51 protein-coding genes and 1 pseudogene are annotated in these 57316 nt (G+C 60.9%); 21 read left to right on the top strand and 31 right to left on the bottom strand.

The window, feature by feature from the left end; genetic code table 11:
- Positions 1–544: 544 nt before the first annotated feature.
- Entirely contained in the window at positions 545–1321 is a 777-nt protein-coding gene (locus tag ACZY1F_RS17420) for an SDR family NAD(P)-dependent oxidoreductase (RefSeq protein ID WP_463943383.1), read from the bottom strand.
- A gap of 259 nt (positions 1322–1580) precedes the next feature.
- Here ACZY1F_RS17420 and ACZY1F_RS17415 point away from each other — a divergent pair, with 259 nt between their 5' ends.
- The 5 genes from ACZY1F_RS17415 to ACZY1F_RS17395 all read left to right on the top strand — a co-directional run bounded on the left by ACZY1F_RS17415 (position 1581) and on the right by ACZY1F_RS17395 (position 5871).
- Positions 1581–2918: an MFS transporter gene (locus ACZY1F_RS17415; RefSeq protein ID WP_463943381.1), complete on the top strand. Its 1338-nt coding sequence runs from the start codon at positions 1581–1583 to the stop codon at positions 2916–2918.
- Positions 2919–2953: 35 nt separating this feature from the next.
- Entirely contained in the window at positions 2954–3865 is a 912-nt protein-coding gene (locus ACZY1F_RS17410) for a transketolase (protein ID WP_463943379.1), read from the top strand.
- Complete coding sequence (locus ACZY1F_RS17405) at positions 3862–4866, top strand: transketolase family protein (RefSeq protein ID WP_463943378.1); 1005 nt, start codon at positions 3862–3864, stop codon at positions 4864–4866. The genes ACZY1F_RS17410 and ACZY1F_RS17405 overlap by 4 nt, the downstream gene beginning before the upstream one ends.
- A 118-nt stretch (positions 4867–4984) precedes the next feature.
- A complete protein-coding gene (locus ACZY1F_RS17400; protein WP_463943376.1) occupies positions 4985–5644 on the top strand; it encodes a GntR family transcriptional regulator in 660 nt (219 codons plus the stop codon).
- Between the two features lie 2 nt (positions 5645–5646).
- Complete coding sequence (locus tag ACZY1F_RS17395) at positions 5647–5871, top strand: helix-turn-helix domain-containing protein (RefSeq protein WP_463943374.1); 225 nt, start codon at positions 5647–5649, stop codon at positions 5869–5871.
- 51 nt (positions 5872–5922) lie between these two features.
- Here the strand turns inward: ACZY1F_RS17395 and ACZY1F_RS17390 are convergent, their stop codons facing one another.
- The 3 genes from ACZY1F_RS17390 to ACZY1F_RS17380 all read right to left on the bottom strand — a co-directional run bounded on the left by ACZY1F_RS17390 (position 5923) and on the right by ACZY1F_RS17380 (position 7966).
- Complete coding sequence (locus ACZY1F_RS17390) at positions 5923–6852, bottom strand: LysR family transcriptional regulator (RefSeq protein WP_463943636.1); 930 nt, start codon at positions 6850–6852, stop codon at positions 5923–5925.
- Between the two features lie 140 nt (positions 6853–6992).
- Entirely contained in the window at positions 6993–7568 is a 576-nt protein-coding gene (locus ACZY1F_RS17385; RefSeq protein WP_463943372.1) for a pyridoxal phosphate-dependent aminotransferase, read from the bottom strand.
- Complete coding sequence (locus tag ACZY1F_RS17380) at positions 7490–7966, bottom strand: aminotransferase class I/II-fold pyridoxal phosphate-dependent enzyme (RefSeq protein ID WP_463943634.1); 477 nt, start codon at positions 7964–7966, stop codon at positions 7490–7492. Before ACZY1F_RS17380 ends, ACZY1F_RS17385 begins: the two co-directional genes overlap by 79 nt.
- A 393-nt stretch (positions 7967–8359) precedes the next feature.
- Between ACZY1F_RS17380 and ACZY1F_RS17375 the strand changes: the two genes are divergently transcribed.
- The 3 genes from ACZY1F_RS17375 (at position 8360) to ACZY1F_RS17365 (ending at position 11401) form a co-directional block, all read left to right on the top strand.
- Complete coding sequence (locus ACZY1F_RS17375) at positions 8360–9406, top strand: homoserine dehydrogenase (protein ID WP_463943370.1); 1047 nt, start codon at positions 8360–8362, stop codon at positions 9404–9406.
- Positions 9399–10814 carry an aldehyde dehydrogenase family protein gene (locus ACZY1F_RS17370; RefSeq protein WP_463943369.1) on the top strand — a complete coding sequence of 472 codons (1416 nt, stop codon included), beginning with the start codon at positions 9399–9401 and terminating at the stop codon, positions 10812–10814. Before ACZY1F_RS17375 ends, ACZY1F_RS17370 begins: the two co-directional genes overlap by 8 nt.
- A gap of 128 nt (positions 10815–10942) precedes the next feature.
- The gene (locus ACZY1F_RS17365; protein ID WP_463943367.1) at positions 10943–11401 is read left to right on the top strand and encodes a lyase family protein; all 459 of its coding nucleotides are present in this window, start codon (positions 10943–10945) and stop codon (positions 11399–11401) included.
- A 554-nt stretch (positions 11402–11955) separates the two neighbouring features.
- On the opposite strand, the gene ACZY1F_RS17360 is transcribed toward ACZY1F_RS17365, so the two are convergent.
- From ACZY1F_RS17360 to ACZY1F_RS17345, 4 genes are all read right to left on the bottom strand, one after another.
- Positions 11956–12411, bottom strand: a complete 456-nt coding sequence (locus ACZY1F_RS17360; protein WP_463943366.1) for an Lrp/AsnC family transcriptional regulator — start codon at positions 12409–12411, stop codon at positions 11956–11958.
- Positions 12412–12481: 70 nt separating this feature from the next.
- Positions 12482–13141 carry an AmiS/UreI family transporter gene (locus ACZY1F_RS17355; RefSeq protein WP_463943364.1) on the bottom strand — a complete coding sequence of 220 codons (660 nt, stop codon included), beginning with the start codon at positions 13139–13141 and terminating at the stop codon, positions 12482–12484.
- Between the two features lie 113 nt (positions 13142–13254).
- The gene (gene pdxS, locus ACZY1F_RS17350; RefSeq protein WP_463943363.1) at positions 13255–14163 is read right to left on the bottom strand and encodes a pyridoxal 5'-phosphate synthase lyase subunit PdxS; all 909 of its coding nucleotides are present in this window, start codon (positions 14161–14163) and stop codon (positions 13255–13257) included.
- The gene (locus ACZY1F_RS17345) at positions 14160–14465 is read right to left on the bottom strand and encodes a hypothetical protein (protein WP_463943362.1); all 306 of its coding nucleotides are present in this window, start codon (positions 14463–14465) and stop codon (positions 14160–14162) included. The genes pdxS and ACZY1F_RS17345 overlap by 4 nt, the downstream gene beginning before the upstream one ends.
- A 653-nt stretch (positions 14466–15118) precedes the next feature.
- Between ACZY1F_RS17345 and ACZY1F_RS17340 the strand changes: the two genes are divergently transcribed.
- The 4 genes from ACZY1F_RS17340 to ACZY1F_RS17325 all read left to right on the top strand — a co-directional run bounded on the left by ACZY1F_RS17340 (position 15119) and on the right by ACZY1F_RS17325 (position 19193).
- Positions 15119–16654 (top strand): amino acid permease, encoded by a 1536-nt coding sequence (locus ACZY1F_RS17340; RefSeq protein WP_463943360.1) that lies wholly within the window; start codon positions 15119–15121, stop codon positions 16652–16654.
- Positions 16655–16672: 18 nt separating this feature from the next.
- The gene (locus ACZY1F_RS17335) at positions 16673–17140 is read left to right on the top strand and encodes an Lrp/AsnC family transcriptional regulator (RefSeq protein WP_463943358.1); all 468 of its coding nucleotides are present in this window, start codon (positions 16673–16675) and stop codon (positions 17138–17140) included.
- A 30-nt stretch (positions 17141–17170) separates the two neighbouring features.
- Complete coding sequence (locus tag ACZY1F_RS17330; RefSeq protein ID WP_463943357.1) at positions 17171–18385, top strand: trans-sulfuration enzyme family protein; 1215 nt, start codon at positions 17171–17173, stop codon at positions 18383–18385.
- 631 nt (positions 18386–19016) lie between these two features.
- Positions 19017–19193 carry a CsbD family protein gene (locus tag ACZY1F_RS17325; RefSeq protein ID WP_463943355.1) on the top strand — a complete coding sequence of 59 codons (177 nt, stop codon included), beginning with the start codon at positions 19017–19019 and terminating at the stop codon, positions 19191–19193.
- A 413-nt stretch (positions 19194–19606) separates the two neighbouring features.
- Here the strand turns inward: ACZY1F_RS17325 and ACZY1F_RS17320 are convergent, their stop codons facing one another.
- The 4 genes from ACZY1F_RS17320 to ACZY1F_RS17305 all read right to left on the bottom strand — a co-directional run bounded on the left by ACZY1F_RS17320 (position 19607) and on the right by ACZY1F_RS17305 (position 25054).
- A complete protein-coding gene (locus ACZY1F_RS17320) occupies positions 19607–20569 on the bottom strand; it encodes an NAD(P)-dependent oxidoreductase (RefSeq protein WP_463943354.1) in 963 nt (320 codons plus the stop codon).
- Between the two features lie 5 nt (positions 20570–20574).
- Positions 20575–22494 carry a TRAP transporter large permease gene (locus tag ACZY1F_RS17315; RefSeq protein ID WP_463943352.1) on the bottom strand — a complete coding sequence of 640 codons (1920 nt, stop codon included), beginning with the start codon at positions 22492–22494 and terminating at the stop codon, positions 20575–20577.
- A gap of 79 nt (positions 22495–22573) precedes the next feature.
- Positions 22574–23608, bottom strand: a complete 1035-nt coding sequence (locus tag ACZY1F_RS17310) for a DctP family TRAP transporter solute-binding subunit (protein WP_463943350.1) — start codon at positions 23606–23608, stop codon at positions 22574–22576.
- Positions 23609–23701: 93 nt separating this feature from the next.
- A complete protein-coding gene (locus tag ACZY1F_RS17305) occupies positions 23702–25054 on the bottom strand; it encodes an NAD(P)H-dependent oxidoreductase (RefSeq protein ID WP_463943348.1) in 1353 nt (450 codons plus the stop codon).
- A gap of 248 nt (positions 25055–25302) precedes the next feature.
- Between ACZY1F_RS17305 and ACZY1F_RS17300 the strand changes: the two genes are divergently transcribed.
- From ACZY1F_RS17300 to ACZY1F_RS17285, 4 genes and pseudogenes are all read left to right on the top strand, one after another.
- Positions 25303–26337: a LacI family DNA-binding transcriptional regulator gene (locus tag ACZY1F_RS17300; RefSeq protein ID WP_463943346.1), complete on the top strand. Its 1035-nt coding sequence runs from the start codon at positions 25303–25305 to the stop codon at positions 26335–26337.
- Between the two features lie 12 nt (positions 26338–26349).
- Complete coding sequence (locus tag ACZY1F_RS17295) at positions 26350–26661, top strand: putative quinol monooxygenase (RefSeq protein ID WP_463943344.1); 312 nt, start codon at positions 26350–26352, stop codon at positions 26659–26661.
- On the top strand, positions 26661–27173 hold the full coding sequence (locus tag ACZY1F_RS17290; protein WP_463943343.1) for a gluconokinase: 513 nt from the start codon (positions 26661–26663) through the stop codon (positions 27171–27173). The genes ACZY1F_RS17295 and ACZY1F_RS17290 overlap by 1 nt, the downstream gene beginning before the upstream one ends.
- Positions 27174–27413: 240 nt before the next feature.
- Positions 27414–27593: pseudogene (locus ACZY1F_RS17285) on the top strand (helix-turn-helix domain-containing protein); the annotation flags it as partial.
- 117 nt (positions 27594–27710) lie between these two features.
- Here ACZY1F_RS17285 and ACZY1F_RS17280 read toward each other — a convergent pair.
- A complete protein-coding gene (locus tag ACZY1F_RS17280; protein WP_463943341.1) occupies positions 27711–28238 on the bottom strand; it encodes a DNA-binding protein in 528 nt (175 codons plus the stop codon).
- 677 nt (positions 28239–28915) lie between these two features.
- Here ACZY1F_RS17280 and iolB point away from each other — a divergent pair.
- Positions 28916–29779, top strand: a complete 864-nt coding sequence (iolB, locus tag ACZY1F_RS17275; protein WP_463943339.1) for a 5-deoxy-glucuronate isomerase — start codon at positions 28916–28918, stop codon at positions 29777–29779.
- A gap of 246 nt (positions 29780–30025) precedes the next feature.
- On the opposite strand, the gene ACZY1F_RS17270 is transcribed toward iolB, so the two are convergent.
- From ACZY1F_RS17270 to ACZY1F_RS17240, 7 genes are all read right to left on the bottom strand, one after another.
- The gene (locus tag ACZY1F_RS17270; protein ID WP_463943632.1) at positions 30026–31873 is read right to left on the bottom strand and encodes a helix-turn-helix domain-containing protein; all 1848 of its coding nucleotides are present in this window, start codon (positions 31871–31873) and stop codon (positions 30026–30028) included.
- A 783-nt stretch (positions 31874–32656) separates the two neighbouring features.
- Positions 32657–33856, bottom strand: a complete 1200-nt coding sequence (locus ACZY1F_RS17265; RefSeq protein ID WP_463943337.1) for an NAD(P)-dependent malic enzyme — start codon at positions 33854–33856, stop codon at positions 32657–32659.
- Between the two features lie 172 nt (positions 33857–34028).
- The gene (locus ACZY1F_RS17260) at positions 34029–34460 is read right to left on the bottom strand and encodes an acyl-CoA thioesterase (protein ID WP_463943631.1); all 432 of its coding nucleotides are present in this window, start codon (positions 34458–34460) and stop codon (positions 34029–34031) included.
- Between the two features lie 236 nt (positions 34461–34696).
- The gene (locus ACZY1F_RS17255) at positions 34697–36475 is read right to left on the bottom strand and encodes a hydantoinase B/oxoprolinase family protein (protein ID WP_463943335.1); all 1779 of its coding nucleotides are present in this window, start codon (positions 36473–36475) and stop codon (positions 34697–34699) included.
- Complete coding sequence (locus ACZY1F_RS17250) at positions 36475–38622, bottom strand: hydantoinase/oxoprolinase family protein (protein WP_463943333.1); 2148 nt, start codon at positions 38620–38622, stop codon at positions 36475–36477. The genes ACZY1F_RS17255 and ACZY1F_RS17250 overlap by 1 nt, the downstream gene beginning before the upstream one ends.
- The gene (locus ACZY1F_RS17245; protein ID WP_463943331.1) at positions 38619–40280 is read right to left on the bottom strand and encodes a purine-cytosine permease family protein; all 1662 of its coding nucleotides are present in this window, start codon (positions 40278–40280) and stop codon (positions 38619–38621) included. The genes ACZY1F_RS17250 and ACZY1F_RS17245 overlap by 4 nt, the downstream gene beginning before the upstream one ends.
- Before the next feature lie 854 nt (positions 40281–41134).
- Complete coding sequence (locus tag ACZY1F_RS17240) at positions 41135–41287, bottom strand: hypothetical protein (RefSeq protein ID WP_463943629.1); 153 nt, start codon at positions 41285–41287, stop codon at positions 41135–41137.
- On the opposite strand from ACZY1F_RS17240, the gene ACZY1F_RS17235 reads away from it, so the two are divergent.
- Positions 41286–41459, top strand: a complete 174-nt coding sequence (locus ACZY1F_RS17235) for a hypothetical protein (RefSeq protein ID WP_463943649.1) — start codon at positions 41286–41288, stop codon at positions 41457–41459. The genes ACZY1F_RS17240 and ACZY1F_RS17235 overlap by 2 nt on opposite strands.
- 58 nt (positions 41460–41517) lie before the next feature.
- On the opposite strand, the gene ACZY1F_RS17230 is transcribed toward ACZY1F_RS17235, so the two are convergent.
- The 11 genes from ACZY1F_RS17230 to ACZY1F_RS17180 form a co-directional block, all read right to left on the bottom strand.
- On the bottom strand, positions 41518–41961 hold the full coding sequence (locus tag ACZY1F_RS17230) for a hypothetical protein (protein WP_463943329.1): 444 nt from the start codon (positions 41959–41961) through the stop codon (positions 41518–41520).
- Complete coding sequence (locus ACZY1F_RS17225) at positions 41958–44303, bottom strand: CehA/McbA family metallohydrolase (RefSeq protein WP_463943327.1); 2346 nt, start codon at positions 44301–44303, stop codon at positions 41958–41960. The genes ACZY1F_RS17230 and ACZY1F_RS17225 overlap by 4 nt, the downstream gene beginning before the upstream one ends.
- Positions 44304–44656: 353 nt before the next feature.
- Complete coding sequence (locus ACZY1F_RS17220; RefSeq protein WP_463943325.1) at positions 44657–45727, bottom strand: branched-chain amino acid ABC transporter permease; 1071 nt, start codon at positions 45725–45727, stop codon at positions 44657–44659.
- A gap of 1 nt (position 45728) precedes the next feature.
- Positions 45729–46613, bottom strand: coding sequence for a branched-chain amino acid ABC transporter permease (locus ACZY1F_RS17215; RefSeq protein WP_463943323.1), 885 nt, complete (start codon positions 46611–46613; stop codon positions 45729–45731).
- Positions 46610–47305 carry an ABC transporter ATP-binding protein gene (locus ACZY1F_RS17210; protein ID WP_463943321.1) on the bottom strand — a complete coding sequence of 232 codons (696 nt, stop codon included), beginning with the start codon at positions 47303–47305 and terminating at the stop codon, positions 46610–46612. The genes ACZY1F_RS17215 and ACZY1F_RS17210 overlap by 4 nt, the downstream gene beginning before the upstream one ends.
- Complete coding sequence (locus tag ACZY1F_RS17205; protein ID WP_463943319.1) at positions 47302–48024, bottom strand: ABC transporter ATP-binding protein; 723 nt, start codon at positions 48022–48024, stop codon at positions 47302–47304. The genes ACZY1F_RS17210 and ACZY1F_RS17205 overlap by 4 nt, the downstream gene beginning before the upstream one ends.
- A gap of 59 nt (positions 48025–48083) precedes the next feature.
- Positions 48084–49286, bottom strand: coding sequence for an ABC transporter substrate-binding protein (locus tag ACZY1F_RS17200; RefSeq protein WP_463943317.1), 1203 nt, complete (start codon positions 49284–49286; stop codon positions 48084–48086).
- Between the two features lie 904 nt (positions 49287–50190).
- A complete protein-coding gene (locus ACZY1F_RS17195) occupies positions 50191–51270 on the bottom strand; it encodes a M24 family metallopeptidase (protein WP_463943315.1) in 1080 nt (359 codons plus the stop codon).
- A gap of 71 nt (positions 51271–51341) precedes the next feature.
- Positions 51342–52088: an SDR family NAD(P)-dependent oxidoreductase gene (locus tag ACZY1F_RS17190; RefSeq protein ID WP_463943313.1), complete on the bottom strand. Its 747-nt coding sequence runs from the start codon at positions 52086–52088 to the stop codon at positions 51342–51344.
- Positions 52089–52160: 72 nt separating this feature from the next.
- Positions 52161–53291, bottom strand: coding sequence for an aminotransferase class V-fold PLP-dependent enzyme (locus ACZY1F_RS17185; RefSeq protein ID WP_463943312.1), 1131 nt, complete (start codon positions 53289–53291; stop codon positions 52161–52163).
- Complete coding sequence (locus ACZY1F_RS17180; protein WP_463943311.1) at positions 53291–53713, bottom strand: RidA family protein; 423 nt, start codon at positions 53711–53713, stop codon at positions 53291–53293. Before ACZY1F_RS17180 ends, ACZY1F_RS17185 begins: the two co-directional genes overlap by 1 nt.
- Positions 53714–54189: 476 nt before the next feature.
- Here ACZY1F_RS17180 and ACZY1F_RS17175 point away from each other — a divergent pair, with 476 nt between their 5' ends.
- The 3 genes from ACZY1F_RS17175 (at position 54190) to ACZY1F_RS17165 (ending at position 57183) form a co-directional block, all read left to right on the top strand.
- Complete coding sequence (locus tag ACZY1F_RS17175; protein ID WP_463943309.1) at positions 54190–55065, top strand: IclR family transcriptional regulator; 876 nt, start codon at positions 54190–54192, stop codon at positions 55063–55065.
- 146 nt (positions 55066–55211) lie between these two features.
- Complete coding sequence (locus ACZY1F_RS17170; protein WP_463943307.1) at positions 55212–56186, top strand: thiamine pyrophosphate-dependent dehydrogenase E1 component subunit alpha; 975 nt, start codon at positions 55212–55214, stop codon at positions 56184–56186.
- Positions 56179–57183 carry an alpha-ketoacid dehydrogenase subunit beta gene (locus ACZY1F_RS17165; protein WP_463943305.1) on the top strand — a complete coding sequence of 335 codons (1005 nt, stop codon included), beginning with the start codon at positions 56179–56181 and terminating at the stop codon, positions 57181–57183. Before ACZY1F_RS17170 ends, ACZY1F_RS17165 begins: the two co-directional genes overlap by 8 nt.
- Positions 57184–57316 lie beyond the last annotated feature (133 nt).

The raw sequence follows: 57316 nt of genomic DNA, 5'->3' as shown, positions 1-57316 counted from the left end.
ATCGGCGTTCCAAAACAGGCGGGGGAGTGGCCTCACAAGGGGCTGTTTCCTGCGTCATTCGTGGCGTTTTTCTTGAAGTGTGAGAGTGCGATCACTGATCCTCGGAAATCGGTCTACCGAAGGGCTTAGGTGGTTGGCGGCCGCAGGTGCTCAGCGGCCATTTGGTAGCAGTGCTTCCCGTCCAGTTTTCGGGGCCGGATCCACACCTGGTAGCCCTCCGATGCGGCAAAAAGCTCTCGGCCATGGCTGCTGTCGGAAGCCAGCCACAATACTGAAGAGTCAGGCATGACGTCGTCAACCATGCCTGCCCGGACGATCGAGAAATCCTTGCGGATTTCCACCGGTGTACCGACTAGTCGGGTCCAGTCATGGTAGGGGTATGGGTCAGCCGTGATCTCCGAACCTTGTTTCTCGCACCTGAGCACGGGCCCTCTCGTACCCTCGGAGTGGACGTCGCAGCAACCGGCCACGGGTTCTTCGGTAAGTCTGAGGGACCCTCGAAAGTCGCTTGTCAGGGCCGGCCCTTTCTGGGCGCCCGTGGTTGTCAGTGGATGTGGCTTCCGCCGTTGATGTCGATGGTGGTGCCGGTGAGGTACGCCGAGTCCTGGGAGGACAGGAAGGTAATGACGGCGGCAACTTCCTCGGTGGTGGCGTTGCGGCCCAAAGGGATGCCGGCGTTGATCGCGGCTTCCTGTTCCTCGGTGCTGCCGACGCGGATGTTGGTGTCAACAGCGCCAGGGGTGATGGCGTTGACGGTGACGCCGGTGGGGCCGAGTTCGCGTGCGAGGGCCTTGGTGAAGCCCAGGATCGCGGCTTTCGCGGCAGAGTAGGGGACCTTGCCAAACACGCCCCCGCCGCGCTGGGCGGAAACGGAGGACATATTCACTATCCGGCCCCAGCCATTCTCGATCATTCCCGGCAGGAAGGCCTTGGTGACCAGGTAGGTGCCTGTGGCGTTGACGTCCATGACCTTGTGCCAGAGCTCGAGGGTGGTCTCAAGGAACGGCAGCGGGGAGGTGATGCCGGCGATATTTGCCAGGGCACCCACCGGGGGGAGGTTGCCGGCGGCGACCTCGACGGCGACCGCGGCCTGGGCAGCTGTGACGGAGGCCTCGTTGGCGACGTCGATCTCGTGGCCGAAGGCCGGGACGTTATAGTCGGCGCGGATTTCCGCGGCGACCTTGGCTGACTTCTCACCGTCGAGGTCCAGGATCACCACCGCCCAGCCCTGGCTGGCGTAGCGGCGGGCGGTGGTGATGCCGATGCCCCGGTCCGAGGTTGCCCCGGTGAGGACGGCGGTGCGCTGAATGCTGGTGGTCATGATGCTCCTTGGAAACATAGGCGGCATGGCTGCGTGCGGTGGTGCAGAGAACGATCAGCTGGTACCCAGTTGGGTATCTGCCGCAGCCCTCCAAGCCTGGGTGATGTATGTCACTGTATGCCCGTTCAGTGTCAACAGTCAACCCACAACATTGACTGTTGACAATGCGGATGACCCACGTCACACTGGTCGTATCATGTGTTAACAGTCGACAGCGCCGGTGCTTTTAGCCCTACGCTCATCGAAAGGGATCAAGTCCATGAGCAACGAAGCTCTCAAGATGCGGGGCCATGTACACGGCACCAAAGATGCAAGGCGTGTCGCCATCGGTTCCGGTGTCGGCGCCGTCATCGAGACGTACGACTTCATCGGCTTCGGCACCGCCGCAGCCCTGTACTTCGGTACAGCGTTCTTCCCGACCGGCGACCCCGTCACCGGAACACTGGCAGCCTTCGCTACGCTCGGCGTCGGCTTCGCAGCCCGGCCCATCGGCGGCATCATCGGCGGGCACCTTGGCGACAAGGTGGGCCGTAAGCCGGTTCTGGTGGCCTCCCTGATCCTGATGGGTGTGGCCACGTTCGTGATTGGCCTGCTCCCCACCTACGGCCAGGTGGGCCTGCTCGCTCCGGCGCTGCTGGTATTCGTTCGCATCGTCCAAGGCCTTGCTTTCGGCGCCGAATGGGGCGGCGCCATCCTGATGAGCTACGAGCACGCACCCTGGAAGACCAAGGGCAAATACACCGGCATCGTGCAGGCCGGCTTCCCTGTCGGCCTGCTGCTGGCGAACCTCGTGTTCCTGGTCAGCGTGAATCTCGGCGGCGAACTCGCCTGGCGAATCCCCTTCCTGGCCAGCATCGTCCTGGTTGCCGTCGGCCTGATCATCCGCGCCAAGGTCCCGGAATCCCCGGTCTTTGACGAGGTCAAGGACAGCGGCTCCATCGTGAAGTCCCCGATCATCGAGGTCATCAAGACTGACTGGCGCAGCATCGTCAAGGGCATTGGCCTGCGCATCGCCGAGACCGCCGGCTACGCCGTCTCCATCACGTACATGATCTCCTACCTGAACAGCCAACACCTTGCCGACAAGACCCAGACCCTGGTGGCGCTCTGCATCGCCTCGGCGATCGGCATCTTCGCCACCCAGGCCTGGGCCCGGCTCACGGACAGGATCGGCCGGCGGCCACTCTACATTTGGTCCACAGCCTTCGCGGCACTGTTCGCTATACCAATGTTCCTGCTGGTCAACACCGGAATGTTCATCTTCGTCATCGCCACCCTGGTGATCTCCTACGCCGTCTGCCAGAACTCCCTCGCCGGCGCCCAGGGCGCCTGGTTCCCCGAGCTCTTCCAGGCCAAGACCCGCGCCTCGGGCGCCTCACTGGCCTACCAGATCTCGGCCATGGTCTCGGGATTCACCCCGTTCATCACCACGCTGCTGTTCGTCAGCTTCGGCTGGATCGGCCCGGCCCTGCTCTTTGGCACCTACGCCCTGATCGGCCTGTGGGCCGCCGTTGTCACCCGGGAAACCTGGGGCAAGCGCGAACGCCAGCTGGCTGACGAAGCCACCAAAAACACCCCCAACACGGTGAATGTCTGATGACCACCACGCGCCAAACAATTACGGAGCAAGCAATGCCAACAGATACCGTCAAGGACCGGGCAACGCCTACCGGGGTGACCTCCACTGACGTTCCGCAGGACCGCATCGCAAAGATCAGTGCTGCGGCCTACCGGATCCGGCACTATGCATTGAATATGGGTGAGGTGCAGGGCCAAGGTTACGTGGGCCAGGCCCTTGGTGCCGCGGACATGTTCGCTGCGGTCTATGCGGATCAGTTGCGGTTCCATGCCGAGGACCCCCACTGGGAGGCCAGGGACCGGTTCCTGCTCTCCACCGGCCACTACGCGATCGGGCATTACGCGGCCCTCGCTGAGGCCGGGATCGTACCGGTTGAGGAACTGGAAACGTACGGTTCTGACGATTCACGGCTGCCGATGTCCGGGATGTCCACCTACACGCCCGGCATGGAAATCTCCGGCGGCTCCCTCGGGCACGGACTGACCATCGCCGTGGGCATGGCCCTCGGCCTTCGCTACCAGGGCTCGGATGCCCGGGTGTATAACTTCCTCTCCGACGGCGAACTCGACGAGGGCTCCACCTGGGAAGCGGCCATGGGCGCCCACCACCACCAGCTGGGCAACCTGACCGCGATGGTGGACATCAACGCTCTCCAGGCCGACGGCAAAACCGACACCGTGCTCCGCACTGAACCCGTCACCGAAAAATGGGAAGCATTCGGCTGGTACACCCAGCGCGTGGACGGGAACAACATGGCCGAACTGCTGGCCGCGTTCGACAACGCCGCCGCCCAAGCCGCCGCCGTCGGAGCCCCTTCCGTAATCCTCTGCGACACGAAGGTAGGCCGCGGCGTGACCCTGCTCGAGGAGCGCGAAAAGGCGCACTTCATGCGCATCGAAGAACACGAATGGCAGACCTGCCGCGAACAACTCACCGCAGGCTACGAAGGAAAGGCTGCCCGATGAGCACCACAGCTGTAAAGGGCACCGCCCCCAAACTGAAGACCTCGGCGATGATCGCCTCCTTCGCAGATCCCGGCCAGAAAACCGCGTCCGCCCCGTTCGGGCATGCGCTGGTGAAGGCGGCGCAGGAAAACGATAGGATCGTGGGCCTCACGGCGGACCTGGGCAAATACACGGACATGCACATCTTCGCCAAGGCCTTCCCGGAGCGGTTCTTCCAGATGGGCATGGCAGAGCAGCTGCTCTTCGGCGCCGCCGCCGGGCTCGCCGAAACCGGGCTCATCCCGTTCGCCTCCACCTACTCCGTGTTCGCCGCCCGCCGCGCCTACGACTTCCTCTGCCTGGACGCCGCCGAACCGAACCTGAACGTCAACATCGTCGGCGGGCTGCCCGGCCTGACCACCGGCTACGGACCCAGCCACCAGGCCACCGAGGACATGGCCATCTTCCGCGGCATGCCCAACCTGACCATCGTGGACCCCTGCGACTCGATCGACATCGAACAAGCCGTCCCCCAACTCGCCGCCAGCGAAGGACCCACTTATCTGCGTCTGCTCCGCGGCAACGTGCCCACGGTCCTGGACGAATACGACTACACGTTCGAACTCGGCAAGGCCAAGGTCCTGCGCGGCGGCAACGACGTAGTGTTCATCTCCTCCGGGCTGATGACCATGCGCGCACTCCAGGCAGCCAAAGCCCTGGCCGAGCATAACGTGGACGTCGCCGTCGTCCACACGCCCACCATCAAGCCGTTCGACGCCGCCACCGTCCTGGCCGAAATCAACAGCGACCGCCTCGCCGTCACCCTGGAAAACCACAGCGTGATCGGCGGCCTGTTCGAGACCGTCGCCTCAGCAGTGGTCACGGCCGGGCTCGGCAAGCGCGTGGTGCCGGTGGCACTGCCGGACGAATTCCTCGACGCCGGCGCCCTGCCCACCCTGCACGACCGCTATGGACTTACCGTCCAGAAGATCGTGGCGAAGGTGCTTGCGGAACTCGGCTAACCGGGGTCAGCGATGCAGAAAGCACGGAGCCGGCACCGTCCGGTGCCGTGCTTTCTGCCGTACCATCGAAACTACGACGACTGTAAACAGTCGACTTATAACACTGAGGACGGACGCCATGGCCGGAATGACAGCCCCGTTGTTGGGACTGGAAAAGACGAGCCTGCGCGAGCAGGCGCTCTCGGCGCTGCGTACCGCGATCACCAGCGGCGAACTGGCACCCGGGCGTCACCTGGTGGAAACCGAACTCTCCGAGATGCTCCAAATCAGCCGCGGCACACTGCGCGAAGCGCTCAGGCAACTCGAACAGGAAGGCCTGCTCTCCGCAGGACCCCGCGGCCGGCTGTCTGTCCGGCACCTGGACGAAAAGGAAATCCGCGACATCTTCGCCGTCCGCGCGGCCCTCGAAACCCTGGCCGCACGCACCCTGTGCGAACTCCCGGACCGCGCCCATGCCATCGCATCCCTCCATAAGATCATTGACGTTATGGAAGCAGCGGAAGATTCGTCATTGGAAGAGCGGATCGAATCCGACATGGAATTCCACCGCACCCTGTGCCGGCTGACCGGCAACGAAACCCTGCTTCACTCCTGGACTTCACTCGAAGGGTCCATTCGGATGTCCATCATGTTCGCCGGAAGGGACAAAGGCATCAAAAACATGAGCGTGAACCGCCACCGCGACATCGTAGCCGCCATCGAAACCGGAGACACATCCCAGGTACGCAAGACCATCCGCGAACACATGGACACCGCGGCTGACAACCTCGTAGCGTAGGAATGCCGATCTCCCTGACTTCCGGAAAAGTCAGCGTCCCGGTTCCGCAGATGCGTAAAGAACACAAGATGCAGGTCGTCGCCGAACTCGAGCGGCGCGGTTTTTTCCTGATCAGGCAGTCCGCGGAGACCGCTGCAGACGCGCTTGGCGTCACGCGATTCACCGTCTACAACTATCTCAATGAGCTCAACGGGCAGAGTGCAGTATCGGGTTCGAGAACCATCTGACACAGCCATGTCCCGGGTACTGATCTGTTTACCCTCAGTAGGAAGACGCGCCTAGGCATCCAGGCCCCGCTGGGTTGTCGCGATTCGGGACTGGGCAATGCTTCGCAGCGCGTCCACGACGATGGTCACGGCTTTGTGAACCACACGCTCTGGACGGATCAACATGTCGATATGCCTGACGGACTGTATGCCCTCCAACGGAAGGAGCACCACGTTGTAGGAGGCTGGAATATGAACGGTGTACCGCGGGAGCAGGGTTAGGTGTTCTCCCTTGGCAACGATAGCTGCTGCCGTGCCGAAGTCATTGATCCGGTGAACAACTCGCATTGGCTTGCCGGCGGCCGCTGCGATGGCGTCAAGGGTGTCGGCAGGGGAAAATCCGGCATGGGTTGAAACCCAGGTTGTTCCTGCCAAATCGGATGGCTGAAGGGAAGTTCTGTTCGCCAGAGGGTGCGAATGGTGCATGGCGACATCCATGGGTTCGCGCAGGAGCGACAGCACCGCAAGCCGGTCGCGGGCCCACGGCGGGGTGTGGCCCATCCTGCCACCAATGACAATGTCGTAATTGGCAGTAAGTGCCGGGAATGAGTCCCTGTCAACGTCTTCGTCGACGCATTCCACGCCAGGAAATCCTTCATTCTGGGTCAGGGCGGCCAGCTCTGGAAAGAACGTCACGGCCGCGCTGTGGAATGCGCTGACACGTACTGTCCGATCAATACCTCCAACAAATTTGTCCACGGCAGCCTCAGCCCGGGAAATCGCCTCGGCAACGTCAATTGCCGCCACTGCCAAAGCCTGGCCGGCATCAGTCAGCTCGACCGACCGACCGCGCTTTTGCATCAGGGGCGCCTTAAACTTGCGCTGTAACGCCGCTAGCGACTGAGAGACCGCTGATGGGCTAACGCCCAAGGCACGCGCTGTGGCCGCCACGCTTCCGTGGTCCCCGAGCTCCCGGAGTAGGCCTAGTTGATACAGATCCATAAGGCCAACCTTAGCCATTGCTAAAAGTGTCTGTTGGCTTGCCTCTGCCTGGCATTATTCAAGCGAGACAGACCAGCGCACCATTGCAGACGAAGGCTCGCTATTTTGACCAATCATCCGCCAGGCGGATCAGCGGCCCTTCAGGAGGGGCCGCGCGTCCACTCGGGCCATGCTTGGTTGAGGGAGGTCATTCCGTCTTGGAACAGGGCCCGTCCCAACCCTAAGCGCAGGTGGTGGCCGGTGTGTTCGAACATGACATCGGAGGCCAGGAGTACGCCGTGGTGTTCAACGAGCCATTCCGAGAAGGCCTGCGCGACGGAGCTCGTCAGCCAAGGATAGGCGCAGGTCCCACCCTCCGGGGGAATCCATTCCCAGCCAGGGGTGGACGCAACGAATGTGGCGAGGGCTGCTGAACTGGTGCGGACGAGGCCGTTGGCCCTGTCCAGAAGGGCGGGTGCGGCTTGTAGTCCTGCAATGGCCAGGATTTCGCTCGGGGCGCTGGTGGCGAGGGTAGTCCAGTAGCGGTAGTCGAGGAGCTTGTTGGTCCCTGCCGCGTTCTGGGTGACGGTCCATCCAATTCGGACGCCGGCCATGCCCAGCACCTTGGATACGCCCGAGACTGTGACGGCGTTGGATGTCATGGCTGCAGCAGGTGGAAGTTGGCGTTCGGGATCATGCTCAATTCCCCGGTAAATCTCGTCGCTGAGCAGCAGCATGTCAGTGCCGTCGACAAGTCAACGAGTTCTTCGAAGACGGCCCGCTCCGGCAGGTACCCGGTGGGGTTATGGGGAAAGTTAGCAACTAACAAGCGGGTGTTGGGCTGTATCGCGTTCTTGATTTCAGCAATATCGAGGTGCCAGGCGCTCTCCCGGCGGAGGCGAATCTCGGTCACTTCAGCGCCAATTGCGCGGGGAACGTCGATCAGGATTTGGCACGTAGGACCAATGACGGTCGCATGGTCGCCCGCCCTGAGGACGGAGTTCAGAAGGACGAACACCGCTTCCGTCGCTCCCGCAAAGACTTGCACAGCCGACCCTGATTCGACGGCGGAGGCGTGAGCGGCCAATTCCCGTAACTCTGGGTGGCCGGGCGATTCCGTACAGCCGAGTGTCAGTGACTCGTACCATTCCCGCGTTCGCGCGGGCGCGACCTGCCATAGCTCGCTTGAAAGGCAGCGCTTCTGTGTCTGAGCCCGTGAGGTTTATCCGTGCGGTGAATTCATGCTTTGCGAACATGCGCTCGATAAGGAATGGAGGGAGTCGCACAATGGGGCTCCTTCGGGGGCGACCTGGGGCAGGGGTCCGAGTTCTAACTCAGTGCATCCTAGTGCTCCTTAGCGTGCACCACAGGCTCGGGGACCTGCTCTCCGGACTACGGTCGTTAATTCATTTTTTGCCCGCGCCTTTGGTCGTTTCGTCATCATCGACGACCGATCCGCTCCTAGGCAACTGACACTCTCCGGACAGAGGCTTATAGGACAGCATCATCGCCCAACCAAGGAGATCCCGTGACTACCTACAACCTGGCCCTGATCGGTTTCGGGGGCGTCAACCGCGCTCTGGCCGAACTGATCCGAGACGAACCGCAGCGATTTGCTTCCCTCGGATTTGAGCTTCGCGTCGTGGCCATCACCGACCTTGCCTTTGGCTCACTCGTTCAGGGCGACGGCATCGACTTGGCTGCCATCCTTGCAATGCCGCGTGGGTCCTCCTTCAAGGGACTTCCTGGTGGAAGCTCTGATCCCCGCAACGAAGAAGTCATTAAGAACAGCCCGGCCGACATTGTCGTCGAAGCCACCTTCACCAGCCCCGTCGACGGGGAACCGGCTGTATCGCACGTAAAGTGGGCCATCGAGTCCGGCAAGCACGTCGTGACCACCAACAAGGGTCCTGTGGCCCTGTACGGCCGGGAACTGAGCCGACTGGCTGCCAGCAACGGAGTCCGGTTCGAGTATGAAGGCTCCGTCATGAGCGGCACCCCCGTCATCCGTCTGGCACACAAAATGCTCGAAGGCTTGGAACTCAATTCGGTCCAGGGAATCCTGAACGGAACCAGCAACTACGTCCTTGGCCGGATGGAAGCCGGGCTACGCCTGGACGAAGCCATCGCCGAAGCGCAGGAGCGCGGATATGCCGAAGCAGACCCAACCGCAGACATCGGCGGCTCCGACGTCCGTTTGAAAGTCGCCATCCTCGCCAACGAACTGCTCGGAGCGAATCTGCAGCCCGGCGAGGTGGACACCAAGGGAATTCAGGACATCACCAGCGACGACGTCGCACAAGCGATGGCAAACGGATTACGTTGGAAGCTCGTCGGTGAAGCCTGCCGCGCCGACGACGGGCGCGTTGTGGCCACCGTCCAGCCCATCGCGCTTCCCGCAGACCACCCTTTAGCAGGCATTTCCGGTGCCACGAATGCCGTGTCATTCAGCACCGACCTGCTGGGTGCCGTCACAGTCTCCGGCCCTGGAGCCGGCCGCGTCGAAACCGCCTACGCACTCATTTCCGACATCATTGCCGTCGACGAATTCGTCAAAGGAGCCGTCCGTGCCTGAAACAGCCATTCCCGACACCAAGATGGCCGCTACAACCATTGATTTGCTGGTGCACAATAAGTTCGACGGTACAGTTTTGGCAGCGCTTCCCCAGTGCACCGAGTCAGATGTCCACGTGGAGCTCATCCGCGCTGCATCCGCCACTCCGGCAGCAGCAGCAATGCCCCGCCATGAACGGGGCCGAATTCTGGATACCGCAGCAGAACTTCTGCAGCGACGGTCGGAGAAGGTCGCCGAGCTCATCGTCGCCGAAGCCGGAAAAACCATCAGGCAGGCACGCAAAGAGGTCTCCAGGGCGGTCAACACGCTCAAGCTCTCTGCCGCGGAAACCCGCCGGAACGTCGGGGAAGTCGTGCCGTTCGACTCTTTCGCTGGCTCGGAGAACCGTCAGGGATGGTTCACCCGTGAACCGCTGGGGCTTATCGCAGCCATCACGCCCTACAACGACGCTTTGAACCTAGTGGCGCACAAGCTTGGGCCGGCGATCGCAGGCGGCAACACCGTCATCCTTAAGCCGTCGCAGCAGACGCCACTGACCGCTATGCTCCTCGTGGACTTGCTGCGGGAAGCCGGTCTCCCCTCGGACTTCGTCATCGTTGTCCTGGGTGACCGCACGGTCGCGCAAGCCATCATTTCGTCCAAGCTGGTCCGCATGGTGTCCTTTACGGGCGGTTTCGCCACGGGCAAGGCCATCGCAGCAAATGCCGGCATCAAACGACTCTCGATGGAACTCGGCGGAAACGCACCCGTCATTGTTTTCGACGACGCCGACGTCCCGGCCGCCGTCGAAGCAAGCGTTTCCGGCTCCTTTTGGGCCGCCGGACAGAACTGCATCGGTGCCCAGCGGATTCTGGTCCAGCGGTCAGTGTTCGACAGCTTCCTGGAGGCGTTCGTAACCGCAACCGCGGCCCTGAAGAGCGGGGACCCCCGCGATGAACAAACTGACGTCGGGCCTATGATCAGCAGCGCCTCCGCCGCCGAAGCAAAGCGAAAGATCGATGAGGCAGTGTCCGCTGGCGCGCAACTGCTCACGGGCGGCGCTCTGGAAGGACCGGTTCTGACGCCTTCCGTTCTCACTGGAGTCCCGCGCACCTGCGAGGCGTGGAGCGAAGAGCTATTCGCTCCCGTCGTCCTTGTTGAGCCCTTCGATTCCGCTGCGGAAGCCATCGAGTTGGCGAACGACAGTGAGTATGCCCTTCAAGCCGGGGTTTTCACGAAAGACCTGGGCCGCGCCTTGGATACCGCCAAGGCCATCGACGCCGGCGGCGTGATGATCAATGATTCATCGGATTACCGTCTTGATGCCATGCCATTCGGGGGTTCAAAGTACGGCAGCATGGGCCGGGAAGGTGTCCGGTTCGCGTATGAGGAAATGACGCAGCCCAAAGTCATCGCGATTGCCTCATGAACACAGAGGTAAATTGAACAGGCCTGTGGTCCCTGGCGGTCCCCAAGTCCGCCTTGTGGGGCATCCACACCGAGTGAGCGATCCGGAACTTCCCCATCAGCGGCATTCAACTGGGATCGCACCGGTACTTGGTTCGCGCCCTCGCGTATGTGAAGAAAGCTGCCGCCCTGACGAACGCCGAACTGGGATTGATCCCGGCCGATATCGACCAGGCCATTGCCACGGTCTGCGACACCGTATCCTCGGGCGACGTCGATGACGCCTTTCCCGTAGACGTCATCCAAGGCGGGGCCGGGACCTCGACGAATATGAACGCCAACGAGGTCATCGCCAACCTGGCCCTGAAGGCACTGGGACACCCTGGTGGTTCCTACAGCGTGATCGACCCGATCGGACACGTCAACAAGTGCCAGTCCACCAATGACGTCTACCCGACGGCGGTGCGGTTGGCGCTCGTGTTCGCGCTGCAGGACCTCCTGGATCGTCTGGCTCTACTCTCGGCTGCGTTCGCCGGGCGCGGGCAGGCGTTGGCGTCCATCCCCACTGACAGCCAGCTCGTCGGTGCGGACGGCTCAGGACGGAAGTGATGACGGCTCTGGCTGGGGTCAATTCGGGTTATCCACGGCTGGGATGGGGAGCCGTTGGGGTAGCTCCCCTGGCAGTCGTAGCGGTTGATAACCTATGAGGGTTGTCCCCGGTTGTGGTCAGCGGAACCACGCCTAAGACGGCACCGGACGACGGCAGTGGCTAAAACGCGGCAATGGCTTGGTGGGAAGCGAACCGGACCGTTGCCCTGTCCCACCCAAGGACGGCCCTTGGCCTGCCGTTGATTCATCACCGGCGAAACGGAGTTCCGCTTCTTCCACTGCGCTGAGATCCACTCCCTTACGGGCTGCCGAGCAAGCACAGTATTTTCGTTCGATGCACGTTCGTTCAGCCACCGGCTTCCTGTGTTTCGGATGATGCCGAGGATCCTAAATGCCGCAGGGTTCGAATGCCCCTCTTTGATCAGCTGAACATATCCGGGTCGCTTATCCGCCACGCCGCAGGCCCCTATTTTCCGCAAAAACGCGCCGAGCGTCTCCATAAACAGCACCTTTTTCAGTCAGGGTTGCGACGTTGATGAGAAACCGCGCTGTCTCTAGCGCGGCGCTTGTCTGTGGATGACGGTCGACAGCGACAGCGCGGTGGTGATGTCCCGGACGCCGGGAAATTCTGAAACCTTCAGCCAGATTTCCTGAATTCTCGCGGCGTCGGGCGCCTCCACCCTGACGACCAGGTCAAGTTCGCCGCTGACCACATCACAAGTGGCCACCTCGGGGATAGCCCGCAACCCTGCAATGACATCACTGCCCCGCATCCTGTCATGGCGCTGAACCAACAGCACGGCGTTGACGGTGGGCGTCCCCTCCCCCGCTGATTCTTTGATGGTGTAGCCGTGGATATAGCCGTCCCGTTCAAGCCGCTCGATCCGTTGCCGCACCGCGTTGCGGGACAGCAGGACCGTCCCACCGAGTTGGGCCAGGCTGATACGGGCATTGCGTCGAAGCTCGGCCAGAATCTGCGCATCGATCTCATCACGGGGACTCTTGGGCATCGGTGCTCCTGTCTGAAGGGGATTGAACGTGTGGGCGGTCTCACGACCGCGACTGCCGGTGCACAACGCGTTAGGGGCGGCGCAGCATGTCCACATGCCTAACCGTTTGCAGCCCATCTAAAGGGCCCACGACTACTTCTTGGGACGCTACCGCACGTGTCGAAAGCAGTGGAACGGCCACGATGGTCCCTACGGTCGCCACAATGACGCTCCAGAGCGGGAGGTCACTCCACAGCCCGATCATGGCCAGGGTCGCCGGCGCGGTGCACGTCCACGCTGACATGAGGATGGCTGACCAGCCCGCCACTCGGATGTGCTGGGTTGTATGCCGGGCGGCCAGCACCCGCCAGAACATAGCCCAAAGAACGCCCCAATTCAGCCATATGATGGCTTGCTTGGCGTCATGGAGATGGACAAGGTTGATGGCCGAGAAAGCCACGGACATCCCCGCTACCCAGATGCAGAACCAACCAAGTCCTGTACCCCTATGACCGGTCAGGTTCGTAGTGCCTGACCATAGATACGTCAGCCCGAAGAGAAAGATCGGGGCGGCCTTCAATACGTCGTCGGAGCCGTTGGCAACTGCCAGCATGAACAGAGGCACTAGCGTCTGGATGACTCCCACGAAGATGTTGATCGTGGCAGCGTTGCGTGCGTCGGCATGACCCAGCAGTACCAGGCCATTCACGAAGAGCACGGCACCCACTAGCAGCAGTCCTGCAGTATCCATTTATTTATGAGTTCCTTCCGGCGCCGAATGGGCCTTTCGCCATCGAGCGGATCTCGTTTTAATGTCGCAACGGGGGTTCCACTCTGTGGTTGGGATGCTTAGCTGCGCGTTGCTTACCAGCCGCGTTGGGCGAGGCGGTGGGGTTGCGGGATTTCTTCGACGTTGATGCCGACCATGGCTTCGCCGAGGCTGCGGGAGGCCTTGGCGATGACGTCGGGGTCATCGAAGAACGTGGTGGCCTTCACGACGGCGGCGGCACGCTGGGCCGGGTTGCCGGACTTGAAGATGCCGGAGCCGACGAACACTCCGTCGGCGCCGAGCTGCATCATCATCGCAGCATCAGCCGGGGTGGCGATGCCGCCCGCGGTGAACAGCACCACGGGGAGTTTGCCGGCGGCGGCAACTTCCTTGACGAGTTCGTACGGGGCCTGCAGTTCCTTGGCCGCGACGTAGAGCTCGTCTTCGGCCAAGGCCGCGAGCTTGGCGATCTCGGCGCGGATCTGGCGCATGTGCCCGGTGGCGTTGGAGACGTCACCGGTGCCGGCCTCACCCTTGGAACGGATCATCGCCGCGCCTTCGTTGATGCGGCGCAGCGCCTCACCAAGGTTGGTGGCGCCACAGACGAAGGGAACCTTGAAGTTCCACTTGTCGATGTGGTGGACGTAGTCGGCCGGGGTCAGGACCTCGGACTCGTCAATGTAGTCCACGCCCAACGACTGCAGGACCTGGGCCTCCACGAAGTGGCCGATCCGGGCCTTGGCCATGACCGGCACGGACACGGCGTCGATGATCGCCTCGATCATGTCCGGATCGGACATGCGGGACACGCCGCCCTGGGCACGGATATCGGCCGGAACGCGTTCCAGCGCCATCACTGCAACGGCACCGGCGTCTTCGGCGATGCGGGCCTGTTCGACATTGACGACGTCCATGATGACGCCGCCCTTGAGCATCTCAGCCATGCCCCGCTTAACACGGCTGGACCCGGTTTGGCCGGGGGTGCTTGTTTCTTGACTGGTCATGCCTGCTCCTCGGACGTGGGCGAATCGGGTTCGTGATTCTCATGGACAAATACAGTGAACTCATTCAGTTCGATGAGCTTTCGCAGCTGGGACCTATCGTCAAAGATCCAAAAAAGACTCATGTCCGGGAGTACTTCCGTCACGCGTCCCGAGTGGTAAGTGGTCCCGTCCGAACGCGCCTCGATGTCGTCGCCTGGCGAGATACGCGATATGTGGCGGACTTCGGCCATCTCTCGTGCGTGATAAGTGGCAAGGTCAGACATCGAAAGGTTGTGCCGGACCTCAGTCCGCGTGCTGGCCATGCTTTTCCTTTTCTCGCAGTCAGGCTCATTGCCGGGGCTGGCGGTTCGAGGCAGTCCGCGCAGTGGGCAGCGCGTGTATTGACCCGCCCCTGTTGACGTCAGATCATGCCTGCGGACCGCAGCAATTATCAGCGTATGCACAGGGACTCGGAAGTCCAACCCTCAATATCATTGTCAATGATTTAGTTAAGCCTTATTGGTTACCTCTGGGGCGTGCCGCGACTAGAGGAGGACGGGGAGAGGTGCCTTACGGCGCAATCCACCTTCCCCCGCTCCTGGCAGCCGGGCTCACCGCCATGGCCGTATTCGTTTCGGTCCTTGACCGCCAGCACGAACGGAGCCGAACCCAGGCTTCTGCCTAATGGGCCCTTTGTCACCCGCCCAGTCGACAGAACGCTGAATCAGCGAGATTCGTAAGGTTTTACTTAATCATTGGTGTAAATATATGTCATTGATATGCGGCTTTCGGATTCATAGCATTGATCCAAGTCACAGTCCTCACCTATACACGGGTGACGAATCTGGATATTCCCGAGGCTCGGACCCAAGAAGTTCCGGGCATTCGACGTGGTGGAAAGCAATGGCACCACGAGGGAAATAACCGTTCCAACCGGAGAACCGGTCGGAGGAGTGCACCAAACTTACGGAGTTACATGTCTGAGAGCACCGGCGGGCCTACGCCCGCCCTAGAGTCACCCACGCGGACAACGGAGTCCAGCGACCGCCTGCACGCCGAAGACGCCGGATACCACAAGGGGCTCAAGCCACGCCAGGTCCAAATGATCGCCATCGGCGGCGCCATCGGAACAGGGTTGTTCCTCGGTGCCGGAGGCCGACTGGCCAGTGCAGGGCCTGCCCTTGTTCTGATCTTTGCCGTCTGCGGCTTCTTCGCTTTTCTCATCATCCGGGCGCTCGGCGAGCTTGTCATGCACCGCCGCTCGTCAGGTTCGTTCGTCTCTTACGCACGCGAGTTCTTCGGTGAGAAGTTGGCCTACACCGTCGGATGGATCTACTGGCTGAACTGGACCACTGTCGCGATCTTCGACATCACGGCAGTGGCTCTATATCTGAACTTCTTCAAGAAGTACGTCCCCGTGATGGGCGACATTCCGCAGTGGACCTTTGCCCTGGCCGCCCTGGTGCTGGTTGTCGCCCTCAACCTTGCGTCGGTCAAGTTCTTTGGCGAGTTTGAATTCTGGTTTTCTTTCATCAAGGTCGCCGCCCTGGTGATCTTCCTGGTCATCGGTGTTTGGTTCGTGATCTTCGGAACCCCGGTTCCTGGCCAGGAAGTCGGTTTCAGCCTCATCACCGACAACGGCGGTTTCTTCCCTAACGGCATTCTCGCCGCCGTAGTCCTGACCCAAGGCGTTGTCCTCGCCTACGGCTCCATCGAGCTTGTGGGCACCGCCGCCGGGGAAGCAGAAGATGCCGAGAAGGTCATGCCGAAAGCCATCAACTCTGTCGTGTTCCGAATTGCGATCTTCTACGTCGGTTCTGTCCTGCTGCTGACCCTTCTCCTGCCCTACACGGCATACAAAGCAGGCGTGAGCCCCTTCGTGACGTTCTTCGGATCTCTCGGTGTCGACGGTGCCGACGCCATCATGAATTTCGTCGTTCTGACAGCCGCCCTCTCATCCCTCAACGCAGGCATGTACTCCACGGGGCGTATCCTGCGGTCCCTGGCAGTGAACGGTTCCGCACCGGCAGTGGCGGCCAAGATGAACCGCAATGGCGTGCCTTATGTTGGCATCCTGCTAACAGCGGTCGTTTCCCTGGTCGGTGTCGGGCTCAATGCCGTGGTTCCCGAAGCGGCATTCGAGATCGCCCTGAACATTTCCGCGCTTCTGCTGATGTGTTCCTGGGCCACCATTGTTGCTTGCCAGCTCAGGCTGTGGCAATGGTCCAAACAAGGAAAGATGCAGCGCCCCTCATTCCGGATGCCATGGGCGCCCTACAGCAGCATTGCCGTGCTGATCTTCCTTGCAACCTGCGTCGTCCTGACGGCTATGGATTTCCCCGTAGGGACGTACACCGTAGCCTCCCTGCCGATCGTCGGCGTACTCCTTGTCATCGGCTGGTTCCTGGTGCGACGCCGGGTCCGGGAAATCGCGGAAGCACGCGAGGGGTACACCGGGGCTGTCCCGGTCCTGCCGGAACTGGCACGTCCGCGCGCATCTTCCAAAGACTGACCAAAAGGGGTGCCGATAATGCCGAACGAGATTGACCGGGTGGATCAGGAGATCCTCCGCATTCTTGAGGATGACTCACGATTACCCATCGAGGCCCTGGCTACACGGGCAGGAGTCAGCCAGGAAGAATGCGAAGCACGGATGGAACGACTTCAACAGACAGGACACATCGGTGGCTACACCATTGTGCGCAACTACCCTGACGCTGCCACACGGCCGGTCTTTGCGTTGATCTCCATCATTCCGGATCCCCGACGAAACGGGCAGGATTTGCTGCGCAGCATGGAATCCATACCTGAAATTGTCACGGCCGAAATGCTGAGCGCAAACGAGTCCGTGCTGATCAGGTTGCAAGTTTCCGATCAGGCGCGGCTGGAGAACATCACGGAGTACTTCCGCAGACAGTTTGCTGTTCTCTCCCTTGAGGTCTCAATGACAATGCCGTTGCTTACTCACGTGCCCCCTCGCCAACCCATCGGTCAATAGCAGTCACACCGGAAAGAAAGATATAAAGACATGAAGCGTCAACCTGATAAACACCTCCCGGAATCGGTGCGTGAATCCACGTGGGCCGTCCACGGAGGCAACAACATCGATCAGGGAACCGGCGCACTGCGCACTCCCCTGATCATGGCGAACTCCTACCTGCTGCCAGAAGATCCCTCCACGATGAACTGGTCAAACGCCGGAGGTCTCGTTTACACGCGGAACTCCGGCGCGAACCAGCAGGCGCTGGAAACGAAACTGGCAGCACTCGAACGCGGCGAGGCAGCGGCTGTTTTCGCCACCGGTGTCGCGGCCCTCCATGGGATGTTCTTTACCCTGCTCAAATCCGGCGATCATATCGTCGTCTCTGACGTCACCTATGAAGCGGTCTGGCGCTTGTTCAGCGTGCTGCTGCCCCAGAAATACGGAATCGAAGCGACGTTCGTCGATGTCGCAGATCTCGATGCCGTCCGCGCCGCCATTCGACCCAACACGCGGCTCGTGCACGCGGAGACCATCGCGAACCCCACTACCAAGGTCGCCGATATAGCCAGCCTGGCAGAGATTGCCCACGGTGCCGGGGCATTGCTGAGCATTGATGGGACATTCACGCCGCCGCCGTTCTACCGTCCGCTCGAAGACGGCGCAGACTTCGTCATTCACTCACTCACGAAGTACATTAACGGCCACGGCGATGCCATGGGCGGGGTTGTTATCGGCCGCCAGGAACACATCCATCGCATCAGGCTCGACTCGATCGTCCCCGTCGGAGGCGTCATCTCTCCGTTCAACGCCTGGATGATTATGCGTGGCTCCGTTACCCTGCCCCTTCGTTTGAAGCAGCACTTCCAGAGTGCCGAGAAAGTAGCAGCTGCCCTCGCAACGGATCCGAGAATTGCCTACGTAACGTACCCGGGCCTCGCTTCGCACCCCCAGCATGAACTGGCCCGCAAGCAATTCGGGGACCGCGGCTACGGCGCCATGCTCGCCTTCGCGGTGGAAGGCGACTCAGATGCGCAGAACCGCTTCGTGAACAACCTCCGCGTGATCACCTCAGCCGTGTCGCTGGGCCACGACGAAACCCTAATCGTTCACGCCGGTCCAGAGAGCCGCGGCGGCAGCGAAACCTACCCGGAGCCATTCCTCAGGTACGGACACCTGCGCCTGTCGATCGGTCTGGAAGATCCAGAAGACCTCATCGACGACATCACCAACGCCCTCAACAGCACGTTCTCAACACAATAGTCCCGACCGCTCCGTCACCCACGGGCCATGCACCCGTAAAACAGAGATCCACGATGAACCACCTGGTAATGGCCACCAGGAGCCGGTACCCAAACGCCAAAACGGGTGCCGGCTCCGCCATTGCCCCCAGCGTCAGCTGCTGCGGTTCCCGTCGGCTACAACTTCAGCCCTCATCAGCAATCATCAACATTTCGCAGGGCGAAGTAGTTTCCGTCCGCATCTGAGCGCCGGCTTCGGCCTGCGGGCCTGTTACCCATGAAGAGGGCCAAGTCCAGCGTGCGAGGACAGGCCGACATATGGCCGGTTACGCACGGGTTTAGGAGTAGCTGCCAGAACTCCCGTTCCATGACTAATCCGGCGTTTTCGAAGGTCAGAAGCTGGCGCGGACCGCAAGCGAATACCGCTGCAGTCATGCTGATGTGTTGCAGTCAGCGCGGAAACTGGAGGTTTCATGCATCTCATGCAGGCTCCCACGGCAGCCACGTCACTTCTCGCCAGTCAGCCTTCTTGAGTTGCCGAAATACCGGAGGCGGGACTTGAAAAAAATGTCCTAAGCATGCTTATTATATTCGTAGCCGAATGTTATATTCGTAGCCGAATGCGAACGGCTGCCAACCAGAGGAGAAACACCATGGGATTAGGCGACAAGATTGAAAACGCTGCCGAGAAGGCCGGCGGCAAGGGCAAGGAAGCTGCCGGTGAAGCCAAAGGCGATCGAGGCCTGAAAGCTGAAGGCAAGGGCGACCAGGCCAAAGCAGATCTGAAACAGGCCGGCGAGAAGGTCAAGGACGCCTTCAAAAAGGACTGACTAGGCCGCAACCATGGGCGCACTCAGGGAACTGGGTGCGCCCTTTGCTGTGCCCGGAAGATCAAGGAGCGGGAACAGGTCCTTGCCGTTTGTGACCCTGGCAGCAACGAGGTACGGAGGCCATCTGCTTCCGTCTACCCGGCAGGTAAGGCCTTTGTGGGAATTGGGTACCCGATACCCGGGTGCCCTTCAGCTCGCGGCCGTAATGTGGACGGCGAGGCCGGCGGCGAAGGTGTACGGCTGAGACCACGTGCACCTCCCCCAGCCGCCGCCGGCCCCTTGGGTGAGTATGCGGTTGAGATTGCGCACTTTAGGATCTTCCTCAAGAACCATCAACCCCCTCCAACAGGCAACTAAAGCATTCGCAGTACTACTCCCGGCTCATGGATAAACGCTCATGCAATTGTCAGCAGCTAGGGGTCTACGATCGGCCCGGCCAAATAACTGGTGGCGCGTTCCGCAAGTGGTTGGGTGTGGATGGTGCGGTAGATCCCTGTGTGGTCCAGGTCGCCGTCGCCTGCCGCGACCATGTCTTCGAACGCGTTTTGAAGGCACGCCGCCAGCGGGAGTTGTAGTCCTGTGTGCCCGGCAATTTCGGTGATGAACCTGAGGTCCTTCAGTTGGTTTTTGCCTGAGCCGCCGCCTTCGAAGTCCTGGTCGATCCAGCGCCTTCCCTTTTGCGCGAGAATTTCGGAGTTCGCCAGGCCGCCGGCCAGCACGGTCTGGACTTTCTCCAGGTCCAGTCCTGTTGTGGCGGCGAGGGCCATTGCCTCGGCCAAAGCCGTTACGGTGGCGGCGACGACGATCTGGTTGCATGCTTTGACGGTTGACCCGGCACCGGTTTCGCCGAACCACATCACTGTGGAGCTGTAGAGCTCGAAGACCGGTGTCACGCGTTCCACCGCGTCCCGGGGGCCGCCGACCATGATGCTCAGCCGGCCTTCCTCGGCACCTATGGTCCCGCCGCTCAGGGGCGCGTCGATGACGGTGACTGCCCAGTTGCGTTGGCAGTCGTCAGCGAACTGTGCGACAGCGACCGGTGACACGGTCCCGTGGATCACGAGGATGGGGTGCTCTATTCCGGCGGCTTTCCATCCGTGCAGGAGCCCGTCGTCCCCGTGCAGCAGCGCCTCAAGTTGGGGCAGGTCGGGCAGGACTGTGAGGACGATGTCCTGTGCGGCGTCGGCCGGGGAGGCGGCGGGGGTGCCGCCTTCAATGGCGCGGGCCTTTTCCGGGGTGCGGTTCCACAGGGTGAGTGGAACGCCGTGGTGGAGGATGTTTCGTGCGATGGGGGCACCCATCGGTCCGGTGCCCAGGAGGGCAACGGACCGAGGGGTGCCGGGCAGTGTTGGCTGCCCCGGCGTAGGCGTCGTCATGGGGTTTAGAAGGGGATGAGTCCGGCGAGGGCGGGCAGGAAGGTACTGAACCATGGGACGGCGGCGAGGACGAGCAGCCCGAGGAACACGGCGATCAGGTATGGCCAGAAGTGTTTGAGACTTCTTTCCACGGTTTCGTGTGCGGTGGCGCAGGCGACGTAGAAGCCGACGCCAGCCGGCGGTGCAAACGAGCCGATGCCCATGGAGATGATGAGGACCATGGCGTACTGCACGGGGTTGACGCCGAAGTCGATGGCAATCGGGAGGAGCAGCGGCGCGAAGATCAGAACGGCAGGGAGGCCTTCGAGCAGCTGGCCCATGATGATCAGCAGCACGACGGTGAACAGCATAAAGAGCAGCGGCGAATCGCCGAGTCCTGACATCAGGTCGTGGATCTGCTGGGAGACTCCGGCAAGGGCAAGGGTCTGGGCCAGCGGGGAGGCTGCGGCGATGATGAACAGCACCATGCCCGCCGTCGTCGTCGTTTCCCGCAAAGTGTCACCGAGCAGGCGCTTGCTTCCGCGCCGGTAGGCGGCGGCGAGGATGAAGGCGTACGCGACGGCGACCGATGATACTTCGGTGGGGGTGGCGAATCCGCTGAGGATGCCAACGACCATGCCGACGGGGAGCAGCAGTGTGGGGATGGCAAAGAAGGTTGCTGTTCCGCGGGCCTTCCAGGTGGCCTTGGGGCTGGCGATGCCGCCCTGTTTGCGTGCGCGGAGGAAGACGAGTGCCATGACCACGAGGGCCAGGAACGCGGCCGGAACGAAACCGGCGAGGAACAGGGTGGTGGTGGAAATGGTGGTGATGGAGCCGAGGATGAGCAGCACGATGCTCGGGGGGATTGTTTCGCCCATGATGGCGGAGGCAGAGAGGACGGCGACGACTTCTCCGCGGGGGTATTTACGTTCTTCGAGCATGCCGCGCATGGTGGTGCCGACCGCCGCGACGTCTGCGACTTTTGAGCCGGAGATGCCCGAGAAGATGTACATCGTGACCACAACGACCTGCAGGAGTCCGCCGCGGAGGTGTCCGATGAGTGCATCGACGAGCCTGGCGAGGGGAAGGGTCAGGCCTGCGGAGTTCATGACCGTTCCGGCGAGGATGAAGAACGGGATGGCCAAAAGGACGAAGCCTTTGGCGCCGGAGGCCATGCCGATCGGGATGGCGCTGACGTCTGAAATTCCGCCGAGGAAAAGGTAGATCCCGGAGGCCAGGGCGAGAACGAAGGCGATGGGCAGGCCCAGGAACAGCAGGATGAACAGGATTGCGAGGACCACTGCCAGGAGAACGTTCGGGGAGGCGTAGTAGAAGAGCGGCTGGGCCAGGAGGACGATCACGAACAGGACTGCGGTCATGCCCAGCGCGGTGAGTACGGGACGGCGTTCCTGGCGCCACAGTTTGAGGGTGGCGAACCAGGCGATCAGGAGCATGCCGATCGAGAAGGGCAGCGAGACCCAGAAAACGGGCAGCTGCAGGATCGGTGTCTTTTCCTCGATTTGCTGGACCAGGGTGGGGACAAAGAGCGCGAAGGTACCGGCGCTCATGACCAGGACGAGGCAGTCGACGAGGGCGGCCAGGTAGGGCTTCCAGGTCACAGGGAGCCGCATGATGAGGGCCTGGACGGACATGTGCGCGCCCTTGGGGTAGGCGATCGCACCGCCGATGAAGGCGATGGTCAGCAGCGCGATTTCGGATGCTTCCTGGGTCCAGAGGACCGAGTCACCGGTAATGACCCGGACCATGATGTTGAGCAGGATGACGAGGAGCTCGGCGATGATCGCCGCGCCCACGATCCATTCGAGGGCTTTGTCGAACCAGACAGCACCGCTCCAGCGCGGGGGGACGTGGCCATGGTGCAGGATCTCTTCGGCGTCTGAGGGGATGACCTCCTCAATCTCCTCGGGGGTGATGATGTGTTTCATGTGGTTTCCAGACTGTCGACATTGAGAGCGGGGATGTTTTGGACTGGCCCGGGGAGCTTGGCTCCCCGGGCCTTTAGGGCTACTTGCTGGCGGTGAAGGCGATGGCCTTATCGAAGAACTCTTTGCCGATCAGGGTGGAGAACGTCGGATAGAGGCTCTCAGAGGCGGCCTTGAATTCCTTGAGGCCCGAGGCGCTGACCTCGTTGGCCTTCATGCCCTTGGCTTTCAGCTCGTCGAGCTGCTTCTTGGACTGCTCAGCGTCGTATCCGGTCTTGAAGGTGGCGGTCTCTTCGGAGGCTTCGGTGAGGGCCTTCTTCTGGTCCTCGGTGAGTGTGTCCCACTTTTTGGAGGACAGGGCCATGACCCAGGCGTCGTTGATGTGGTTGGTCAGCGAGACGTACTTCTGGACTTCGGAGAACTTGTTGGTCCATGGTACTTCGATGGGGTTTTCCTGCCCGTCGATCGTTCCGGTCTGCAGGCCGGTGAAGACCTCGGAGAAGGCCATGGTGGTGGGGCTGGCGCCGAGCTTGCTGAAGTAGTCAGTCCACAGCGGGTTGCCCGGGACCCGGATCTTCAAGCCTTTCAGGTCCGCGGGCTGCTCGATCGGGCGGACGGAGTTCGTGATCTCGCGGCCGGTCCGGGTGAGGAAGCTGAGGGCTACGGTGTCCTTCTCGGCCAGTTTGTCTTTCAGTGCTTTGCCGGGCTCGCCCGTGAGGAAGGCGGCCTCCTCGGTGGTGTCCTTGAAGAGGTAAGGGATGCTGATGGCGTTCATTTCCGGCACGACGGCGGCGTAAACGGACGTCGAGAGGATGAGGGCGTCCAGCGAACCGCCCTGCAGGCGGGTCACCGCCGCGTTCTGGTCTCCGCTGAAGCTCGTTCCGTTGGGAACAACGGTGACGGTGACGGATCCGTTGGAGGTTTTTTTGACCTGGTCGGCGAAGTGCTGGGCCGAAACGCCGACCGAGGACGTGAGCGGGTCAGGGATGGAGAGCTGGATCTTGGCTGGCGGAGCACCGGTCCCGCCGGGGGCGGCCGATGAGGCGCATCCGGCGAGGACTGTGGCTGCGAGGGTGCAGGCCAGCACTCCGGTAAGGGCGCGGGTCGTGGTGTTCATGTGATGCCTTTCTTCGTTGGAAGGAGTTTGTCCGGAGGCGTGAACGAGATCAGCTGCTGTTCATGGCCGGGCCCGGTGTGGTGCGGGGGTGGATCAGACGGTAACCGCGGGCTGGGAGACGAGCGCCTCGGTTTCCCGGCGGAGCTCCAGTGCCTGGGCCAGGGAATCGTCCATGATGACGTCGTCCCATCCGACGATCCCGCCCTTGGCGATGTCGTTGCGCAGTTCCACGTGGTGGGCCAAAGCCACCGGGAGGGCGCCGGTAGCGACGGAGTGCTTGGCCGAAACCAGCTGGCCCCAGACGGTGTACCCGCCTTCGCCGTCGAGGAACTCACCGGCTTTGAGGTCCTTCTTCGCCGTGGCCACAACATCGCCGAAGAACCCGATGGGCGAACCCGTCGCGATCCCGCGGAGGGCCGCGTTGGCGATGGACACGTTCAGCTCCAGGCCCACGTAGTGGTATGGGCGGTACAGCGCCGCGTACTTGCCAGTGGGGTCCGGGTGCCACGGGTACTCGGTGAAGCAGCCCGAGACGTAGTCGTTCGTGGCCTTGACGACCACGAACACGCCTTCCTGCGTGTTATGAGGGATCCAGGTGCCGTCGCGCTCGACGCTGGACATGACCTCGACGCTGCCCCCGTTGGCGAGGACTCCCCCGACCTCTGCAGGACGGCAGATGGTGGCGATCTGCTCGACGTCGCCCGGCGTGAACGTCAGCCCCGTGTCAGAAGGCACCAGTCCGGCGCCGTTGGCAACGGCGGCCATCTCAATGGAGGCCTTGGTGCCGTCACGGAAGGAGGTGTGCATGTAGGGGTTCAGCTGCCCGGAGTCGGTCAGTTCTTTGGAGAACTCCCAGTTCTCCCAGACGTTGTCCGGGTTCATCTCGTGATAGTGCTCAAGGAATTTTGCGCCCTTGCCGGCACAGACAACATCGAAGCCGCTGGTCCGGGCCCAGTCGACAAGCTCCATGATCAGGGCCGGCTGGTCACCGTACGCCATCGAGTAGACGACGCCGGCGGCTTCCGCGCGCTTGGCAAGGGCAGGTCCGGCCAGGGCGTCTGCCTCGACCGTGACCATGATGATGTGCTTCTTCGTCTCAATGGCGCGCAGTGCGTGCTTCACCCCGACGATCGGGTTGCCCGTCGCTTCGACGATGACGTCAATGTCGACGTCAAAGAGCTCGTCGGCGTTGGCAATAATGGCCGTGGTGCGGTCCCTCAGGGCCGAGGCAACGTCCGGCGCGATCTGGTCCTTGGGCCAGCCGACGAGGTCGAATGCCCCTTCAGCGCGTTTGACGTTGATGTCAGCGATCGCAACCACATGGATCCCGGGAATGTTGTTTGCCTGGGCCAGGTACATGGTGCCGTAGCGGCCGGCTCCGATGAGTCCGACGCGAACGGGGCGGCCTTCCTGCTCGCGGTCGCTAAGAAGTTTATGGAGGTTCATGGGGATCTCTCTGATTGACGTTCCGGATCGAGAAGGACCCTCCCCCGAAGGGGTGGAGCAACTTCGTCGTCGCAAACTGGAAACTTATGACCGGAGTGGAACCGGTTCCACATTTGTACCAGTTGGTGTTAGGCTGTGTCAACAGTCACATCGAAACGCAGTCTTCGGTTTCCGGGCCACGGCCCCAAGGGCCGATGATTAGCTTGAGGCGACCAACCACCAGCACAGGACCACAAGGAGGAGGAGCAGTGAAGAAAGCACCCACTATCCGCGACGTCGCGGCGACAGCGGGAGTTTCAGTCTCTGTCGTGTCCCGCGTCCTGAACCCCGAGTCAGGTCCGGTAGCGCCGGCCAAACGCGAGATGGTTTTGAGGGTGATCGACGAACTTGGCTACCGGCCCCGGGCCGCCGCCCGCGAACTGAGCGTTGGCCACGCCCCCACGGTCGGGCTGGTGGTCGCCGACCTGACCAACCCCTTCTTCGCACAGCTCGCGGACCGCATCGTCTGGGAAGCCCGCGGCCACGGCGTGCAGGTGGTGGTCATGACCACTCAGGAGGACCCGCACCTCGAGGCGGACTCCCTCGACACCCTTCTGGACCGCTCCGTGGGAGGAGTCATCGCCACGCCCACCGGGGCGAACGTTGAAAAGTGGGCACGCCTGCAGTCCTTGGGCGTGAACGTGGTCTTCGTTGACCGCACCATCCCGGAACTCTCAGGCGTCGACGTCGTAAGCATTGAAAATGTTGACTCGGCCCGGCGAGCCACCGAACACCTGCTTGGCCTCGGACACAAGCGGATCGGCCTCATTTCCGGCCCCGTCAGCACCTCGACGGGCCGGTCAAGGATCCAGGGCTACCAGAGCGCCCACGAAAACTACTCGATAAGCGTGGACCCCCAACTGATCCGCGACGTACCCTTCCGCGGCGACGGCGGAGGTGACGCCGTCGGATCCCTTCTCGCCCTCCCCGACCGCCCCACGGGCCTCATCGTGGCCAACACCGCGCAGGTCCAGAGCTCAGTTCGACGCCTCGTGCAGATGGGCACAAGCATTCCAGACGAACTCTCGGTCATCGTCTTTGACGACAACCCCTGGACGGAACTGACAAGCCCACCCCTGAGCGTGATACGCCAGCCCATCGACATGCTCGCAGTGCACTCCCTGGAACTGGTGCTGGGACGGATGCAGGGCAAACTCCCCGCCGGCCCCCGCACGATCGAAATCACCGCCGACTTCGTCCCACGCAGCAGCTGCTCACCACTGCTGCTCTCCCCTACCCGATAAAGGACAACCATCATGACCGTTATTGTTACCGCCGTATTCACGCCAAAGGACGGGGCGTTCAACCAGGTTTCCTCCGCCCTCTCCCCCGCCATCGCCGAAGTGCACGAGGAGCCCGGATGCGAGCTCTACGCCATCCATGAGGCACCCAACGGCCAGATCATCATGATCGAAAAGTGGGAAACCGCCGAACTCCTCGACGCCCACGGCGCAGGAGAGCCCGTCAAACGCCTCAACGCCTCACTCGAAGGCCTCCTGCAGGGACCCGTCGAGGTCACCCGACTCTCACCGATCCCCGCCGGAACAACGCAGCAGGGAGCACTCTGATGAAACCCGTCCTCGTCGTCATGGGCGTGTGCGGGGCAGGAAAATCAACCGTGGGAGCCGCGCTTGCACAACGCCTGGGCGCGACCTTCGTCGACTCCGACTCACTGCACCCACCAGCCAACGTCGCGAAAATGGCAGCAGGGACCCCGCTCACAGACGAGGACCGCTGGCCCTGGCTCGAACTCGTCGGCTCCGAACTGGCCTCAGACCACACCGATGGAATCGTGGTGGCCTGCTCGGCGCTGAAACGCGCCTACCGGGACGCGATCAGGGCCAAAGCACCCTCGGCAGCGTTCGTCCAACTCAACGTCGCACTTCCCCTTCTGCAAAACCGCGTGGCACAGCGTCCCGGACACTTCATGCCCCCTTCCCTCCTCAACTCCCAACTGGAAACACTCCAACCCCTTGAAGCCGACGAAGCAGGACTGACAGTGTCAACGAACGAAGGAATCCAGGAGACCGCGGATGCCATCATCTCCCAACTCCACAGCCTTCGACCCGTTCGCAGCTAACGCTCCCGGCGTTTGGTAAGAAGCGGCCGGACACAGCGCCAGGAATGAGCATGGCCAAAGGCTGGTCATCGGCGTTTTCACTAGACGGGTGGCCCGTCAAAGCGCCATTTCAAGAGGCGCGGGTAGCCCGGGCGCTGAGTCTCTTTCACGGCGGTTGAACGGACCAGCTACTGTACAACACACAAGCCCCCCGCCCGCCCAGGCGGCAAGCCGGTACGGCCAGTGAACGGGACGCCGGTCATCGCCCTGGCCAAGCAGCGCGGCGCTTACAAAGGAAGGAAAAAGACCCTCACCCCGGACCGGGCGGCCGAACTGGTCCAACGCGCCGGCAACGGAGTTCCGAAAGCCCTCCTTGCCCGCGACTACGGGACCAGCAGGAAAACGGTTTACCAGTACCTGCGGCACGCCAAGCTGGAGTGAGCCCCTCCCCTACCGGGGCCGTCGTTGTGCCATAGCCGACGTGGCCACAGCTTGACGGAAGGTCCCTTATCGGCGGTCTAACGTCGGGTTGAGTAGTTCCACCGACCCGTTCCGGTGTTAGCTTTTCCTACCGATACGATCAAGCAGTGCATCGTATGCCCTCTGAAGGGTTTCTGCGCGTGCTGCCGTGGCGGCCAACTCTGTGCCGATCTCCGCTGCTTCCTTTAGGGCGTTTTGTTCTGCAGTTCGTGCCTGCTCGAGCTGCTTTTTGGCCGCCGCATTCTGGCTTTCCAGTCGGTTGATTTGGGCAGCCAATACTGCGACCGCTGTTTCATTCTCCGCGTTTATTTTGTTCAGACCAGCCACAAGCACAGAAATATTTTCGGCAAGGTCCCTGTTCTCCTGTCGCCATACAGTGCCGGCGGGGGCCTGTCGTTCGTCGGCCAGTGCGGAATCTTGCAGGCCGGAAACGCCGGGGAGGCGCGCAGCCTCTAACAGCAGCACCGCAGGGGTCGCAGCCTCCTGTCCTCCGGCGGTTTCTTGCTCCTCCCCCCATTCCTTCAGGTACCGGTCAGCCTCTGCCCTACTTACAGCCGCTGCAGCCTGCACCATTGAAACGGTAGGAGTGCACTCAAAGCTGATCATCTCCGCAGCCCTAAACACTCGGTCTTTTACGCTCGATGCCACGGTAAGAACCTCATTAGCAGTAGGAGTAGCAAAAGTTTACAAGTACCACAATGACCATTCAATGAGATTAATGGAAGACACTCGGGGCAACCGGGACAGGGTCGACGCAGCCCGGTCTACACCCGGCCCAGGCGCCGATGTCCTCCAGGAATTTTCAGCGGACTTCGTCGCTGAGGGCCCCATGGCGCAAAAGCGCTACTCCGGGGCAAACCAACTCGTCCCGCATAAGCACGTCCTGCTCCCAGTTGTAAATAGGCGGGGAGTGCCGGCCAAAGAGGCTGCGCGTTACACGTTCGCGCCGAACGATGCCCCGTGACGAGCTCGCAAAAGGGGCTGCGCCTTACTTTCGGCGCGTGGTTCAAGCCATCGCATGAGATGACTTAAAAGCCAACTGCTGGGTGCTGCTGATAAATTGACAGCGGTGTGGACTGTCGTCGTACGTGTACGCCGCGAGGCCCAACAGTCTGACTGCCGCAGCACCACGTTCAAGACGAATGGAGCCCTACACGAATGCCTCCCAACACAAGACTTGTGGCCGCGCCGCCGGATGAGTTCGTCCACGTGTGCCGCTTTGCCGTAGACGCTATGGCGTCGGCGGTTTCTGAAGCCATTGCCAACACCTCACGGAGCGCCTCGTGACGACCACTCATTTTCTTCCCGCTGGTTCGACAGCGGACGATACCTGGGATATCAATATCTCGGCAGAACGCGCGGGCTGGGATTATTCGGCGCTACGGGTGGCGCAAATTCCCCCGGGAGAGGCGCTGAGCCTCGGCACCGGAGAGTACGAAAGCATCGTGCTTCCCCTTGAAGGAGCTTTCACAGTTTCAGTTGACGGGGGGACGCACGAACTCCGCGGGCGGCCCGGGGTTTTCGCAGGACCGACGGATGTGCTTTATCTCCCGCGCGATACGCAATTCACAATCACGAGTGCTCTGGGCGGGCGTTTCGCTCTCCCTTCTGCAAAGGCGAGCACCCGCCACCCCGTCCAATTCATCGCTGCCGAAGACGTCCCAGTGTTCGTGCGCGGTGCTGGCCAGTGGACGCGTCGCGTTCAGGACTTCGGGAACGCCTCGGTCCTCTCCGCGGATCGTCTCATCGCTGTCGAGGTCATAAACCCTGGGGGAAACTGGTCAGGCGTCCCGCGTCATAAACACGACACTGCATCGGAAACTGAGTCCGTTCTTGAGGAGACTTATTACTTCGAGGCGGCACCGACGCCCTCCGGCCCCGGATACGGCCTTATCCGGGTGTCATCATCGGAAGCTGGACATATCGATATCACAGAAGAAGTCCGCTCCGGCGACACGGTGTTGATACCGCATGGGTGGCACGGACCCGTAACCGCGCCTCCGGAGACGGACCTTTACTACCTCAACGTCATGGCAGGACCCACGGGCCGAGACTGGCGGGTCAGCGACCACCCCGAAGACGCCTGGGTACGCAGTCGCTGGGAAGGACTAAAACCTGACCCACGAACTCTGATCTACACGAATTGAACATGACGGCTTGAGGGAATGACCAACGGGTCTCTCAGTGTCAGTGTCTCCGAAGGTCATTGCGGGTGGGCCTGGTGGGCGACGTCCGACGCGCGGGGTTCAGTGGCTGCCTCGACGTCGATTCGGTAACCAGCCTTGACTAGCTAGGGGCCAGATCAATCCGTGCGAATATACGGCCCATAGCTGACGCGGCCAAGTGCCAGAAGGCCAAGGCCCTCGAAGGAAATGTGGGTGGCACGAGTCCTGCTACTTCCGCCTTGCCGCGATAATGTCCTCGAGCTCAAGCGCTGTGGCAACTTGTGTCAAAGCCGCTACGTTGGTGAGTTCAAGACCAAGCAGTTCTTCAATGAGCCGGCGCCGCTGGACGATGGTATCTCGGTGTACGAGCAATTGATCAGCGGTCGCTCGGGCGTCGAGGTTGTTCCGCACCAGCGCTGAAAGGGTTTGGATAAGCCTCGTGCCCTGGGATGTGTCGTGCTGACGCAGGGGTCCCAAAACTTCCTCACAGTAGGAGCGAAGTTTAGAAGAATCCGGCACTTGAAGGAGTAGCCCGGCTATCCCCAAATCTGCTAGTAAAAGGGTTCGTCCGGCCATTCCTCTGAGGCGGGCGAGCTCGGCGGCACCTCGCGCGATCGAGAAGGCTTCGGGATACCCACCTGGATCCGTTACCGGGCCTGCGATGACCGAAAACGTTGCGTTCGGATCGGCTACACCTCGAGCAAGAGTTCGACGGATCTCGTCAGATACATGGCGTGCGGACTCCAAGGGAGCCTTACCCACGGGCCATAGCACTACGATGTAGTCTAGGTGCATCCCAACGAGGGGCTGAGGGTGAGGCTCCCCAGTCAACTGCTCAAGGGCGTCAAAGAGCCCATACTGGAGCGCATTGTCGTGCATCGAATCGTCCCGGGTCACGATTACGGCATGGGGCTGTGACAAGTCATGTCCTAGATTTACTGCTTCTGCGGCGAGTGAGGATGACTCCCTGCCGAGGCCGCTCAGGAGCCCAGAAAGGATTTCTCCTGAATGTCGCCAAGCAGCTTCGATGGAGGTTCGAGCGCTGAGTAGTTCCAGCGCCATGACTGTAGCCGCATGCTCCATTGCTCTGAGATTCACGGGGGCCAACTCAGCCACGCTGCCGGTCGTCCAAATCCAAGCCACAACTTCTTCCTTGATCACGACAGGAGCTTGGACAGCAGTAACAGACTTCCCGGCGGCCGAGGAGAACACAATATCGGAGAGGCCCCGGTTTCGAACCTCACGATGTGAAACACTACGGTTCTGACGGCTGGCTTCTTCCGCCAGCACTTCGACTAGGTCGGCCGTGCTGAACGCCGAACCGCAGATCAAAGTGACGTTCCCATGGCGAACGATGACGGTTCGTTCGAGGAGCTCCGCAAGCGCGGCTCCGACCTCGTCTATTCCGCCGCCGTCAAGCGCCAGTGAAGTGAGGCGGTCGTGGACCTGGGCAACTTGGCGCTGCAGTTCGTACTGTTCCTCGAGGGTCTCGTTCAGGGAATTCAGGCTGGCAATGGCAGTGGTCTGCTCGGCCCGCAGGCGAGCCGTAGTGATAGCGATGGCGGCTTGATCCGCCAAAACTGTTAAGAGCGACTCTTCGTCCTTAGTGAAATGATGAGAGAAACGCGTGTAACAGTTGAGCGTCCCTAGTGTCTCGCTGGCTGAGTTCAACGGGACGGCAATCATCGAAGAAACGCCCTGATTCTTTCCCACACCAGCCCAGGGTCCATAGGACGGATTCGTCCCTGTGTCTTCAATTTGAACGGGGATGCCCAAGTTAAACGCCTGACTTGAGGGTGGTGGCGGGGATGCGCCGTGCAGACGGACCGGGTGCGTCGCGTTGACGTCCCGGATGTAATCGTCCGACAGACCATACGAGCCCTCTATCACCAGAACGTCTGAGCGTTCATCCGGGAGCGTCACCGAGCTGAAGTCGTAGTCCATCAAGTCGCAAGCGGTTTTGGCGACCATGTTCAGTAGCTCATCCAGTGAAATGCCCCGGTTGACCGCTGAACCAACACGGGCAAGTGCCCGCAACCACCCCTGAAGTTGCTCAGCGGTACGATCTGATCGCACTTTCACATTCTCAGTATTTCGACTCTGATGACCTTAAGCTAGTGCAAACTTACAGCGCGGCGCCTTGTAGTGGCAGAGCGCCCGACAGCCCAGTACGCAAATTCAGCATGCAGACCAAGCTCCGGTCCACCGTCGAACCACTGGCAGCGAGCCGTGTTGAAACAAGCACTTGAAATGGGTGCTCCGCCAGGTCGGCGATGGCACCTCCCTTTGCGTCCCCTCAAAGTACCGGTTGGGCACCACCGGGTACGGATTCGCCGAAGTCGTCAATGATGCGGCCGTTATCACTGGCTTGCAGGGTCAGCGGCTGTGGTCAGGACACGTCCCCGAATGGACTCGATATCCCGCAGCTCCTCGCATTGGGACGCAGCTAATTAGTCACCTGCTTCCCGAGGCTAGGCCATTGAAGCCGGAACGGAGCTTTTCGTCCACGCCGAGACGCCGTCCGGCCGCCCGTGTAGCTTCCCTGCTGCTGATGACCGTCCCAACGGGATCAGGAACCCCACCCAAGCATTCGTGCTGTGGCAACTGCTCAACGTCACAAGAGAGATCCACGACATGCAAGGCGAACCACGACCTGCGCCGCTAAGTGCAGATCAACGCCTGGGGCCACGCAACTGCTGCTCGTGGCCCACGCCCTACCATCGGCACCGGCAGAGGTCCCTGCGAACCGGATATAGCAGGAAATATGGAACAAAATCCCGGCGCCAGCATTGGACGCCGAGCTGGCCGAACGATACGCCGGTCTCGCGAAGGGCTGGCACCTATGAGTAAGGAGGTCCTCTACGCCGTTTCCACGGCGGCGGCGACGGCGGCCGTCACGGCCGGGGCAACGCGCGGATCCAGCGGGCTGGGCACGATGTAGTCCACCGAGAGGTCAGCTTCCGCCAGTTCGGCGATGGCCCGTGCCGCGGCCAGCTTCATGGCGGGCGTGATCCGGCGGGCGCCGGCGTCCAGCGCGCCGCGGAAGATTCCGGGGAAGGCCAGGACGTTGTTGATCTGGTTGGGGAAGTCGCTGCGGCCGGTGGCCACCACGGCGGCGTACTTGGCGGCCACCTCGGGCAAAACTTCTGGGTCCGGGTTGGAGAGGGCGAACACGATCGAGTCGGCGTTCATCAGCTTCAGGTGTGCCTCGTCCAGCTTCGAGGAGGAAACCCCGATGAACACGTCAGCACCGAGCAGCGCCTCGCCGGGACCGCCCGTGACACTGCGGGGGTTGCTGCGCTGCGCCATCTGGGACTTCTTGCTCTGCGGGTCCGCGGCGATGTCGGCCCGCTCCCGGTTGATGACGCCCTTGGAGTCGAGCAGGACCACATCCGTGATGCCGGCGGCGAGCAGGATTTCGGCGACGGCGATGCCTGCGGCTCCGGCGCCGGAAACCACCACGCGGAGGCCTGCGAGTTCGCGGCCGGTGACCTTGGCGGCGTTCGTCAGGGCGGCGAGGGCCACCACGGCCGTGCCGTGCTGGTCATCGTGCATGACCGGGCAGTCCAGTGCCTCGATCAGCTTCTCTTCCAGCTCGAAGCAACGGGGGGCCGAGATGTCCTCGAGGTTGACGGCGCCGAAGGTGGGGCGAAGACGGACCAGGGTTTCCACGATCTCATCAACGTCCGTGGTGTTCAGGACCAGGGGAATGGAATCCAGCTCGCCGAAGGTCTTGAACAGGGCGGACTTGCCTTCCATCACGGGCAGTGAGGCGGCGGCGCCGATGTTGCCCAGACCCAGCACCGCGGTACCGTCGCTGACCACAACCACCAAGCGCTGCGCCCAGGTGAGGGTCTTGGCAAGTTCAGGGTTGTTGTGGATGGCGCGGCTGACCTCGGCTACACCGGGGGTGTAGGCGATGGACAGATCGCGCTTATTGGACAGCGGGACCGTGCTGGTCACCGAGAGCTTGCCGCCCTGGTGGGCATCGAAGATCTCGGCTTCGGTCAGGGCGGTGGCTGCTGAATTATCGATCGGTGCGATTACGTCAATGGACACGTCGTTGTCTCCTGGGGCTAGCCGTGAGCGCACGGCATAGGGAATCCTGGGCCCGGACGGACCTCAGTAATGGGGCGACAGGAACCAGGGGTAGCGGTTCCGTAGCAAAGGCTGGGATGTAACGGCGAGATGGCCCGATGGAAACCGCACCAAGGGGCTTGCGTTTGTTCTCCTAGTCCCGCTGCGTTTCTGTGAGACGATGCGTGGGAATCCGGTCCCTGGCGTAGGTGATTTCGTTATAGCCGTGTGGCTCGGGCTTGCCCTCGCTGTTTAGATTAACGAATACGATCTCCTCGATAGTGAGGATGCATCGCCGGGTGATCATATTTCGCACTTCCGCTCGCATCGTCAGTGAAGTTCGGCCGAACGCGGTAGCAGTCAAGCCCATCTCGATTAGGTCCCCTTGCAGGGCAGAGCTGACAAAGTTGATTTCCGAAATGTACTTCGTGACCGCACGGCCATTGCCGAGTTGGAGGATGGCATAGATTGCTGCTTCCTCATCAATCCACTTGAGGAGGCTCCCTCCGAACAGGGTGCCGTTCGCGTTCAAGTCTTCTGGCCGCACCCACTTTCGATTACGGAATGTGATGTCTGAGGCTTCGATGATGAGACCTTACTTCTGTGGCGGACCGCAGTTGATTGTCTTTCCAGATGCGACCAGCGCAGGGAAGGAAGAACCGGCGCGACCGCTATGACGCCCTGTAAGGGGTGGCCGTGAGCCACTCACGGGACGGCCACCCCTTACGCACTTCCAGAACAGATGGTTCCGCCGTCTCTTCCTGCAGAGACTGAGCGGTGTTCCTTACAGCTCCAGCTCCTAATTGGATTGGCGAACCGCGGTCAACTCGTAGCTACGACGACCCCGGCGCGCCTTTCTTCCGTAGCGGTTAGATCGACGGAGTATTTCTCGTTTACTCCAGGCACCAGCACGACGCCGTACACCTCGTACGCCCTCTCGGCGCTGATCCATCCTTCAAGGACGTCGTCGAGGACACGTTCGGTTTCGCGTTCCAGAGGTGAGCCGTAGCCTCCGCCTCCGCTGAGTTCGTGGATGAGCACCTGGTTGGGGTGCAGTTCCACGGATCCTATCGAATCGACCTGTACTTCCTCTCCTCCTGGTTCGTCGGAGCGAAAAGCCAGGGAAGGCGCTCCCGACATCCCGCCGCGGGTTCCGCGTGGCGGGTTGTGATAGCCGTCCGAGACGTAGAGTGTCTCCATAGTTGCAATCCGGGGCCCGAAAACTACACGTGACCCAGGAGCGCCACGGCGCCTACCAGCGCCTTCGGAGTCCTGTCGCAGTCGAACCTCATGCACCCGCATGGGGAACTTTTGCTCATCGATTTCAACGCTGTCACGGAACATCAGGCCATTGGTTACGGAGGTTCCGTACGTGAGCCATCCGTCCAGGGTCGGGCCGGCTGGTCCACCCTGTGAACCAAGGAAAATCTGGTTGATATAAGGTTCGTCTGCCCGCTCTGGGTTGCGGCCGGATATGACACCTAAGCCGGGCCCAATTCCGCAGGCGCCTTCCGCCTGGCCATAACCTTCCAGTGCGTCGGCCATGGTTCGCTGGGTAGTAACAACCAGGCGTTCTCCGACGTTGGTTGTGGCCACTGAGGTGGAGTGGGGAAATCTGGGGATTCCCACGACGCAATTCTCGCGAAGATGAACGTTTATTCGGCGGAATGATCCTGCGTTATGCGGAATGTCAGGGTCAACGCTGTTGAAGAAGCCGGTCATGACGTTGTTGATCGAGCATGTACGGGATTCGTTGACGCCTGCGTCGACGCAGTCGATGTTGTCCCGCAGGTCCAAATCGACGGTCTTTTTGACAGGGTCGATGGTGATGGACACGCGGATCGGGATGCCGTCGGGAACAGCTTCGAAGGGGTCGTGTGCCCCTTCCCCGGTGTATGTTCCAGCCGGCAGTTGGGCGATGACGTGTTCCATGCGGCGTTCGGAGTAGTCGAAGTACTCTTCCACAAACTGCTGCACGGTTTCAGTTCCGTATTTGGCGCAGAGCTCTTCGATTCGTCGTTCACCGATTCGAGCTGCGCCGACCATGGCAAGGTAGTCCCCATACCATTGGTCCGGAACGCGGATACGGCTCCGGCACATGCGGATAACGTCGTTTACGTCCTCGAAGTCGCTTTGAATCTTGACAGCACTGAAGATGAGGCTTCCTTCTTCGTACACGTCGCGGGCGAAGGGCATGTAGGTTGACGGGCGCGAATTGCCTGTGTCAGCTTGATGCGCTTTTGCAGCGGCAGTAAAGAGGTGGCGGCCGCCAACGAATACAGGTACCAGGATGGTGTGGTCTGCCGCGTGAGTATTGCCCATGTAGGGGTCGTTGTGAAGGAAGGCATCACCCTGTTTTAGGTCCGGATGAAGGGTTTGCATCGCCTCGGTGATGAACTCGGTCCCGATTACATGCACCGGAAGTCCCTCTGCGGAGGCCAGGAGCCTGTTGTCCGCTGTCACGATGGAACATGAGAAATCACGGGCCAGCGCGAGAATAGCAGAACGTCCTGATCGTAGGAGAGTGTTTTCCATCTCTCGGACAATGGTGTCAAAACGGTTGGCAAGCACTGACAACAGCACGGGGTCAACTTTGGACATCATTGGGTCCTTTCTTCGTCGCCTGGCAGTGCGGCGTTCTGTGTAAGTAGATAGTTGCCCTTGTCGGTGACTTTCAAGGTGTGTTCGGGGTACACGACGATCGTGGTCGTGGGTTCACGAACAACGGCGGGCCCTCGGATCTCGGCCCCCACCGGGAGCGTTGGCCCGTTGTAATACGGTGTTTCATGCAGGAGGTCGTCAAAGTAGGCTTCACCTACTCGTTCGGCATGCAGGGTGCCTGCTGGCCGAATTCCGGCATCAATTGCTGGCTTGGCCATGGTCGCGATGGCGCGGGTTTTCCAAACCAGGCACTCCAGGTGCTGTCCTGGTTCCGTCACAGCAAAGACTTTCTTATGAACAGCGTGGAAGGCTTCTTCGAGTGCACGCAGGTCGTCTTCTGTTGCGAAATCGGAGTTGGTCAGTGGGACATCGAGTTCCCAGGCCTGTAGCCGGTAGCGCGCCTCAACCGAGACGGCCAGGGAACGCTCAATGGTTGGGACATCCCCGAGCGAGTCCAGGAACACCTGTCCTCGCCGTTTACTTTCGCTAATCCATTCGCGTACCTGATCGAAATCAAAGGCACCGGTATCAGCGAAGCCACTGACGGGGAACTCGGAAACGATGTCTGAGTGCACACCGCCACTGGCGCTAAGGGCACCGGCTGTGCGGGGAAGCAGAACTTCACTGCAGCCCAGCTCTGATGCGATGCGACCGATATTCAGACCGGATGCTCCGCCTCCTGCCACCATGAGGACTTCGCGGGGGTCGATTCCCCGCGCGATCGTTGTCTCTCGGATAGCGCCCACGATATCGGCGCATGCCACCACGAGAGCGGACCACGCAGCCTTCTCGACGGTCATCCCCAATGGTTTGGCTAGATGCTCGTCGATAGCCGTCCGTGCCTTTTCGACTGAGAGCGGCATTTTCCCACCGAGGAAGTAGTCGGGATCCAGATAGCCGAGAATCAGGCAGGCATCTGTAATCGTGGGGCGTTCACCGCCCCGCCCGTAGCATGCCGGACCGGGCACGGAGCCGGCGCTGTGTGGTCCGACGCGAAGGAGCCCGCCTGGATCAATCCAGATAAGGCTTCCTCCACCGGATCCAATGCTGGTTACGTCCACGGACCTGGTCCCGGTAATGTCACCGATCCAGCGTCCACCCAGCCATGTTTCATTGGTGTACGAGATGTCACCCCCTATGACGACGCCGACGTCAAAGGTAGTGCCCCCTGTGTCACACACAAGAAGGTCCCGTCCGCTCAGATTTTCTTCGGCACGCCCGTAGGCCCTTGCCGCAACTGGGGCGAGGGAAGGCCCTGAGCCAATGGAGTAGATCGGGCGGTCGATCATTTCTTTGACTGGCCAGGTGCCACCGTACGAAGTGGCGATCATCAAATGGCCCTTGAAACCGCTGGCCTCCAGGTCCTCGGCCAATGCAGCGAGGTGCTCCTGCATCAGTGGTTTGAGGCTCGCATCGATGGCGGCTGATGATGCCCGGCGATATTCACGGACGATGGGGTTGAGCTTATGTGACAGGGTATATGGCAGCCCCGGTGCGCATTCTTCAATGATGGATGCAACGGCCAGCTCGTGCATCGGATTCGCGGTTGACCATAGCAGGCAAACGGCTATTGCTTCACAGCCTTCGTCGACAGCAGCGGTAACAGCGGTCCGAACGGATTCTTCATCGAGCGGAATGTAAATGGATCCGTCAGCATCGATGCGTTCGCTGACCTCCCACGTCAGGCGACGCGGAATCAGTGGTGCAGGATAGGCGAGGTGCTTGAATGGATGGGGTTTGCCGCCTTCCTTAAGAAGGAGAATGTCGGGGAACCCCTCAGTCGTAAAAAAAGCGGTGCGAGCAGTGGTTTTTTCGACGACGGCGTTAGTGGACCGGGTCGTTCCGTAGATGAAGGTATTGGTACGCGCCAGCAGTTGGGACAAGTCCAGGTCGTACTCTGCGGCGAGAGACTTCAGTCCTTCACTGATGCCTTCGAAGGCCCTGTGGGGAGTAGTAAGCGCTTTGCCCAGACGAGGCTCTCCGCTGTCATCCACCAGAACCACATCAGTGAACGTGCCCCCTGTGTCCACGGAGATGTGGAACGTACCTGTATTTGAAATTACTTCTGGCTCAGCTGTGACGGTCACGGATTGCTCTCCTGAGTAGTTGAACGAACGGTTGGTTGCGCCAACCAGGTTGTCCCGGGCTTCTTACAAGCGTCCTGGCATGTGCGGTGGGATGCACAGCTGACGGAGTTGATAACGCCTCCGGGAGTGACAGGACAAGTCACCATGTCCTGTTTCATGAACTTCTTGCCTGTAGCACCACAGGTGATCATGTTCTCCGGCGCCTCCAGTGCAGCATCGTCCATATCATCGTCGATCCAGCCAGGCTCGGCCGCACGAACAATGAGGTTGGCGCCCTTTTTGAAGACCCCTATGACAATAAGCGGACCGAAGAACCCGATGATGAGTGCCGCGACGAGGGAGAAGAAAGCCGAATTCTCTTTGGAGGGCAATTGCAACAGGTGCACTACGATGCCTGCAAAGGAGGCCAGGAGGAGGCTGCCTACAGCGGGCCAGCCCCAAGCCTTCAGGTAGCCGCGTCGGTGTTCAATGTAGCGTGGCTTTGAAAGCCCGGTGGGCCGCAGGATGAGCATGTCCACGGCAATGGTGCCAAACCAGGCGACGATGAAGATACCGAGGAAGGTCAGTACTTCGAGGAGATTAGACAAGATACCGGCCAGCGTTGCCACGATGGTCGTGGCGGCCATGAAAAGGATCCAGAATTGCCGGCCAGGAACGAATTTGAGAATGCGCGATGAGAAGTTTGCCAAGGCTAGCGTGCCACTGTAGAAGTTATTATTTTGAATGCGGAGCTGGGTGACGATAATCCACGCAACCCCGATCGGGCCAAGTAGCTGAGCGGCATAAGTACTGGGGTTTCCCTCGCCGGTATGCAAAGCCATGATTGCCCCTAGCGGCGCTTCCACAACTATCACTCCCCCAATGACTACAAGTGAGGACAGCCAGCCGGCCTTTTTTGCGTCCTTCTTGCGGATGAACCGGGACCAGTCCGCGGCGTTGAGCGAAAGAATGGCTACCAGTGGTAGTGCTGCGCCCAGGGCTCCGGCCACGGAATTAAACGATACGCCGGGCAGGTCAGCGGCGATCGGGTGCACGGGCAGGTTGAGCACCTTGAACACGAGGTAACCAAGTCCGAGGATGAAAAGCGGCGTTGTTACCCGCTGAAGGAAGTCGTTAGAAGTGAACCCATACCAGTTCAAAGGAACAATGATGATGCTGGCAAGGACGTACAGCATGGGCAGGTTCAGCTCCGGCCACTGGGTGTGTACCGCGTCTGCCATCAGTGCTGCCTCGAAACCTGAATACATGAGGTAAGTGACGGCATAAATTAGTGAGGTTGCAGAGGAGCCAACGAAGCCGTAGCCACTGCCTCTGGTGACGAGATCCAAACTCATCCCGGCGTTTGCTGTCACTCGCGCTACCACCCGGCAAGCGACGAAACCAAAAACGGCCGCTATTCCCAGGGCTATCAGCGTCGAAGGCAGGCCATAGGTCAGCGCAGCCTGGCCGCCCAACGAGAAGGAGAACACCGACCAGACAATGCCACTGAGGGCGAAGACCAAACTGGTGGGGGTGCGCTTCCAGTGGTACGGGAGCTTATTGAGAGCGTAATCATCCCCAGCTTCGGCCCTGTCCTCCTTTGAGGGTAAAAAACTGACTTTCCGGCGTTGTGATGTTGGTGCAGCCGAAGCTGCTCCGAGCGAATCAAGATCGCTCATAACTTCTCCTCCAACTTGGTAGAGCGGTGATCAAAGCGGATGACCAACCTGATGTAAGGGGCAGGGACTCGACGACAAGAATGTGATCATGCTCTCGTCACCAGATGTGCTTCATCTAAAGATGGCCGGTCGATGAACAAGCCACTACATCTAACGGAGAAATTTCAATTATTTGAAGAAAACTACGGAGTTACGAGAAATGTAACCGACCGAAGCGAGCGCGGCCGCTGTACGGACGCTCCGTGTACGCGTATTTGGATCAGTTCTTTCCGTCCCTTGGGGAAAGATGCCGCGTGAGGCGTACCGGGGAATCATCTAAATCTGTGTGAGCGGCCGTCTTCGGCGTCGGTCGTGGTGGTGTAGCAGCGTGCCTGGCAGAGTTACCGGCAGCAGTCGGCCGACAGCCTGGGCGTGCGATGCGCCACGAACCCCGCCTTTTCCGGGACGTAGGACAAAGAAGGGAACTAGTCCAACAGGAAGCCCTCGGCCCGCCTAATCACCCTGGAAGAACGTGTCGCTTACGGCATGGGCTGGTATCAGGCTGCTCAGCTCATCGCAGCGAGCATTACTGCCATCGCGGCGGCGGAGGCAGCCTCCACGGCGGACCCCAATATCCGGCGATGCGCTGAGGGGGCATACTTAGTTCTTCTATGGCATGAGAGGATGGCGGCGCGGACTGCGGCCAGTGAAAAGGCCGCCGTTGCTGGCGAATAATCCGACTCCAATCCCATAGGTGCCGTTCGAGATCACTATTTCAGTAATAGCGAGGGCGGAATGCGGGTGCCCGGGGACGACGGAGTGAACCATGGACGCAGGAGTGGGACCTAACGGCAGGATCATCAGTCCCCCGGCTGTCATCGTGGCGGCCTTATAGATGCACTCGAGCCGATTTCTCCCGCGCATGTCAGGAACTTCGGCCTTAGGACGGCTTGGACAACGAACCAGTGAGTGGCCAGGAAGAATAGGATCAGCTGTGGTAACACAGGCCAGCCAAGCCGGAGCGCCATGGCTGCCATCGAGGCTGACATCATCGCGTGGAGCAAGGAGCTGATCCGGTTGCTCAGCCGCCTACTCATGACTGCTTCCACTACGTGGTATGCCACGAGGCCCGCGAGCACCGCCGCTAGGGTCCAGCTGGACCCGAAGTACACGCACTCACTCAAGAGCTCCTCCTCGTAAAGCTCGGTCCGCGCGCTCGATCATGATCCTGGCGGTCCACTGCAGCCTCGTCTCGAGCTCAGCCTTGAGAGAACTCCGGTACCGGGTCACAGCTTTCGGTGCGCGGGCCATCGGCGCGGAGCAGGAGGTGGATGGTGCTGTGTTTGGCAAGTCCACCGAGCGCCGTTAGAGCCCGGAATGTCAAAGTGACGTCCACGGTAACGGCGGTGGTGAAGCGGATCCGGAACACCGCGTCCTGCCGACGTTCACCGGTGAGTTCGTGGACTGGCAGATCGAGATGAAGACCGTCCGGCGGCTCGGCTTCGATGGTCAGCGGACCGGTCACAAATCCTTCGTTCACCACCGTGACGTCGATGGTGTGCCAGTCACCCGGGTTTATCACGCCGAGCGGCGCGCTGGTGCGTATAACGCTGACCCTGGCTTCCGGATTGATTGTGACAGCGATCGGTGCCGTGGTCTCAATCGGCCCGCAGCAGCCAGCTGGGGCGTGATGACCCATCATTCGTCGCCCTCGCACTCGTCGCGTCTGCTCATGCAGGCTGCCTGGGCAGCGTCATACGCCTCGCGGGCGGCGCCGCGCTCATTTTCCCGGATAAACCCGGACTTCGCCTTCCACAGCGCGTCGACGGAGTCATGCAGCCACTGTGCGCTGAGGCGGGACGAGCGGATGGGCTTGCCCTCGATCTCGACGAAGATGGGCTGGGTGTGCACGCTTGGGAGGATCCGCAGTACGACCCAGGATGAGCGCTCCAGCGCGATATCGAACGCAACTTCGTATTCCCCGGCGTCGGCAACGATCTCCCGCGAGGCCACCGCGACTCCATTGACCACCAGTTCGAGCAAAACGTTCCGGGTCGTACCGATCCGGGCCCTCTCCAGATGCCAGCCAACCGGCGCGCTGTAGGTCGGCCAGCCTGGTTGTGGCTCCGGCGGGCGCTCGGGAAGCCAAGCCGTGATGGTGGCTGTCACGCTGAAGGGACCGGGCTCCTGGGCTGCGAGCTCGCGGCTTTTGTCGCCGTCGACGGCTAGGTCGAACACATGACTGCGCCCGTCACCAAAGTACGATGCGCCTTCCTTCAGCCTGGCAATCCAGGCCTCCAGCGCCCGCTCACCCTGCGGAGGCGCGGGAAGTTTGACGTAAGTGCGTCCGACGCCGGGGCCTTCGTCGTAGATGCATGGGTAGTCGGTCTCCCCGAGCATCATGGTGCGGTATCCGACGTTGAGCAGGTGGTACCAGACATTCAGCTCGGCGGCAGGGGCGATCTCCGCACCACATTGGAAATCAGCGGCACCGAGGGGAACATCGACGATGATCTCGTTGGAACCAACGGATCCAAAGGTTGGGATGATGTAGTTCGGCAGCTCGTCGGTGCCGGCCCAAAGCCCGTAGCCGCAATGTGCATAACCCACAAGCGCATCCTGCGAATGGCCCCATCGCGTGATTGGCAGGTTCCACGAAGGCCAGTCTTCGATCCACTGCGTTCCCGGGTAGTCCTGGTCGGTAAGCCCGAGCAGGATGACGTGGCCGGAATGGCTGGAAGGAAACCCGGACACCTCCACGTCGTACCGGAGCATGCTCTCACCGTCGCGGTCGGTTCGCTGCGGCGTCCAGGTCATGCCCTGGGCCTCTTGCATGTCTGGATACTCCAGCAACGCCTGCGGGCTGATCGTCTCGCCGCTGAAGAACTGTTTCTGGTGGTAATAGCAAGGGCCCCAGGTCAGCACGCTGCCGAGCCAAAGACCCTCGCCGCGAACGTGCCGGATCATTGTCTCCGGCGTGAAGCCCTCCGTTGGCACGTTGTAGTGTGAGCAGCCCCCGGCGTGGAGGTGCGGATCGCCCGAGTAGTAGCCCCGGCTGGCCGGATCGACCCAGCGGTCAAGTGTGATGGAGACCTCCTCGGTTCCCGGCCAGATTTCCACGTCGACCTTGACCTTTCGGTACTCGGGCCCGCGCAGAGCCGAGATCTCGTAGCGCCCAATCGGGAGCCGGATGACCTCACCGGTTGCCCGGTACACGTGCTCCTGGAAGAACATGTCCGGGGCGAGCCGCATCGCCTTTGATGGGTACGACCGGCCTTGCGAGTCCCGAACCGTCATCGCTGCGACGCAGCTGCTGCCGTCGGGCTCCCGGATGTCGAACCGGATCTCGTTGGCCTTCACACAGTCAAACTCGAAGTTCGCAGCCAACGTCCTGGCTTCGAACAACGTCCGGCGCTGGGCAAGAAAACCCGCGGAACGCGTCAGGCTCTCCGGCGCCTCGTCGACGGCGGCGTAGAACTGCAACTGCCCCGTCCGCGCACCGCTGTCCCGGGAGTACGCGCTAACGACCTTGTACTCGACCTCCAAGCCGGAGAGTTCAGTCGGTGTAGCGACTTTCGCCTCCAACCAGGTGTCCCTGATTCGCGGAACACTGGTTAGCGCGTCCGGTAATGTGGTCCGCGCCGCATGACTCACCTGATCGACTAAGCCAAACACTCCTTTGGTCGAGGCGGGCATCCACCAGGCGCCCGAATCGGCAACCAGCGACGCTTGGACGCGGTGCGGGTTTACCACGCGCATCACGAAGCTACGCCAGCCGTGTTGCACCAACTTCGCCGGCGAAGCGCCGGGTGTGCACGCGCACATGCCGTACTCGTCGATCTCAGCGTTCACCAACACGAAAGGCTTCAGCAACACTTTGAGCTCCCTGCACCGCTCGGCGTCGGCCAATTGGCTGGCCTCAAGCTTCATCAGTTGAGCGACCACATCAGCCGGCAGCGGATCGCCCAAATCCCTCAGCTGCTGGACGGCTCGAACTGCCGATGCGAGGACAGGCTGAGCAGAAATGGTGGAATCGGTGGACAAGGGATCCTCCCGGAACAGACGGATTGGTTCTGCTGTCGAGAACGATGGCGAAAGTGGTGTAGATGGGCCTTAAGGTGCTGTTATGGCCCAGCCAGCTAAGAAGGTGTGTTGTAGTGCTTGTGGCCCTGCATCCCCTCGTTGCTTGCGTTGGTGTATTGCTTGACCCCTCCAAGAAGCACTCCGCCGCGGGTCTAAGCGGGGACTCACATCAACTGGAGGGGCCAAACATTGGAGCAGGAAGTCGAGACCTCGTCTCGGCCTCGGCCTTTGTGGTGTTTCCTGCGCCTCAGGAATTCTTCCTAGTAGGTTCCCCTTGGACTGCCCTCAAGTACTCCAGAGAGGCAGCCTGCGGGTTACTGCTGGGAACGGGCGCGATCAAGAGGGGTTGACTCCGGGCTCCGCGTGTCAACCGCGCCCCGGCCACCCCTCTGAAATATTCGTAGCTCCCCGAGTTCCCGTCCACCAGTGATCCCTTGGGGTCGGAATATCAACACCACCAGCAGCACGAGGCCGACCAGTACGAGGGAGGTGCCGGACGGCAATCCGGATAGCGCGGGCAGACTCTGCAGCGTTCGCAGGCCCTCCTGGATGACCGTAACGGTAAGAGTGCCGATTACGGCGCCCCAGATACTCGTCATTCCGCCGATAACCAACATGGCAAGCACCAGGAACGTGAGCTGCAGATAGAAGGAGTCGCTGGCGATCGCACCCAGTTGAGCGGCATACATTGCTCCCCCGGCTCCGGCGACCGCCGCGCTGACGACGAAGGAGACCAGGCGTTCACGGAAGACGTTCACGCCCAGGGCTTCGGCCGCGATGCGGTCCTCGCGCGTAGCACGCCCCAGCCGGCCCCGTCGGCTGAGCTGGAAGAGATAGGCGATGATGACGGCGATGATGGCGACTGCGGCTAGGCCGGGCAGTGAGGCCTGAATGGGGATTCCGTTAAGGGTTCCTGCTCCGCCTGTCACATTTTTCCAGTTGCGGATTACATCGCGGACGATCACCAGCATTGCGAGTGTGCCGATGCCGGCCGCGAGGCCGTGCAGGCGCATCAAGGGGACGCCGATCACGAAGGCCAAGAGCGAGGCCGCGGCAGCGGCAACAAGCACGCTGGCCCAGAACGGCAGCGATATCTCCTTAAGGAAGTCTGGGAGGTCTGGGAGGAGCATCGCCTTCGTGCCCGGAGTGATCGAGGTGAGGGCTCCGACGTACGCGCCGACTGCGACGAAGGCGACATGACCGAAGGACACAATGCCCGTGTTGCCGACGAAGATGTAGAGCCCGAGCACGAGGATGAGGTTGATCAGCCCGAACGACGCCATGGAAGTCAGTGCCTTCCCGCCCAGTGGCGAGATCAGCAGGGCCAGCAGGACGATCACGATGGGACCGCCCAGCGACAAGGTGGATCGTAGTGTGTGGTTCATTTTAGATTCGCTCACCAATCTGGTTTCCCTTGAACAGGCCCTGAGGACGGAACAGCAGGATGGCGATGACGAGGAGGTACATCAGCGAATCCCGGTAGACCGCGAGATCGGGGGGAAGAAAGGTCTGGAAGAAGGTCGAGATGAAACCGAGGATCAGGCCACCGACCGCCGCGCCCGGCAGGCTGCCGAGGCCGCCGACAATCATGGCGACGAAGGCGATGAGGACGGGGGCGACTCCGAACTGCGGAGTTAGTGAGCCCGTGCGGGCGATTAGCAGCACTCCGGCGACGCCGGCCGACAGGCCGCTCAACACAAAGGCTCCTACGATGACCCGATTGGCATTTACACCAAGCATCCGCGCCATTACGAAGTCTTCAGAGGCAGCCCGCAGCTGCAATCCGGAGCGCGTCCTGAGGAGGACGAACGAAAGCAGTGCCAGAAGTCCGACGGCCGCCCCGAGGGTGACGAGCGTGAGTTTCGATACGGCCAGCCCCAGGAACTGCACCTGCTCCGAGAGCTCGATCCCGAAGCCCGTCGCGTGAGGGGTTGGCCCGACGATCATCGTCATCAAGGCCTGAATGAACATACTGAGAGCGAAAGCGATGATGAGCAGGGTGGTTTGGTCGGTGCGGCGGGCCCATCGGAACACTCCGAACTCCATTGCCACAGCGATTACGACGGCGATGCCAATCGCCACCGCTACCGCGAGCTGCCAGCTGACGCTCGCGGAGAATACGACCGCATAGCCGGAGACCATGATGATGTCTCCGTGCGCGAAATTCATGATCCGGGCGACGCCAACGATCAGGGCCACGCCCAGCGCGATCACGGCGTACATTGCGCCCGTGGACAACGCTTCCAAAAGCGCTGTGAAAAAGACGTTCATTCGGATACGACCTCGCCTTGCGATGTGGAACTGGATTTGATGCTTCCCTTGTCAACCTCGGCCCACTGGTCCGCCATCGCCCTGGCCCGCTGGGCGTTCTGCTCCACGAGCACGATCGCGGTTCCCTCGTCGCGGAGTTCGGCTATGACCTTCAGGATCTCGGTCACCAGGTTCGGAGAGAGACCGATCGAGGGTTCGTCGATAACCATGAGGTCAGGTTTGCGAATGAGGGCGCGACCGAGCGCGAGCTGCTGCAGCTGTCCGCCGGACAGCAGGCCGGCCGGTTTCGTACGGTATTCGCCGAGCGCGGGGAAGCGAGCGACCACCTCGTCCAAGCCTGCCTTGAAGGCGGCGGAGCCCTTGGACTGGTGCGCCGCGATAAGCAAATTCTCCTGGACCGTCAGGGTCGTGAAAATGCGCCGACCTTCCGGAACGCAAGCGATGCCGAGGTTGCTGATGGCTTCGGGAGTCATACCGATGAGCTCATGGCCACCGTACGTGATCGATCCCGTCGTCTGCGCTCCGACAGTACCGCCGACGATCGACATCACCGTCGATGACTTCCCGGCACCGTTCGGGCCGTTCAGCGCCATGATCTCGCCCGGTCGGACCGTGAAGCTGAGGTTACGGACGGCTGTGACCGCACCGTAACGCACGCCGAGGTTGGCGACAATGAGTGTTTGTTTCATCATGATCCTAAATAGGCGTCGATTACGGCTTGGTCCGCGAGGACCTCCGTGGCTGTTCCCAACGCGATGGTGCGCCCGTTGGCGAGCACCTGGACGGCGGAGCACAGACCCGCGATGAACCGCATGTCGTGCTCGACGACGACGATCGCGCATCCGAACTCCGAGTTCACGCGCTTGAGGATCTCGAGGAGCTCATCTGTCTCACTCTCGTCCAGACCCGCGCACGGCTCGTCCAGAAGCAGTGCGGCTGGCTTCCCCGCCAGGGCGCGGGCTACGGAGATGAGGCGCTCGGTGCCGTACGGCACGCTGTCGGCATCCAGATCGGCGACCTCATCCAGCCCGAATCGTCCGATCAGTTCGGCCGCTCGCGCGTTCGCCTGCGCAGTGGCGGCGCCCCGCGCGAGGGCCCCGAGAGCGATGTTCTCCCGTACCGTGAGGCGGGGGAACAGACGCACGGACTGAAAGGTGCGGCCGATGCCGAGCCCGGCGGAGAGACGCGGCACGCCTCGTTTGACCGCACTGCCACCGGCGAACACTTCTCCGCTGGACTGGGAAACGAATCCGCTCAGTACGTTCAGCAACGTGGTCTTGCCGCTCCCATTAGGCCCGACCAGTCCGTGGATTGATCCCGGCTCGACCGTGAGATCAACTTCCGTGAGCACTTGTGCGGCGCCGAAACGCACGGTGATCCCGCGCGCTTCGATCGATTGGTTAACAGTCATAGTCTCGACTTTCCGGCAGAAAGGGGCGAGGTTTTGGACCCCGCCCCAATTCCGTCTCCTCAGGCGCCGTCCGTCAGGGCGACTTTGACCGTGGGGGTCAGCACGCCGACGGAAGCCGGCTTGCCATTGGTGAACTCGAGCATCTCCCACGCCATCGTCAGGGAAATATGGGTCTCAGCGTCGTAGCTGTAGTCACCGAGGCTCGTGGGAATCTTGTTAGATTCGAGGTAGTCCGCCAACTTCGACCCTTCCGTTGAACCGCCTGTTCCATTGACCCCGGCCTCAATCAGTTCCCCGATCACGGAGCCGAAAATCGCGTCTCCGCGGATTGGCTTCTCACCGTGGGTCTTTTTGTAGCTGGCGAAGAGCTCGTTGGCTCCTTCGACTTTCGAGTCGTCGAAGATCGACGCCGCAGCCGCAGCATAGAGCTTCGACACACCCGGTACGGACTCGGTCCAGTACGTCCCGTCAAAGGGGTCGCCCGTCAAAATGGGCAGGTCTACCCCGGAGGCACGAAGCTGGCGCAGGACGCTGGCACCGGCGGGCAGCACGCCGCAGAGCAGAACCGCGTCCGCACCACTGCTCTTGACCGTTTCGATCTGCGGTCCGAATGACGAATCAGTGTTCTGGTAAGTCGATGTTCCGGTGATCGTTCCGCCCGCGGCAGGAAAGTACTTACTGAAGGCCTTGCAGAGGCCCGACGTCGCGGCGATACCCTCATCGAGGACCAGTGCGACTTTTTTCCAGCCTTTCTTGAGTGCGAAGTCGGTGAGGACGGCGCTCTCCGTGGCAATGGAGCCGCGCGGCGTGAAGGCCAGGTCACCGATTCCTTGGACGCCGAATTTAGGCGACGCTGCGCATAGTGAGAATGAGAGCAACCCGGCCTGCTGAGCGACCGAGGCGGCCGGTCCGCCATAGTCGAAGTCGCAGCTGGCGACCACGATGTTGGCGCCTTCCTGGATCAACGACTGCGCGGCCGTGGCACCGCGGGCGATGTCGCTCTGCGTGTCCTGCTCGATGATTTTGACTTGGCGGCCGTTGAGGCCGCCCTTGGCATTGATATCATCCACCTTCATCTTGAGTGCGTTCAGGGGTGGCATGTCGTAGTCGGCCATTAATCCAGACATACCGACAGCAGCGCCGATGATGATGGGGTCCTTCGAACCGGTGCTGGAATCTCCGGCGCTGCCGCTGCATGCCGAGAGAGCGAGTGCGGACACTGCCAGCATCGCGGTGGCCACTAGGGGCTTCATGTTACGCATTTCATTCCTATCGCTGAGTGATATTGATAGTCCGGTGTTGATGTCAACCGGTGTGCCGCCGATGAATGATTAGTTAGTCTCATTTTTCAACCTGCGACTTTGGGCCACGTGAGGTAGCCACCCGGGTCGCCTCCGGCAGTTAGGTGCCTGCTGTAAAGGGGTCAGGGCAGGGGACCCGGTGAACAGGATGTGATCAGCGTCTCGTTACCAGATGTTGCTTGATCTAAAGATGACCGGTTCATGAACGGGCCACTACATCTCGCTCAGCGATTTCAATTATTTGAAGAAAACTACAAAGTCGCGTGATTGTGAACGCTTTATGGGCGTCTCGGCGTTGATAACGGGCAACATCTGAAGGGCTCGAGCGTCCGCGACCCGTCCAGGGTGAGGCCCAGGCCGGGTCGCACCCTTTATGCCTTAACAAACACAGGTGTCTGCTCATCAGTGGCCCGGGAGACTCGTCCCGTCAGCACTTATGGCGGTGCTGTTGTAGATACGCTCAGCGCCAGGCCCCAGCTCGTCGAAACACTGCGAACGGGGCGGGGCTCCGGCCGTAGGCGGCAAAGCATGCGCGAACTGCAGTAAAGCGGCGGTTAATGCCGCATCGGCCGGAGGCATTCCCACCTGGTGCGGGGTTGCTGCGTCGCCGCGCCTGGGCGACCCACACCGGCGAGTGTGCGCGGCGTGTTTTCCCCGAACAGAGTATGACCCCCTGATCGGACGGATCAGGGGGTCGCATGCGAAGGTCTTCAGGGTTAGGAGACGTGTGGTGAGATCAATTGCTTACCACGGAGAAGGCCAAGGACTACTGGACGCCCTGCGCCGCTCCCTCTGCCAGCCCGGCTCTCAGGGATAGAAGGTAGCGCCTCTGGATTTTGACCGAGCATCGTCCTTCGGATGCTCGTCAATAGTCTCCCTGGATGGCCACCACAGGGTCCCTGACCAGTTCCACGGCTCCTGTTTTTTCCACGTGCACAGGGCCCCCGGTATAAGCAGTTTCCCCACCCGGGCGACGGACACTGCAATGAACGGCGATTACGGCCCCCTCCCGAATTAACCGGGTGCTGGATGAGAGGAGCCTAGGGTGCTCTGGTGTATCCCAACCAATTCCGTGGCCAAAGTCGTACTCTTTGTTTGCCAACAGCCCATGCTTGTTCAGGACCTCATCCCCTGCTGCCACGGCATCAGCGACAGCTATGCCGGGAACAAGTTTGCGCATTACGGCGTTGCGCGCCTCACGGACGACTTGAACGGCACGTTCCTGGAAGGGAAGCGGATCCTGGGGCAGAACTGTGGCCTGAACGTGCGAAAAGTATCCACCATGCTGCATGTTCAGCTCCAAGCCAATCTCCTCGCCCGGTCGCAACCGATGTCCACAGGCCTCGCTGACAACTGCACCGGTTCCAATGCCGATGAGACAGTCCGCGCGGCTTGCGCCGTTGGCGCGGGCCAGCGCCTCCACCGCAGCCACAATTTCAAAGTCAGCCCGACCGATCCTTGCGGCCGGCCCCGCTGCCCGCAGCGCGGCATCTCCCACGTAAGCTGCTTTACGAAGCCCTGCAAGTCCCCCCGCTGTTTTGATTTCACGGAGGTCATCAAACCAGGGCGCCAAATCAACACTGCCAACACCGCGTTCCCGCAGCATTCGATCAAATACGACAGTTGTTTCGTCGACCGCGCTGTCCCCGAACAGCAGGCCCACATTCCTGGCTTTCTCCGGCAAAAGCACCTCCGGTGTCGTGGCGTGTCGTGCGATCAAGCCACTCTGTTGCCGGGCAACCGATACCTCGAAAGGGAACCGCACACCGAGGACGTCCAGGCCGACCACCGGAATCCATAAACTGGCAGAATTCGTGACGTACCCGGGAAAGTAGCCGGCCAGCCCCGTGAGCAGGTTGCGCCGCCACGAGTGGACAAGGACGCCGTCCAGGTTATTGTCGGCGGCATAATCCCTGACCTGCTCGCGCCGTTCCACAGCCTCCATCGTGCTATTGGACTCCGGTAGCCAGCTCGGGTGGGGATACGACGTTTCCACGGCGCTGCCCTCCTGCAGCACTAGGTGCTCAATGCTTTGATGCCTGCCGTTTCGCCACCATCGATGGGAATGGCAACGCCATTGACGTAACTTGCGCCCGGGCTAAGTAGCCATGAAACGACGCTGGCGATCTCAGAAGGCTCGGCGAGGCGGCCCTGAGGAATACGCGCTGTTGTTGCTTTGAGAAGTTCCGGGTTGGAACTTACCCGGGACATGATTCGCGTATTTACCTGTCCAGGGCAGACTGCATTGACACGAAGACCCGCTAATTCAAGAGCTAGTGAACGAGTAAGAGCGATGATCGCGCCTTTTGTGGCGCTGTATCCCGCCAGCCCTTCTTCACCAACCAAGCCTGCGACAGAGGCGACGTTGACAATGGATCCATTGCCAGCGCGCAAGGCTGGCAAAGCTGCCCGAGTAAAGCGGTAGACGCTGTCGAGGTTAACGCTCTGTAGCGACCGCCATGTATCTTCATCAAGATCATCGATGGTCACTCGGGCCGTACGCCCGGCATTGTTCACCAGGCCGGCCAACGCGCCTCCGCCCAGATCGGAAGCTGCCCTCACCGCGGCGGATATAGCAGCAGGATCTGTGACATCACAGGGGATGAAGGTACTGGCCGCCAGTTCGGCTGCTACCGCAGATCCGGCTTCTTCATCCCGGTCTATAAGTACAACGTGATGTCCCATTTCATGGATGGCATGTGCACAAGCCCTCCCAATCCCGTTTCCGGCCCCAGTCACAATAACGACAGTTGGACTACTCATTTCAATTCTCTCCTAGTGGCAATAGTGTGCATTGATTGCGTTTGCTCCGGCAGTGAGGATTACCTGGCTACATCAGGGCTTCGGTCGATGTTCGGCCAGCACTTCCAGGACGCGGTCGATGTCGGCGTGGTTGTTGAAGTAGTGAGCACCTATGCGCAGACGTGTTTCAGTGGCGGCGGCCTTGATGCCTCGTTCCCGCAATACATGTGGAAGTTCGGGTATGGCGGGGAATTCCAGCACGGCGATATGGCTTGGAAGGCCTTGCGCCGGAGAGCTGAAGCCAAGGTTTCTGGCACTGTCCACAAATCGCTGGACGAGGGTGCAGGTATGTTTTTCGACCTGTCCGCGATCGAGGCTGGCGTGGATTTTCAGGGCGGCGCAAGCACCTATCCAGGAAAACCATGCAGGGGAACTGTCGAGACGCATCGCGCTTGTGGCAAGTTTGTCCGGACCACCAAAATAGCCATGAGGCAGCGACGTCGATTTCCAGCCCGGGGCCAGCGGGACCAACTCGTCGGCGCGGTCTGGACGTATGACCAGCGCGGCAGTTCCGCGTGGGCACAGGAGCCACTTATAGCCGTGAAACGCCACATAATCAGCTCCGAGAGCTGCGTAATCCGTCGCCAGCGCGCCAAACGCCTGAGTGCAATCAACAAAGAGCCGGGCACCGACAGCATCAGCGGCTTCTTTCAGAGCAAACAGATCCAGGCGGACGCCGTCGCTGGAAAGCACCTCGCTCACGGCGACGAGAGAGGTATCGGCAGTGATGGCTTCGATCAGTGTTTGAGTGCTGTTCTTTCCTTGGGCAGCGGGGACGAGGGTCACCGGGTGCCGTCCAGACTCCAGCCTGAGGAAGGGGAAAAGGACGCTGCGATATTCCTTTTCCAGCATCACTATCCTCCCTGGAGGAATAACGCCGGCCACGGTAGCAGCCGCTTCCGAAACCGAGGTCATCAGGGCAACGTGTTGTTCGGAAACCCCCATCTGTGCCGCGATAAGGCTTCGTGCCTCCTGAGGAACGGAATCCCATTCGAGCCAGTCGAAATCGCCGGTGTTCCAATGGGCCAGAGTTTTAGTCAGGGCGGCAACAACGGGTTGCGCGCCAGGAGGGCACCCTGGGGTATCGAGCCACACACTCGTCGCGGTGGCGGGAAACATTTCACGGAACTCAGTATGAGAAATCGTGGCGTCTCCGTTCACCATCAGCTGCCGGGCTCCTGCGGAACCGCAACCCATCCCTCTATTTCGAATCGCAGTCCAGGCTTGGCCAATGCCGCGACCACGGCTAGGGAGTGACCGCAGTAGGCGTTGTCAGGGAACCAGCGTGCGAAGTATTCGTCTCGCGCCCGATAAAAGTCGGGCAAGTCATCCACGCCTACGGCGAACGTCAGCAGGCGAACGATATTTCTTGGAGTGGCCTTCAGTTCAGCCAGCAGTGCTTCAATGTTAGAGAAAATCAGGACGGCCTGGTCATAAGCGCCATCCGGTATGTCGCCGTCCGGAGAGGCGCCGACCTGGCCGGAAATAAATACCATCTGGGCCGCAGGATCAACGGGGGCTAGATGGCTGTACTTGCCGATGGGGGCCGCCAGCGTCGTGGGATTCCAGGGTGCTGAATGAGTCATAGAATTACCTCTTTCATTGTGATCTGCGGACCGCAGGCAGGAGCAATGACCTTCCCGTTCGTCCAAGGCTTGTAGTCAAGATGGCTGATCAGAGGAAGGTTTGGCTACCAGCGCGCAGGCAATTTAGCTTATTTGAAATCTTTCCTGGACTATCCCGCCGCGTGCGATACTGCGCGTGCGATACTGCAGACAGAGACCCGGCCAGCTCAACGCGGCGGACCCCCATATTTCAAATAATCAACATTTGGTGGGTTGCCATAGACCTCTGACCTCCAGTTCGCTTTCATGGTGAGAAAGGGCGCCCGACTCACGGGAGCCGGCGGCGCAGGAGGGAACGAACGAGTGACACAAAGAAGTTGCACCCCCCACGCCCCTGCACCAAGGCAGCTGCGAGGTCCTTGGTTGAGCAATATGAACAAGGGACGATCTCCCTCCTTTAAAGCTCGGCGTCAGGCCCACTTTCCTAAGGGGTTGGCATGAAGGTCACTGATCCTGAGAGTGGCTTCGACGAGGTTGGACTGGACCACGGTGAAGGAACGGTGCTGCAGACCCTGCTCCGTGGTCTCCAGGTCTTCGAAACAATCGCTGACCGAGGCGGTACAGCCACTGCAAAGAGTATTTCGAGGCAACTGGGAATTAAGCAGAGCACTTGTTACCACCTGCTGCGGACTCTCAAGTCGGAAGACTACATCGTTCGTCTTCCGGGCGGGCAGTTCGACGTCGGTCCTAGGGGCGCCGCCCTTGGAAAGGGAATTTCATCGCGAACGGGACCTGCGCCAGATATTTCCGCGATCCTTACTCGCCTACACAACAGGACAAGAGAGACTGTTTACGTCTGCGGGTGGTACCACGGCAGTATCCAGCGCCAGCAGGTCATAAGTGGTATGCACTCGTTGACAGTAAAGCATCTCGATGTCGGGTATGTGGGCAACATGCATGCCCGGGCGTCGTGTCAGGCAGTACTGGCCTATCTACCCGAAAACCAGGTGCGCACCATGTTTTCCGGGGTGGAACTGACCCAAATGACTCCCAACACACTAACTAGTTATGAGGCGCTGGAAAACGAGTTCTCTGCCATTCGGCGTCGGGGGTACGCCCTGGACTACGAGGCGTTCGAACCAGATATCTGTTGTGTTGCGGCGCCCTTCTTTGACGCCACCGGAGCCCCTGCTGGCTCGTTCACCGTGTCTGCACCTATCTCACGGTTTACACATTCACAGAATAATCTTGCCGACGCCGTGCGTGAAGCCGGTGGATTGGCAACCAACCTACTCAAAACCGGGCGCCTTAGCCTTCCAGCTGTGCCCATAGAGAATCCATCACGAGCGGCAAAGACACTCAGCACGAGCTGATGGTCGTTAGGTTCCCAGCGAACTAACCCCCGATGCGGCTCAACGATCCGGACCAATAGCAGTCCAGTTGAGTTATTCGTCTCTGTCCTTTGTTGGGCAGTGCCTGCTATCCCAGACTCTTGCACGACTAAGAAGGAGATACTCCATTGCCCAATCGACATTCCAACGATTCCACGGAAGCTGCGCTGGAGCAATTACATGCGATGCAGCGGATACGTGCCTTCGAAGAAGAAATTTACAGGCTAAAGATGACCGGCCCGGTTGTCGGTTCGGTCCATCTGTGTAACGGCCAGGAAGCCATCTATGTTGGTGCAACAGCGGCCCTGGATCTTCCGCGGGACCTTGTTTTCCCTACCTACAGAGGACATGGATGGGCGCTGGCCTGTGGCGCACCTCTGGAGGGGATGTTTGCTGAGCTAATGGGGCGCTCCACGGGGGTGAACGGCGGCCGCGGCGGCTCTGCCTACCTTTCCGTCCCCTCTGTCGGCATGATGGGAGAGAACTCTATCGTCGGAGCTGGTGCGCCCATTGCCGCCGGGGCTGCCCTGGCTGGACGCTTCGATGGCTCGAACAGAGTAACGGTCGCGGCATTTGGCGACGGAGCAGTCAACCAAGGCTCAGTTCACGAAGCGTTCAACTTCGCAGCGGCGATGAAACTACCCGTTGTCTTCATAGTCGAGAACAACCATTGGTCCGAGCTCACCCCCATCACCGCCACGACGGTTTCGGACCGGCTTTTCACCCGCGCGGCGGGATACGGAATGCCCGGGATCAGGATAGATGGAAACGATCCCGATCTGGTTCAACAGAGCGTGGCCCATGCTGTCGAGGCGGCACGAGCTGGAGAGGGGCCAACTTTGATAGAAGCCATGACCGATCGTCTTGTCGGGCATTACATCGGAGATGCGCAGGTGTACCGGGCAGACGGAGAGTTGGACAGGGCGCTGGAACGTGAACCAATAAAGAGATTGAGCGACGCCCTTACAGCATCCGGCGTTGATCCACAGCGGATTGCCGACACCCTGTCGCGCGCGAACACCGAAGTCCAGCTGGCCAGCGAAGCTGCGCAGCAAAGCCCCCTTGCCGACCCCCAGACCGCCTTGGAGCACCTCTATGCCTGAAATCATCAAGAAGAATCTGACCTATGCCGAGTCTGTAAACCGCGCACTGGATAGAGCCCTAAATGAGGACCCGACCACCCTCCTGTTCGGCGAAGATGTTGCCATCCCGGGTGGAGTATTTGGTGTCACCAAAGGGCTGCAGAAGAAGTTTGGCGAGCGAGTGTTCGATACGCCAATTTCAGAAGCGGCCATCTTGGGAGGCGCCGTCGGTGCCGCCATCATGGGTCGCCGCCCAATAGTCGAGATCATGTGGGCCGACTTCGCCCTTGTGGCCTTCGACCAGCTCGTCAACCAGGCAGCTAACGTTCGCTACATCAACCGAGGAGAACTGACTGCACCCATAACAGTGCGGACTCAGCAGGGAAGCGGGCCAGGTGCTTGTGCCCAGCATTCACAGAACCTAGAAGCTCTTTTCGCACACATCCCCGGCTTGCAGGTTTGCATGCCAACTACACCTCAGGACGCCTATGACCTCCTTCTGACCAGCATTGCGAGCGACGACCCGACCATTGTCATTGAAAACAGGAACCTTTATCACGGGACTAAGACGCCCGTGAATCTAGGAGGACCCATTGCTCCTATCGGAGGTGCAGTGACAAGGAGAGAGGGCACTGATCTAACGATTGCCACTTGGGGATCAATCCAAACCGCCGCTCTTGAAGCCGCCGAGGAACTTGAACAAGAGGGGATCTCTGTAGAAGTCATCGATATGCGATGGATCCGTCCTTTGGACGTGGACGCCGTCGTCCAAAGCATTGCCAAAACCGGACACCTCATCGTCCTCCACGAGGCGCACCAGTTCGGTGGTCTAGGAGCAGAACTGGTGGCATCCGTTGTCGAACGGAACGCTCCACTTCAGAGCGCCCCGGTCAGAATAGCCACCCCAGATGCCCGGATTCCTGCTGCCCCTTCCCTGCTATCTGCAATCATTCCCGGCCGCGCTGAAGTGGTAAAAACTGTGCGCGATGTCTTGAGCAAGAAGCTTCAGGCTGTCTGAGCAGACGACCGAAATCGAAAGCAGAAGATGGAAACGTCAGTCCTAATGCCCTCCGTGGGAACGAATTCCTCTCAAGGATCGGTCACGTCCTGGCTCCACAGCGATGGAGCTTACGTCCATATCTGGGACCCGT

This window comes from Pseudarthrobacter xylosi (assembly GCF_055412765.1).
The sequence above is the reverse complement of the archived record's forward strand: the minus strand, read 5'-3'. Positions and strand labels throughout refer to the sequence as shown.

Bases quoted from the DNA above. Each gene is read 5' to 3' on its own strand.
- ACZY1F_RS17190 (WP_463943313.1), bottom strand. From the start codon at position 52,088: ATGAGTAGTCCAACTGTCGTTATTGTGACTGGGGCCGGAAACGGGATT.
- ACZY1F_RS17210 (WP_463943321.1), bottom strand. From the start codon at position 47,305: ATGATGAAACAAACACTCATTGTCGCCAACCTCGGCGTGCGTTACGGT.
- ACZY1F_RS17255 (WP_463943335.1), bottom strand. From the start codon at position 36,475: ATGTCCAAAGTTGACCCCGTGCTGTTGTCAGTGCTTGCCAACCGTTTT.
- ACZY1F_RS17165 (WP_463943305.1), top strand. From the start codon at position 56,179: ATGCCTGAAATCATCAAGAAGAATCTGACCTATGCCGAGTCTGTAAAC.
- ACZY1F_RS17415 (WP_463943381.1), top strand. From the start codon at position 1,581: ATGAGCAACGAAGCTCTCAAGATGCGGGGCCATGTACACGGCACCAAA.
- ACZY1F_RS17305 (WP_463943348.1), bottom strand. From the start codon at position 25,054: ATGAACCTCCATAAACTTCTTAGCGACCGCGAGCAGGAAGGCCGCCCC.
- ACZY1F_RS17290 (WP_463943343.1), top strand. From the start codon at position 26,661: ATGAAACCCGTCCTCGTCGTCATGGGCGTGTGCGGGGCAGGAAAATCA.
- ACZY1F_RS17405 (WP_463943378.1), top strand. From the start codon at position 3,862: ATGAGCACCACAGCTGTAAAGGGCACCGCCCCCAAACTGAAGACCTCG.
- ACZY1F_RS17325 (WP_463943355.1), top strand. From the start codon at position 19,017: ATGGGATTAGGCGACAAGATTGAAAACGCTGCCGAGAAGGCCGGCGGC.
- ACZY1F_RS17230 (WP_463943329.1), bottom strand. From the start codon at position 41,961: ATGATGGGTCATCACGCCCCAGCTGGCTGCTGCGGGCCGATTGAGACC.
- ACZY1F_RS17330 (WP_463943357.1), top strand. From the start codon at position 17,171: ATGAAGCGTCAACCTGATAAACACCTCCCGGAATCGGTGCGTGAATCC.
- ACZY1F_RS17235 (WP_463943649.1), top strand. From the start codon at position 41,286: ATGGCTGCCATCGAGGCTGACATCATCGCGTGGAGCAAGGAGCTGATC.
- ACZY1F_RS17295 (WP_463943344.1), top strand. From the start codon at position 26,350: ATGACCGTTATTGTTACCGCCGTATTCACGCCAAAGGACGGGGCGTTC.
- ACZY1F_RS17185 (WP_463943312.1), bottom strand. From the start codon at position 53,291: ATGGTGAACGGAGACGCCACGATTTCTCATACTGAGTTCCGTGAAATG.
- ACZY1F_RS17340 (WP_463943360.1), top strand. From the start codon at position 15,119: ATGTCTGAGAGCACCGGCGGGCCTACGCCCGCCCTAGAGTCACCCACG.
- ACZY1F_RS17385 (WP_463943372.1), bottom strand. From the start codon at position 7,568: ATGCTGCTGCTCAGCGACGAGATTTACCGGGGAATTGAGCATGATCCC.
- ACZY1F_RS17315 (WP_463943352.1), bottom strand. From the start codon at position 22,494: ATGAAACACATCATCACCCCCGAGGAGATTGAGGAGGTCATCCCCTCA.
- ACZY1F_RS17395 (WP_463943374.1), top strand. From the start codon at position 5,647: ATGCCGATCTCCCTGACTTCCGGAAAAGTCAGCGTCCCGGTTCCGCAG.
- pdxS (WP_463943363.1), bottom strand. From the start codon at position 14,163: ATGACCAGTCAAGAAACAAGCACCCCCGGCCAAACCGGGTCCAGCCGT.
- ACZY1F_RS17280 (WP_463943341.1), bottom strand. From the start codon at position 28,238: ATGATCAGCTTTGAGTGCACTCCTACCGTTTCAATGGTGCAGGCTGCA.
- ACZY1F_RS17335 (WP_463943358.1), top strand. From the start codon at position 16,673: ATGCCGAACGAGATTGACCGGGTGGATCAGGAGATCCTCCGCATTCTT.
- ACZY1F_RS17205 (WP_463943319.1), bottom strand. From the start codon at position 48,024: ATGACTGTTAACCAATCGATCGAAGCGCGCGGGATCACCGTGCGTTTC.
- ACZY1F_RS17355 (WP_463943364.1), bottom strand. From the start codon at position 13,141: ATGGATACTGCAGGACTGCTGCTAGTGGGTGCCGTGCTCTTCGTGAAT.
- ACZY1F_RS17420 (WP_463943383.1), bottom strand. From the start codon at position 1,321: ATGACCACCAGCATTCAGCGCACCGCCGTCCTCACCGGGGCAACCTCG.
- ACZY1F_RS17175 (WP_463943309.1), top strand. From the start codon at position 54,190: ATGAAGGTCACTGATCCTGAGAGTGGCTTCGACGAGGTTGGACTGGAC.
- ACZY1F_RS17410 (WP_463943379.1), top strand. From the start codon at position 2,954: ATGCCAACAGATACCGTCAAGGACCGGGCAACGCCTACCGGGGTGACC.
- ACZY1F_RS17220 (WP_463943325.1), bottom strand. From the start codon at position 45,727: ATGAACCACACACTACGATCCACCTTGTCGCTGGGCGGTCCCATCGTG.
- ACZY1F_RS17390 (WP_463943636.1), bottom strand. From the start codon at position 6,852: ATGGATCTGTATCAACTAGGCCTACTCCGGGAGCTCGGGGACCACGGA.
- ACZY1F_RS17360 (WP_463943366.1), bottom strand. From the start codon at position 12,411: ATGCCCAAGAGTCCCCGTGATGAGATCGATGCGCAGATTCTGGCCGAG.
- ACZY1F_RS17180 (WP_463943311.1), bottom strand. From the start codon at position 53,713: ATGACTCATTCAGCACCCTGGAATCCCACGACGCTGGCGGCCCCCATC.
- ACZY1F_RS17195 (WP_463943315.1), bottom strand. From the start codon at position 51,270: ATGGAGGCTGTGGAACGGCGCGAGCAGGTCAGGGATTATGCCGCCGAC.
- ACZY1F_RS17200 (WP_463943317.1), bottom strand. From the start codon at position 49,286: ATGCGTAACATGAAGCCCCTAGTGGCCACCGCGATGCTGGCAGTGTCC.
- ACZY1F_RS17400 (WP_463943376.1), top strand. From the start codon at position 4,985: ATGGCCGGAATGACAGCCCCGTTGTTGGGACTGGAAAAGACGAGCCTG.
- ACZY1F_RS17320 (WP_463943354.1), bottom strand. From the start codon at position 20,569: ATGACGACGCCTACGCCGGGGCAGCCAACACTGCCCGGCACCCCTCGG.
- ACZY1F_RS17310 (WP_463943350.1), bottom strand. From the start codon at position 23,608: ATGAACACCACGACCCGCGCCCTTACCGGAGTGCTGGCCTGCACCCTC.
- ACZY1F_RS17240 (WP_463943629.1), bottom strand. From the start codon at position 41,287: ATGGCGCTCCGGCTTGGCTGGCCTGTGTTACCACAGCTGATCCTATTC.
- ACZY1F_RS17215 (WP_463943323.1), bottom strand. From the start codon at position 46,613: ATGAACGTCTTTTTCACAGCGCTTTTGGAAGCGTTGTCCACGGGCGCA.
- ACZY1F_RS17245 (WP_463943331.1), bottom strand. From the start codon at position 40,280: ATGAGCGATCTTGATTCGCTCGGAGCAGCTTCGGCTGCACCAACATCA.
- ACZY1F_RS17345 (WP_463943362.1), bottom strand. From the start codon at position 14,465: ATGGCCAGCACGCGGACTGAGGTCCGGCACAACCTTTCGATGTCTGAC.